Below are 57671 nucleotides of genomic sequence, written 5' to 3'. Positions count from 1 at the left end.
CCGCGCATCACACAGAATCGGCGCGCCAGCGGCCAACGCATCGCGCCCGGCCTTGCCTGCGCCTTCGGAGAACTGCAGGCCGTCGATGGCATCGACCATGCCGCAGGCATGAATCACGCGCACCGCGAGTTTTTCCAGGTCGGCCGGGATGCGGTCCAACTTGGCTTCCGCGCGAATAATGGCGAAGGAGTTGCGATAGATCTCCTGACCGTCGCGGATGTAATCAATCATCGGTGTTGCTCCGTGGGCGAGCGCGCAGCAAGGCGCCCGTCGCTTCAATGGAAAGGTTGCGCGCGTGCAGCCGGCCGAAACCGGGATGGGCTGCTTCGCGGAAATAGAGGTCGTAGTGGCCGGGGCTCACGGCCAGCAATGTCACCGGCGCGACGTGCGCGGCGGCGCAGGAACGTGGGCAGCCGGACAGGTGCACGTCGTGATCAGGTTTCAGAGCGGCGAGTTGCACCGCATCAGCCTTGGTGTCGGCCAGGGCTTTGCCGCACCCCCTGGAACCGGTGCAGGCGGTCATGCGCGCCAGGGGTTGGTCGATGGAGCAGAGAAAGCCCAACTGCGCCAGGCGTTCGGTCACGGCGTGAGGTTTTTCGACGTAGGGCAGTAGCACACCCTGCCAGGGGGTGAATCGCAAGGTGCCGTCGCCGTACTCGCTGGCGAGTTGCGCGGCGCCGTTGAGCATCGTCGAATCCAGGCGACCCAGGGGTGCGATGGCGGCGACGTAGAACTGATTTTTTTGATCCTGTGGATAAGTGCCGAGGTGCAGCAAAGCGCCGCTGGGCCGGCGATGGAAGCTGTCGACTGGCAGCAGCGGCAGAGTTAGACGGCTCAGCAAAGTATCCACAGGCAGATGGCGCATTCGGGTCTGCTCTGGGGTAGCAAGGTCTAAAAATACTTCCAGCACGGCCACCACCAGCGCGTGGCCTTGCGTCAGAGGCACTGCCGCCAGCGGCGCATCCAGCCCCGGGCAACCGGCCAGGCCGAACGCGAGCAGCGTCTCACCATCGCGTACAAACGCCGAAAGCCACAGGTCATGGTGATGTTCGAGCATCGCCAGGGCCTCTGCGCCATCCAACTGCACAGCGAACTTGGCCGACAGCTCATGGAAACGTCGGTGGTTTTGCAGGGTGGCGAGGATCTGATCGGCCAGCGGGCGGGTGTCGAACAGCATCTGCGGGTCGATACCGGCGCTGGGGCTGAGCATCAGGTTGCGCACATCGTCGCCGGCGGCGTTGCTCGGGCCGAGATCGGCGGACAGCAGCATGGCAATCAACGCGTCCTGCTCGGCGCCGATCCCGCGAATCTGTAGGTTGGCGCGGTTGGTCGCCTCGATCACCCCACCCGCATAGGCCTGCGCCGCGTCGGCCACCGCGTGGGCTTGCGCTGCGGTGATTGATCCGCCAGCTAATTTGATCCGGCAAATGCCGCCGTCCAGCGCCTGGACAATACGCAGCAACCCCGGACAAGCCGAGGGGCGCAAGGTATTCACAGCGGGCGTCTGGTTCACGGGGCTACCGGTTCGCGGGTAAAGGCGCGGTATTATGCCTGCTTTGTCCGGCGGCATGAAAAGCCTGCCCGTCGGATGTCGTTCAAGGAATTCATATGTCGCCCTGGCTGACGGTTGTAGGCATCGGTGAAGACGGCTTCAAAGGGCTGGGCAGGAATGCCCGGCATGCCCTGTTGCGCGCCTCGCGGATTATAGGGGGTCAACGCCAGTTGGACCTGTTGCCGGTGTGTATTCGTGGCGAGCGCGAAATGTGGCCGAGTCCGTTCTCGCTGGAGCCTGTGCTGGCGCGGCGCGGCGAGCCTGTGTGTGTGCTGGCCAGTGGCGACCCGATGTTTTACGGCGTGGGGGCGAGTTTGGCGCGACAGGTGACGGCGGATGAGCTGCTGATTTTGCCAGCGCCTTCGTCGGTATCGATGGCGGCGGCGCGGTTGGGTTGGCCGTTGCAGGAGGTGGTGACGCTATCCGTGGTGGCGCGGCCGTTGGCGGCGTTGAAGGCGCACCTGGCCAGTGGTGTGCGCGTGTTGGTGTTGAGCAATGACGGGCGCAGCCCTGCGTTGATTGCCTCGTTGCTGAGTGAGTCCGGATTCGGCCCTAGCCGTTTGTCTGTGTTTGAACACCTGGGCGGCGCGAATGAGCGGCGTCTCGACGGGCTGGCGCAGTCGTGGGAGCACACCTCGGTCGCCGATTTGAATCTCGTCGCCATCGACTGCCTGGTGTCTGACGACACACGCCGCCTGTCGCGCCTCGCCGGCCTGCCGGATTCGGCGTTCAAACACGACGGCCAACTGACCAAACGCGATGTCCGCGCCATGACCCTCGCCCGCCTTGCGCCGATGCCCGGCGAATTACTGTGGGATGTGGGCGCGGGCAGCGGCTCCATCGGGATTGAATGGATGCGTGCACACCCGAGTTGCCGTGCGCTGGCGATTGAAGCCGACGAGGATCGCCAAGGCCTGATCGAACACAACCGCGACGCCCTTGGCGTGCCCGGCCTGCAACTGATTCGCGGCAAGGCCCCCGATGCGTTGCTCGACCTGGAAGCACCGGACGCCATCTTCATCGGCGGCGGCGTTACTCGCGAAGGCGTGCTCGACACCTGCTGGCAACACCTGCGTCCTGGCGGCCGGTTGGTCGCCAACGCAGTGACCCTGCAAAGTGAAATGACCTTGATGAACTGGCGCGTCCAGCATGGCGGCGAACTGACGCGCATCCATGTCGCTCAGGCTCAGCCGCTGGGGGAATTCGATACGTGGCGCCAGGCGTTGCCGATCACCTTGCTGGAAGTGGTCAAGCCGCGATGAAACGCATCCTGCTGCTGGGCGGCGTGACTGAAGCGCTGGCCATTGCACGTACCTTGGGCCCGGAGCATATCTACAGTTTGGCCGGCGTTGGCCGCGTGCCTACTGACCTGACCTGCCAAGTGCGGGTCGGCGGTTACGGTGGCGCTGAAGGTTTGGCGAAGTTTGTTCGGGATGAGGGGATTAGCCTGATGCTCGATGCGACCCATCCGTATGCCGCGCAGATCAGCCGCAATGCCGCCGAGGCTGCAAAGGTGTGCGGTGTACCGTGTTGGGCCCTGCGCCGACCGGCGTGGCGGCCGCAGGCGGGGGATGATTGGCGTGAGGTCAGTGATTGGACCGAATTGATCGAAGCGTTGAAGCCCTTCAAGCGCCCCCTTTTCACCGTGGGTCGCGAACCGCTGCAACACCTCGATGAAATCCCGCAGGACCAGTTCTGGACGCTGCGCGCGCTGGATGTGTATCCGGGCAATGAGCGGTGTGAAGTGATCGGGGCGCGTGGGCCGTTTTTGATCGAAGACGAACGGGCGTTGTTTGAGCGACGGCAGATCGATGTGTTGATCAGCAAGAACAGCGGCAGCACCGCGACCGAGCCGAAGCTGGAAGTGGCGCGGGAGCGCGGAGTACCGGTACTGGTGTTGAAGCGGCCCGTGCTGGCTCAAGTAGATCGGGAATTCCTGTCGCCTGATGAAACCCTCATCGCGTTGGCAAATTTCATTCAGTAAGTCAGGATCGCTCGCTTGCTTGATTAGTAACCTATTTGTTACCTTCAGGACGGCTAATGATTGAGATTGAAGAATACCGACGCGATAACCAGTCCAGCCCGTTCGATGGGTTGGACGAATACCGCATCGACTGGTGACCAGGCCTGCGAATCTATCTGATACAAGAAGCCCACCGATTAATCATCCTTTTCGGTGGTGGCGACAAGTCCAGTCAAAAACGCGATATCAAAGTCGTGAAGTCGCTGATCAATGAACATCAGCGTGACAAGAAATTGAAACAACAGAGGTAACCGACATGGCGCTCACCCGCAGCTACAAACACACCATCGCCGAACGTGCTCAGCGCGACCCTGAATTTGCCCAGGCTCTCCTTGATGAGGCTGCTACGTTGTTTCTCAATGGTGAGCCGGAAGTTTCACGTGTCATTCTGCGTGATCTGGTCAACGCCACAGTAGGCTTTGAAGGCCTTGCGAAAGAAACGGCCAAACCGAGTAAAAGCCTGCACCGAATGCTGTCGGCCAGTGGCAATCCAAGCATGGATAACCTCGCGGCAATTTTTGCGGTGATTAGAAAAGCCCTGGGTGTTGATATGCAGGTCCACGGAGTTCGCACTGCATAATTTGCGACTCTACGTCACCCATTGTGTCGACGCTACAGATTGCTCTTAAGCCATTAAAAAATGCGCAGATCCCGATGCCATCACAGGCAAGCAAGCTCCCACTGGTTTGCGCAGTGCCTTGAGCATCGCGCCTAATCTGCAAAAATTGGCAATCCGTGGTTCCCGTCTATCCTGTAACCAGTCACTGCGACACCAAACCACACCCACACTTTTTACTTATCCCCACCGATCAGGCTAAATATCCCCCTGATCGTTTAACCCTACGGATTATCCGCCATGGCCCGTCAACGCTTTGCAATCGCCTGGATCGCCTGCCTGGCAGTGCTGTTCAACGCCTTTGCCATGCCGATGGTCAGCGCGATGCAGCAATCAGACGATCCGATCAAACGCTTGATGTGGGGCAGTTTCTGCTCCTCCAATGGTGCCAGCCTGAAGACCATCGCCCTGGGCAAGCTGGAAATTCCGGCGCCGCAACAGGACGATCACTCCGCCATGCAGCATTGCTGGTATTGCTCGGGCTCGGCGCCGTTGGTGGCGTTGCCGGGGCATGTGCCGCAGTTGTATGTCACGCGGTTCGAGGCGGTGCAAAGCCTGCCGCCGCCCCAGCTGCAATACCCTACCCCGCGCCAGCAATGGCCGAGCCTCAACCCCCGCGCGTCTCCAACGGTCTGATCCTTCGCAAGTGAACAGCGTTTAGAACCGTTCTGGAGAACTGCCATGCTTAAATCTTCCCTGCTTCTGGCCGCGTTGTTGCTGCCGGTGTTCAGTGCTGCCAATGCCGATGACTACACGGCCGGCGACTTGCTGGTCAGCGACCCCTGGTCCCAGGAGTTGCCGCCCAACGCGCCGACTGTCGCGGCGTATTTCGTGATTCATAACACCGGAGTGACCCCGGACCGTCTGCTCAGCGTCGAGACACCGGTGGCCGACAAGGCCGAGCTGCATGAGCATGTGATGCAGGGCGACTTGATGAAGATGCAGCAGGTGCCCAGCGTCGCCGTCCCCGCCAAGGGCGAGCTGACCTTTGCGCCGATGGCGTATCACGTGATGCTACTGGGCCTTAAGGATCGCAGCCTGTTGGCCGACGGCAAGCAATTCCCGCTGACCCTGACCTTCGAAAAGGCCGGCAAGGTCGAGGTGCAAGTGTCGGTACAGAAAGTGCCACCAATGGCCACACACGCGCATAAACACGCCCAATAGGCAGACTCCAGATGGGCGCCCCTCGCGCCAGGCTGTCTCCACGCCACCGCGTAATGCGCGGCAGTTGGATCAGCCTGTTCGCCATGCTGATGATCTTTATCGGTCCGCTGATTTCCCAAGCGATGCCGATGGATCATCACGCCGGTATGTCGATGAGCATGTCGATGGACATGCCAGGCGACCATGGCGATTCCCATCACAAAACGGCCCCTGAAGAACACCACGCACTCTGGGCAAAGTGCGGCTATTGCGACCTGCTCTTCAGCTGCCCCGCCCTGCCCGGCAGCGTTTCTCACGTCACCCTAGGCACACCGCCGCCAGCCAACGCCCTCGTCCCCGCAACGCGCCTGGGCCACGCCCGGCAGAGCATCTTCCCCGGCGCCCGCAGCCGCGCGCCGCCCATCGCTTCGTAAGCACTTCACACCGTTACTTCACCCCGGCCGACTTTAGACAGACAGCCGCAGGCTGCTGGCCGTGTTGTTTACGATTGATTGATGGAATTTTTCATGTCCAGGTTTTCTGCTGACACCCGTTTGGGAAGCACGCCTGTGTTCGCCGTTCTATGCGGCGCACTCCTGGCTCCACAGGCGTATGCCGATGAGCATGCTGAGCACGAGCTCAGCCCCACCGTGATCACCGCAATCGCTCCCAGCTCGCCGTTGACCGTGGTCACCAACCCCAAGGACCCGCGCCAACCCGTGCCCGCCAGTGACGGCGGTGACTACCTCAAGACCATCCCAGGCTTCGCGCTGGTGCGCAACGGCGGCACCAATGGCGACCCGGTGCTGCGCGGGATGTTCGGCTCACGCCTGAATATCCTCACCAATGGCAGCATGATGCTCGGCGCCTGCCCCGGCCGCATGGATGCGCCGACCTCGTACATCTCGCCGGAAACCTACGACAAGCTCACCGTGATCAAAGGCCCGCAAACCGTGCTCTGGGGCCCCGGCGCATCCGCTGGCACCGTGCTGTTCGAGCGCGAGCCGGAGCAGTTCGGCGAGTTGGGCACGCGCCTCAACGCCAGTGTGCTGGCCGGTTCCAACGGACGCTTCGACAAGGTCATCGATGCCGCAGCCGGTGGGCCGCTGGGCTATGTACGGGTAATCGGCAACCAGGCGCATGCCGATGACTACAAGGACGGCAATAACGACACCGTCGCCTCGCGCTATGACAAGTGGAACGGTGATGTAGCGGTCGGTTTCACCCCCGACGCCGACACGCTGCTCGAACTCACCGCCGGCCGTGGCGATGGCGAGGCACGCTACGCCGGGCGCGGCATGGACGGCTCGCAGTTCCTGCGCGAAAGCCTGGGGCTGCGTTTCGAAAAATCCAACATCGGCGACGTGCTGGATAAGGTCGAGGCCCAGGTCTACTACAACTACGCTGACCACGTGATGGACAACTACAGCCTGCGCACACCGTCGGGCACCGGCATGATGGCCGGGCCGATGGCCTCCAACGTCGACCGGCGTACCCTTGGCGCGCGGATCAAGGCCACCTGGCGCTGGGCCGATGTGCAACTGATCAGCGGCCTGGACGCGCAGACCAACGAACACCGCCAGCGCAGCAGCATGGGCATCGACACCTACAAGGATTTGCCCAAGGTCAAGGATGCCAACTTCCACAACTACGGCGTGTTCGGCGAACTCACGTGGTACGCCGCCGACCGCGACCGCCTGATCACTGGCGCACGCCTGGATCGTGCCTCGGCCAAGGACTTCCGGCAAACCACCGGCTCCGGCATGAGCACTCGCGCCAATCCGACCGCCGACGACACCCGCGCCGACACCTTGCCATCGGGCTTCGTGCGTTATGAACACGACCTGGCCGACAGCCCTACCACCCTCTACGCGGGCCTGGGCCACTCGGAGCGTTTTCCGGATTATTGGGAGCTGTTTTCACCCAACACCGGTGCGGCTGGTTCGGCGAATGCCTTTGACGGTGTAAAGCCGGAGAAAACCACCCAGCTCGACTTCGGCGCGCAATACAAAGCCGAGGCGCTTGAAGCCTGGGCCTCGGGCTACATCGGCCGGGTGCAGGACTTCATCCTGTTCGACTACCGGCCAGGGATGATGGGCACGACTTCCCAGGCGCGCAACGTCGACGCTCGCATCATGGGCGGCGAACTGGGCGCGGCGTACAAGCTGACGCGCAACTGGAAAGCCGACGCCACACTCGCCTACGCCTGGGGCAAGAACAGCAGCGATGGCAAGGCGCTGCCGCAAATGCCGCCGCTGGACACACGCCTGGGCCTCACCTACAGCGAGGATGACTGGAGTGCCGGCGCCTTGTGGCGCGTGGTCGCCGCGCAAAATCGCATCGACCAGAACAAGGGCAACGTGGTCGGCAAGGACTTCGACAAGAGCGCCGGCTTCGGCGTGTTCTCGTTGAACGCGGCGTACCGCATCAACAAGCACTTCAAGGTCAGCACCGGCGTCGACAACCTGTTTGGCAAGGCCTACGCCGAGCACTTGAACCTGGCCGGCAACGCCGGGTTCGGCTACCCGACCAATGACCCGCAGGCCATCAAGGAGCCTGGTCGCACCCTGTGGACCAAGGTGGACATGAGCTTCTAAAAGCCTCGCGAGCAAGCCCGCTCCCACAGTTGGAATGCATTTCAAATGTAGGAGCGGGCTTGCTCGCGAAGGCGGCACAACTGACAAAAACTTTTAAAGCCTTTGCGGAGCACCTGATGAGCACTCAAAAAATCTCCTTTTACAACCTGGCCTGGCGCTGGCACTTCTACGCCGGCCTCTTCGTCGCCCCTTTCATGGTGCTGCTGGCCCTCACCGGCATCATCTACCTGTTCAAACCCCAGCTTGACCCGCTGATGTACGGCAACCTGCTCACCGTGCCAGCCGCCGAACACGCCCTGAGCGCCGACGAACAACTGCAACGCGCCAAGGCCGCTTACCCTCAGGGCTCAATCAGCAAATACCTGCCGCCGGCCAACGCCACCAGCAGCGCGCAGTTCGTGATGCATAACGGCGGCCGCGAAGTAACGGTGTTCGTCGACCCGTATCGCGGCACCGTGCTCGGTGAGCAGGACTCGAAATACAACCTGCAAGCCATCGCCCGTGCGCTGCACGGCGAGCTGATGATCGGCACCGTCGGCGACCGTCTGGTGGAACTCGCCGCCGGCTGGGGGGTGATGCTGGTGGTATCGGGCCTGTACCTGTGGTGGCCGCGCGGCACGTCTTCGGCAGGCGTTTTGTGGCCGCGTTTCAGCCGTCGTGGCCGGGTGTTCTGGCGCGACATGCATGCGGTCACCGGCTTCTGGGGCGCGTCACTGTTGCTGGTGATGCTGCTCAGCGGCATGACCTGGACCGGCTTCTGGGGCAAGCAATACGCTGACTTGTGGAACACATTCCCGGCGGCCATGTGGAACGACGTGCCGCAGTCCGATCAACAGGCGCGCGTGCTCAACACCGCCACTCAACAGACCGTGCCCTGGGCCCTGGAAAACACCCCGATGCCCATGTCCGGCGACCACGCCGAGCACATGAACCACGGCGCGATGCACTCAGCGCCGGCAGCGCCGACCCTGCGCCTGCAACAGGTGGTCGACCTGGCCACCGCGCGCAAGGTCGAGCCCGGCTACAGCATCACCTTCCCTACCACCGCCGAAGGCGTGTTCACCCTTTCGGTGTTCGCCGACGACCCGCGCAACGACGCCACCCTGCATGTGGACCAGTACACTGGCAAGGTGCTCGCCGATGTGCGTTGGGCGCACTACAACCTGGTCGCCCGCGCCACCGAAACTGGCGTGATGCTGCACGAAGGCAAGATGTTCGGCCCGATCAACCAGATCATCGTGTTGCTGATCTGCCTGATGATCCTGCTCAGCGCCGTCAGCGGTGTGGTGATCTGGTGGAAGCGTCGACCACAGGGCGGCCTGGGGGTTCCGCCGTTACGCCATGACCTGCCGAAATGGAAAACCGCGATGGTGATCATGCTCGGGCTGGCGATCATTTTTCCGCTGGTGGGTGCATCGCTGATCGTCGTGTGGGCGCTGGATCGCCTGGTGCTGTCACGCTTTTTTGGCCAGCATCAACCTATCTCAGGTTCACGATGAAGCGCACAAACGCCGTCATCAAAGCTCATCTTTTTGATGGCCGTACCAGGGCTCGCCTGCATCCGGATCTATCGCTGCCCATTCATCACCCAATGGCCCACGCTTTCTCCAGAAAGCATCAGTGACCAGCACCGACAGGCTGCCCAGTTGCCTCAAGCGACTGACCAGCGCACTCGGGGAAGGCGCGGGCCGGGCGCTGAGTATCGTCGACTCGGCCGCCGTCAGCGCCGGTATGTACTTGAGCAGGGCACCACCCTGGCAGGACAGGTAAATACGCTCGGCGTCGGGCTGGTTACTCAGCACCACAGACAGGTAGCTGTTCAGTACTTCGTTGGAGATGAAATTTGGTAACAGGACGAGGTCAAGCGGCTTGAGATGGGGTCTCGACGGGATTGACTTGTAGAAGGCATGCACCGCCGCAACTTTGTAAGTGCGCAGCACATTCTCAGCCGGTACGTCGAACCCGGCATGCCCCTTCCAGAACAGCAACTCCAGCGTACTGTTACCAAAACCGGGCCGGTCCTCCACGGGATCGATCGCGACAAACCCGGTCATTTTCGCAGGCATCAGCACCGCGCCTAAATACGGTTTACCGGCAAAGGGCGCGATCAATCGCTGAGCGTAACGGGCTGCGTCATCGGCATAATAAAACAACGGCCCGCAGAATGAATGGAAATGGGGGTCGGCAGTGAACGAATGCGGCGGCCTCTTGGGCCACCATAGCGTCGTGACCCGCTCCTTGCGCCCCCATATTTCACTGGTGACCCGGATATGCAACTCCCCCATGGCTGCCAGCCGGCGCACATAGTCGTGTACGGTTAACGAGCCATCGCGCAGTCGCGCCGAATCGTGGCTCACATTGCTTGCCCATTCGGACACGGGCGCGGTCTTGGGCACGGTATACCAAAGCAGTGCACGGTCAGCGCATAGCAGGTACAACGGCAATGCCTCGCCGTTGCGTCGCGTCGTCATGAATGACAACGCTTTGGAGATGGCCGAGGGCGCAAAGAAGTGCTGGGCCATTTCATCGTCGGCGGCAGCGATGGTTTCGGTCGACGCGCACAAGTACAAACCCGCTAACACATAGCCTTGGGGGAGTTGGCCCTTGACAAAGACCGGTTTCAAATCGTCATAACGGTCTCTGACAAGCGGCAGGGTCGTCATGTACAGCTCCTTGCCAAACGCCTTGAGCACATAACCGAAGGCAACCTGAGCCTGTGCGTTCCAATTACGGTAGACATGTCGAACCGCATCGAGTGCGCGGGTAAAGATCGGACCGCACGGTGAGTCGGCTCCAACATCGCGCACCTCCAATGGGGCCGCGCGGTACTGATTCGGCACAAACCCGATTTGTATCCGTCTGGGACTGCCCCACACTGCATTGCCTTCCACCACACGCAAATCGCCGGCCCGTGCCACTTGATCGATAAATGCCTGCGGTAACAGTGCTCCACTGCGCAGTTGTCGTTCGATGGAGTTATCACTCAAGTCGCCAGCGCCAGGGGTTGTAGCGACTAACTTGTTTCTCAACAGCCTTTCTTCGACATCGTCCGTCAACTGGTAACTGAGGATCGTGCCATTTGGCCCGAACACGTACTGGCGTTTAACGTGCGCTTCACGAGCCAGCAGCCGGCCCAAAACCGCCGTGGGGATCATGCTTTGATAAAGGGCTTTTTGAGAAGCTGACAACACTATCTGCACCTCCTGCTCCACCCGGGACTGGTAGAAAGCCACAAGGGTCGCGCCCCCTGGATAGAGCCCAGTCGCAATCACAGGGTCAGGGTAGATCCAGTCCAGTGTTGGACCTTGAGCCGGGACCACCAACGGTTCAGTCGCCACAAACAGGCCATTGGTCAGCCTGAGGATGACGCCGCCGTAGGTCCGGCGTTGCCTGCTGCCAACCGCAGCCGCGGCATGGCGTGCCGCATCATCCGGCGAGGCAAACGCCGGGCTCAGGCGTCGAGGCGCCAGTGTTTCATAGCCGCTCCACGTCGGCTTGACCTGCCCGCTCGTATCCCAGAGCTGACTGCCGCGCACCACGTAAAGCATGCCCTTGGCGATCCATTCCCGGACAAACTCCAACGCCGTTTTCTTGCCGGACTCCAACTGCGTGCTTGCGAGCCCCAGCAAGTTGTCCGCCAGGCCACCGACTTTCACGTCGATCAATGATGGCTGATAGCGCAAAAGCGCACCGTCCAAGTTGGAAAAGTAAACCGGCAGACTCTGTGCTCTATCGCGCAGGCCTTCGGTCAACGCGGCCAGCAACACTACCGGCGTTACAAAATACTGCGTCAACCACGCATTCGCCCCCTTCAGCCACGGCGGCGACCAATGCTGCGACCGGAACAAGGCGTGCATCTCATAGCCCTCGGGCAATATCGGTTCATTACGTAGGTTGCGAGAGAACAAGCGATTGAACTTAAACAGCCCACCTGCGTTGACGGCGCCTACCGCTTCGGTCGCAATGTACTGCGGCAGGTCTTTATGCTTAAGGATGTACGCATAGCAGGCAGGCTCGGGAGCTGTGCGTCCCTGCAAACGCGCATGCAGGTTACGCGCAGCATCATCACCACTGGAGAACACGGCACTATAGAGGACATAATCGAGTGGTCCGAACCTGGGTGCATAGATGAAGTTGGGCGACCAATCACTGTAGACAGCCCCACGTGGGCCCCACAACTTGTTGCCTTGGATGATTTTGAACTCCCCTGCAACCGCCAGTCGCCGCACCCAATCGGCCGGCCTGATCTCGCCGCGATCAAGTCGCCGCCCGAGTCGGTTCTCCCCGGCCGGTGGGCCAATATTGGCCAGCAGCAACTTTTCCTGGGGCGAATGGTTCGGGGCGAACTCCAACAAACAATCCTGCGCCCCGGACAAGTAGGCCACCCTTTCATCCGAGATGATCGAGTACATCTCGTCATCGGAAAACACTTGCAGGTTGATCAGCGCCTCTTCCTGCGTCCAGCCACGTTGCATGACCCAGTTCGGATGGACCATCGACAGCGCGGTATGCGAGCCGTAGCGTGCGTGCAGCTCATAATCCTCCATCGGGATCAGCGCCCCTTGGTCACCCGCGGGAAAAAACAGCGTGGACGAAAACGGATGTCCCATGCTCTCCAGGGGCGGCGTGACCACGAAACGGCCGTCTGCCCCCTTGAGCACATACCCGCCGTAATAGAGGCTGCGTCGGCTGCCGATTTGTTCATGGGCGTGCAGAGCCGCATCACGAGCGCTGAGAAACGAGCGCTCAAAGGCCAGCGGATACTCCGGGGCCAACAGCGGCGAGTGCGTATCCACACGCCCGACATCACGCCATAACTTACCCGCCTGCACCACCCACAGTTCAGTGGCTTCGATCACCCTGCGCAAATAGTTGCGCGGTGTCAGCGTACCGGCTACCCATGCAGCCTGAGCGCCATTGTCACTGATTACGCCGTCGCTATCTGACTTGAACAGTTCGGTGACCCGTGCTGTCGACGGCACCTTGAGCTTGAGCAACGCGTCGTCATGGGCACGCATGTAGAGGTCAAGACCGCGGCTGGGGTTTTGCTGGGCCAGCGTACTGTGCCCCTGACGAATAGCGGCCACCACTTGTGCAGGAGAAAAGAACGCACTGGCCAGCCAGCGCTCTTTCGCCGCCACGGCATCCTTCTCGTACCAGTCGTTGAAGTAAATGGCCTCCAGACGATACTGGACAGGCAACACCAACGCTCCGCCAGGCCCCTTTGGAAACAATGCATCCAGCGCAAACAAAGGCTCACGCTTGGGCGACGCGAGGGTCGCGATATAACGGTCCTCGCTGATGTGCTTGAGCACAACGCCAACGCGCGGCTCCGCAGGCTGTGCCGACCGTGTAGAGAGCGCCGCCGCCAGCGCCAACGGCACCTGGTCGAAGACGGCAGTGAACAACGGCTGCTCGGTCAGCGCTGATGACGTAAAGGGTTCGAAAACCACCCAATCGGCCGGCACTCGGCCCACGGAGCCACCCCACAATGCGGTAGGCACAACCAGGCTTAACGAACCAAAGCTGGAAACTTTTTTGACGAACTGATCAAAGCTGCCATACACCCCAACCGGGTTGTTGGGCGGTTTTCCAGCCTGCACCCACAACGCAAAGCTGAACTCCGCCGGCGAACCAGCGGGGGTATGGCGAATCAATGAACCATCCGGGCCGGACAAGTAGGATGACGGGAAAAAATCGCGGTCATGCACATCCCGGTAAAAGTCCACTCCAGACAAGAACCCCAGGAAAGCCTTGGCCATGCGCTCATCAAAACTGGGGTTTTTCTGCAGAATCGCAGCGTGCTGCGCGGGGTGCGAATGGTAGCTGGCGACACAGGTATAGCCCGCTGGCTGAAGATAGTAGCCATCGCTGCCAATGCCCAAAACCGCGCGCAGATCAAACTGCATACCCGCCCCCGCCACCGGCTGAGTCGCGAAATAGTCACCGGCGCGGCTGCGCACAATCACCCCGCCGTATTCGACGTCGCGCCGGTTGCCGATTGCCTGGTGTGCCCAGTAGGCGGCGTCCGCCTCATTCACAAACGCCGGGCTCAGCGGCGGCAGCTTGGCCGCCCCCCGGTTCGAACTCGCAGCGCGCTCTTCACGTGACAATCTGATAGCCATTTCAACTCCTTGAAAGAATGCCTGGGCATAGCGCCCGGCCCCTCATTCTTAGGGCGCGGCGCGTCTTTCAATCGGTAGATAAGTAGCCTGCGGGATCAGCGCTTACCGCTGTCCGGACGTTGGCAGCACGCACCATTACGGCACAGACGCGTGCCCACCCGCTGCAACCGGGAGCCACATTGGTGCGCTACGCACCCTTGCGCTACCCCCGCCACGCCATCTGTTCAAGGCTTTGGCGACTTCGGCACACCCCTTGCTATCACCTCTGCAACGTCCCTCATCTGCCACCCATAAAAATATCGGTCACGGAGATCGCACCATGAAGCGTCGCAGCTTGATCAAGGCTTTCACTCTTTCGGCATCCATCGCCGCCATGGGCATGACCTGGACGATCCAGGCTGCCGAGACCATCAAGGTCGGCATCCTGCATTCGCTGTCCGGCACCATGGCGATCTCCGAAACGTCGCTCAAAGACATGGCGTTGATGACCATCGACGAGATCAACGCCAAGGGCGGGGTAAACGGCAAGATGCTCGAACCTGTGGTCGTCGACCCGGCGTCGAACTGGCCGCTGTTCGCCGAGAAAGGCCGACAGTTGCTGACCCAGGACAAGGTCGCCGTGGTGTTCGGTTGCTGGACGTCGGTGTCGCGTAAATCGGTATTGCCGGTGTTCGAAGAACTCAATGGCCTGCTGTTCTACCCGGTTCAATACGAAGGCGAAGAGATGTCGCCAAACGTGTTCTATACCGGTGCGGCGCCGAACCAGCAGGCGATTCCGGCAGTGGAATACCTGATGAGCGAAGAAGGCGGCAGCGCCAAACGCTTCTTTCTGCTGGGCACCGACTACGTGTACCCACGCACCACCAATAAAATCCTGCGCTCGTTCCTGCATTCCAAAGGCGTAGCGGATAAAGATATCGAAGAGGTCTACACCCCGTTCGGCCATGCCGATTACCAAACCATCGTGGCCAACATCAAAAAATTCTCGGCGGGCGGCAAGACCGCGGTGATCTCCACCGTAAACGGCGACTCCAACGTGCCGTTCTATAAGGAGCTGGCCAACCAGGGTTTGAAAGCGACCGACGTACCGGTGGTGGCGTTCTCCGTGGGTGAAGAAGAACTGCGCGGCATCGACACCAAGCCGCTGGTGGGCAACCTCGCTGCCTGGAACTACTTCCAGTCGGTGGAGAACCCGGTCAACAAGAAATTCGTCGCCGACTGGAAAGCCTACGCGAAGAAACACAACCTGCCGGGCGCCGACAAAGCCGTGACCAACGACCCGATGGAAGCCACTTACGTGGGCATCCACATGTGGGCGCAGGCGGCTGAAAAAGCCAAGTCCACCGACGTCGACAAAGTGCGTGAAGCACTGGCCGGGCAGACCTTTGCTGCGCCGTCCGGCTTCACGCTCACCATGGACAAGACTAACCATCACCTGCACAAGCCAGTGATGATCGGCGAGATCCAGGCTGACGGGCAGTTCTCGGTGGTGTGGCAGACCCAGGAACCGATCCGGGCGCAGCCGTGGAGCCCGTATATCCCTGGCAATGACAAGAAGCCGGATTATGCGGTGAAAAGTAACTAAGCCCGACTCGGCCTAACTGTGGGAGCGAGCGAGCCCGCTCCCACAGTTAGGCCGCGCATGATCAGGACACTTTGTTATGCCCACTGCCCTCTACCGCTTCATTCTCGCCGCGCTGCTGTTGCTGCCCTTGGCAGCACACGCCAGCGATGCCGAAGACTTCCTGTCTGCCAACCCGACCCAACAAGCCAAGCTCCTGAAGGACTGGGCTGCGCAGCCTGACCCGGCGCGTATCGAGTTGGTGGACGCCTTGCAACAAGGCCAACTCACCGTCAACGGCGAGACCAAAACCGTCCGCCTGAACAACCGTCTGCGCGGCTTGATCGACAACGTACGGGCCAGCCAGCAACTGCTCGCCGCCGACCCCAAGGTGCGCCTCGCCGCCGCGCAAACCCTGCAAAAAAGCGCGCAACCTGCGCAGCTGAAATTCCTCGACCAGCAGGTCGCCGCCGAAACAGACGAGGACGTGCACACGGCACTCAGCCTGGCGTTGGCCAATCTGCAACTGGTCGACCCCGATCCCGTGGTGCGCCTTGCCGCCGTGCGCTTACTCGGCAACACCGGCGACCCGCTGGCCCGCACCCGCCTCGAGGCGCTGCTGGCCCCAGGCGTCGAAACCGATGCCGCCGTGCACACCGCCGCCGAAACCAGCCTGGCCCAGGTCAAACGCAAGTTGATGGTCGGCGAGCTCCTCGGCCAGGCCTTCAGCGGCATGTCCCTGGGCTCGATTCTGTTGCTGGCGGCCCTGGGCCTGGCGATCACCTTCGGCCTGCTCGGCGTGATCAATATGGCCCACGGCGAGATGCTGATGCTCGGCGCCTACTCCACTTACGTTGTGCAAATGCTGATGCAGCGCTACGTGCCGCAAGCCATCGAGTTCTACCCGCTGATCGCGCTGCCGGTGGCGTTTTTTGTCACCGCTGCCATCGGCATGGCGCTGGAGCGCACGGTGATTCGTCACCTGTACGGTCGGCCGCTGGAAACCCTGCTGGCCACCTGGGGCATCAGCCTGATGCTGATTCAGTTGGTGCGCCTGGTGTTCGGCGCGCAGAACGTCGAAGTGTCCAACCCCGAATGGCTGTCGGGCGGGATTCAAGTGCTGCCCAACCTCGTGCTGCCGTACAACCGCATTGTGATCATCGCTTTCGCCTTGTGCGTGGTGCTGCTGACCTGGCTGCTGCTGAACAAAACCCGCCTGGGCCTCAACGTGCGCGCCGTGACCCAGAACCGCAGCATGGCTGCGTGCTGCGGCGTACCGACAGGCCGCGTGGACATGCTCGCGTTTGGCCTGGGTTCCGGCATTGCCGGGTTGGGCGGTGTGGCGCTGAGTCAGATCGGCAACGTCGGCCCGGACCTGGGCCAGAGCTACATCATCGACTCGTTCCTCGTCGTGGTGCTCGGCGGCGTCGGCCAGTTGGCCGGGAGTGTCATGGCCGCCTTCGGGCTGGGCATCGCCAACAAGATCCTGGAACCCCAGATCGGTGCCGTGCTCGGCAAAATCCTGATCCTCGCGCTGATCATTCTGTTTATCCAGAAACGCCCGCAGGGACTCTTCGCACTGAAAGGACGGGTGATCGACTGATGAACCAGCCATTGATGCTTACGGCCGCGCAAAAGGCCGGCCCCAAGGCGACGATTGCCGTCGGCGCAGTGATGCTGATCCTGCTGCTGGCGCTGCCGTTGTGTTCCTTGCTGTCGCCGGAAAACCCGCTGCATGTGTCGGCCTACATCCTGACGCTGGTGGGCAAGATTCTCTGCTACGCCATCGTCGCCCTCGCGCTGGACCTGGTGTGGGGCTATGCCGGTATGTTGTCTCTCGGCCACGGTTTGTTCTTTGCCCTGGGCGGCTATGCGATGGGCATGTACTTGATGCGCCAGGCGTCCGGCGATGAGTTGCCGGCGTTCATGACCTTCCTCTCGTGGACCGAATTGCCCTGGTACTGGGTCGGCACCGAGCACTTCCTCTGGGCCATGTGCCTGGTGGTGCTGGCGCCTGGTCTGCTGGCACTGGTCTTTGGTTTCTTCGCCTTCCGCTCGCGGATCAAGGGCGTGTATTTCTCGATCATGACCCAGGCCCTGACCTTCGCCGGGATGCTGCTGTTTTTCCGCAACGAGACAGGTTTTGGCGGCAACAACGGCTTCACCAATTTCCGCAGCATTCTCGGCTTTGGGATTACAGAGCCGGGCACGCGGGCGGTGTTGTTTGTGGCAACGGTGCTGCTGCTGGTGGCGAGCCTGTACATCGGCTGGCGCCTGGCCAAGAGCAAGTTCGGTCGGGTGCTGACCGCCCTGCGCGACGCTGAGAACCGCCTGATGTTCTGCGGCTACGACCCACGTGGCTTCAAGCTGTTCGTGTGGGTGTTGAGCGCGGTGTTGTGTGGGTTGGCCGGGGCGTTGTATGTGCCGCAAGTGGGCATCATCAACCCCAGTGAAATGTCGCCGACCAACTCGATCGAAGCGGCGGTGTGGGTGGCCTTGGGCGGGCGCGGGACGTTGATCGGCCCGCTGCTGGGCGCAGGGGTGGTGAATGGCATGAAGAGTTGGTTCACCGTGGCCTTCCCGGAATATTGGCTGTTCTTCCTCGGGGCGCTGTTCATCATCGTCACCCTGTACCTGCCCAAGGGCGTTATCGGTCTGCTGAAGAAATGAGTAACGTCATGCTTGAACCTATTTTCGACGCAGGCAGCGGCCGCGATGCCATCGGCATTGGCCAGGCCGCCGGCAAGGGCCTGAACACCCGCCACGGCACCATCCTGACCCTGGAAGACATCAGCGTCAGCTTCGATGGCTTCAAGGCACTCAACGATTTGAACCTGTACATCGGCGTCGGCGAATTGCGCTGCATCATCGGCCCCAACGGCGCGGGCAAGACCACGCTGATGGACGTGATCACCGGCAAGACCCGCCCCAGCCATGGCACCGCCTGGTTTGGCGAAAACCTCGATCTCACCGGTATGAGCGAAGTGCAGATCGCCCAGGCAGGCATTGGGCGCAAGTTCCAGAAGCCCACGGTATTCGAAGCCCTGAGCGTGTTTGAAAATCTGGAGCTGGCGCAGAAGACCGATAAATCGGTGTGGGCCAGCCTGCGCGCACGCCTGAGCGGCGAGCAGAAGGACCGTATCGATGAAGTGCTCGACACCATCCGTCTCACCGCGTCGGCACAGCGCCCGGCCGGCTTGCTGTCCCACGGCCAGAAGCAGTTCCTGGAGATCGGCATGCTGCTGATGCAAGACCCGCAACTGTTGCTGCTGGACGAGCCGGTAGCGGGCATGACCGACGCCGAAACCGAATTCACCGCCGAACTGTTCAAGCGCCTGGCGGGTAAGCACTCGCTGATGGTGGTGGAACATGACATGGGCTTTGTCGGTTCGATTGCCGACCACGTGACCGTGTTGCACCAAGGCAGCGTGCTGGCCGAAGGGTCGCTGGAGCAGGTGCAGGCCGATGAGCGGGTTATTGAGGTGTATTTGGGCAGATAAATCGGCCAGCTTTGAGTCGCAAGCCGCTTGAAGCCTAACTAACGGAGTTCCAATGCTACAAGTACAACACCTGCACCAATACTACGGCGGTAGCCACATCCTGCGCGGGCTGTCTTTTGACGTGAAGATCGGCGAAGTCACCTGCCTGCTGGGCCGTAACGGCGTAGGCAAGACCACTCTGCTCAAATGCCTGATGGGTCTGCTGCCCTCCAAGGAAGGCGTGGTGAATTGGGAAGGCAAGGTCATCACCGGGGTCAAGCCGCATCAGCGTGTGCATGCCGGGATTGCCTACGTGCCCCAGGGCCGGGAGATTTTTGGCCGGCTGACAGTGGAAGAAAACCTGCTGATGGGGCTCTCGCGTTTTCCGGGCTCAGAAGCCAAGGAAGTGCCCGCCTTCATCTACGAATTGTTCCCGGTGTTGCTGCAAATGAAGCATCGCCGTGGCGGTGACCTGTCCGGCGGCCAGCAACAACAGCTGGCCATCGGCCGGGCGCTGGCCAGCCGTCCGCGCCTGTTGATCCTCGATGAGCCCACCGAAGGCATCCAGCCGTCGGTGATCAAGGAGATCGGCGCGGTGATCAAGAAACTCGCTGAGCGTGGCGATATGGCAATCCTGCTGGTCGAGCAGTTCTACGACTTTGCCGCGGAACTGGCCGACCAGTATCTGGTGATGTCCCGGGGTGAAATCGTGCAGCAGGGCCGTGGTGAAAATATGGAAAACGAGGGTGTACGCGGCCTGGTTACGATCTAACCTGTAGCGTCCTGACGATAAGCACACAACATGAACCTGCCCCTTACTTGCGCCCTGTTCACCCCCAGCTGGCACGCCGAGCTGGAACTCGGCTACGCGCGTTTCGGCGACACCACGCGCCCGGTGATGCGTCGCCACCTCGGCCCGCTGCGCGTGCAAAAACACCTGTACGCCGAAGGCCCCGAGGTGTGCCAGCACATCATCGTGCACCCGCCGGGCGGGATTGCCGGTGGCGATCGCCTGGACATCAGCGCCCACGTCGGTGCCGGTGCCTGGGCGCAGCTGACCAGCCCCGGCGCGGCCAAGTGGTACCGCGCCAACGGGCCGGCGTTTCAGCAGCTCGACCTCAGGGTCGAAGCCGGCGCGACGCTGGAGTGGCTGCCCCAGGAAACCATTGTATTCAGCGCCGCCCAGGCCGAACTCACCACGCGCATTGAGCTGCAAGGCGATGCGCGGCTGTTCTACTGGGACGTGGTCGCCCTCGGTCGCCCGGCCAGTGGCGAGCGTTTTGACCTGGGCCACTTCCAGTCGCACCTGGATATACGCCGCGACGGCCAGTTGCTCTGGCATGAGCGCCAGCGCATTGTGGGCGCCGACGGTTTGCTCGATTCACCTATCGGCCTGGACGGGCAACCGGTGTTTGCCACGCTGTTGCTGACCGCCGATATTGACCCTCAATTACTGGAAACCTGCCGCGCCCTGCCCAACGCGGTACGCGGCGACCTCACCCAATTGCCCGGCTTGCTGGTGGCCCGTTGTTTGGCCAGCGAAGCGCTGCTGGCACGGGGGTGGCTGATCGATTTATGGCGCGTGTTGCGCCCGGCCGTATTAGGCAGGGAAGCGGTATCACCGAGAATCTGGAGCACATGAAGATCAAACATGTGGGAGCGGGCTTGCTCGCCCCCACACGGGATCTCCATTGTTGATAAGAATGCTGCCTAAGAGAGACCTTGAACCATGGACCTGACCCCACGGGAAAAAGACAAACTGCTGATTTTCACCGCCGGCCTGGTAGCCGAGCGCCGCCTGGCGCGCGGGGTGAAGCTCAACTACCCGGAAACCATCGCCTACATCTGCGCCGCCTTGATGGAAGGCGCCCGCGACGGCCGCACCGTGGCCGAGCTGATGCACTACGGTACCACCCTGCTCAGCCGCGAGCAGGTGATGGAAGGCATCCCGGAAATGATCCCGGATGTCCAGGTCGAAGCCACCTTCCCCGACGGCACCAAGCTGGTCACCGTCCACCAACCCATTGCGTAAGAGGCCGGCCATGATTCGTGATGCAACCGAGCAGGACCTGCCTGCGATTCGCGACATCTACAACGATGCGGTGCTGAATACGACGGCGATCTGGAACGAACAACCGGTGGACCTGGCCAACCGTAAAGCCTGGTTCAGCGCGCGCCAGGCTCTGGGATATCCGGTCCTGGTGGCGGTGGAAAACGGCGAAGTCACGGGCTACGCCGCGTTTGGCGACTGGCGCCCGTTCGAGGGCTTCCGCTACAGCGTCGAACACTCGGTGTATGTGCGCAGCGACCAACGCGGCAAGGGCCTGGGCCCGCGCCTGATGGAAGGCTTGATCGAACGCGCGCGCACCTGCGGCAAACACGTGATGGTCGCCGCCATCGAAAGCAGCAACCAGGCCTCGATCCGCCTGCATGAACGCCTGGGGTTCATCACCTCCGGGCAGATGCCGCAAGTGGGTATCAAGTTTGGCCGCTGGCTCGACCTCACCTTTATGCAGCTTGCCTTGAATCCGGGCGCAGAACCGCCCCAGGAGTGACATCGATGAACGCGGCTCAACTGCGTCGAGTCCATGCTGAAAGTTTTGCCCACTACCGCCAGGGCTTGATCGAGCTGTTGCTGGACGCGGTCAAGCATGGTGCTTCAGTGGGTTTCATGGCCGATTTCGATGAGGCTCAAGCGCGTGCTTATCTGAACGGCGTGCAGGCGAGTATTGAAGACGCCAGCCTGCTGCTGTGGGTGGTGGTGCGCGACGAGCAGGTCATCGCCAGCGTGCAGTTGGCGCTGTGCCAGAAAGCCAACGGCCTGAACCGCGCCGAAGTACAAAAACTGCTGGTGCACAGCCGCGCACGGCGCCATGGCCTGGGCCAGCAACTGATGAACACCCTGGAACTCGCTGCCCGCCAGCACAAACGTGGCCTGCTGTACCTGGACACCGAGGCTGGCTCCGGCGCCGAAGCCTTCTACCAGTCGCTGCGCTACACCAAGATCGGCGAACTGCCCGACTACTGCCAAAGCCCGGACGGGCGCTACAGCCCGACCGCTATCTACTTCAAGACCCTGGGGCAACCTGCATGATTCCTGGCGAATATCAGATCCAGCCTGGCGACATCGAACTCAACGTGGGCCGGCGCACCGTCACCCTCAGTGTGGCCAACAGCGGCGACCGGCCTATCCAGGTGGGTTCGCACTACCATTTTTTCGAGACCAATGACGCGCTGACGTTTGACCGCGCGGCAAGCCGTGGCATGCGCTTGAATATTCCGGCGGGAACGGCGGTGCGGTTTGAGCCGGGGCAGGCGAGGACTGTCGAGCTCGTCGACCTGAGCGGAATGCGGCGAGTTTATGGGTTTGCGGGAAGAGTCATGGGCGAGCTTTAGGTCGACTGCAAGCATCAAGCTGCAAGCTGCAAGAAAGAGCAGCTTGTGGCGCCACACCTGCTTTTTCTTGAAGCTCGCAGCTTAAAGCTCGCAGCTCATATCCGAGGACCGAGGCTATGAAAATCACCCGTCAGGCATATGCCGACATGTACGGCCCCACCGTCGGTGACAAGGTCCGCCTGGCCGACACTGACCTGTTCGTGGAAGTCGAACAGGACTTCACCGTCTACGGCGAAGAAGTCAAATTCGGCGGCGGCAAGGTCATCCGCGACGGTCAGGGTCAAAGCCAATTACTCGCCCATGAAGTCGTCGACACACTGATCACCAACGCGTTGATCATCGACCACTGGGGCATCGTCAAGGCCGATGTCGGCCTGAAGAACGGGCGCATCCACGCCATCGGCAAGGCAGGCAACCCGGACATCCAGCCCGGCGTGACCATGGCCATCGGCGCCAGTACCGAAGTGATCGCCGGTGAGGGCATGATCCTCACCGCCGGCGGCATCGACAGCCATGTGCATTTCATCTGCCCGCAGCAGATCGAAGAAGCACTGACCAGCGGCGTCACCACCATGATCGGCGGCGGCACCGGCCCGGCCACCGGCACCAACGCGACCACCTGCACATCCGGGCCCTGGCACCTGGCGCGCATGCTCCAGGCCAGCGATTCGTTTGCGATGAACATCGGCTTTACCGGCAAGGGCAACGCCAGCCTGCCGGAGCCGTTGATCGAACAGGTCAAGGCCGGCGCTATCGGTTTGAAGCTGCACGAAGACTGGGGCACCACGCCCGCGAGCATCGACAACTGCCTGAGCGTCGCCGACCAATACGATGTGCAGGTGGCGATCCACAGCGACACCCTCAACGAGTCCGGCTTTGTCGAAACCACATTGGCCGCGCTCAAGGGCCGCACCATCCACACCTACCACACCGAGGGTGCCGGTGGGGGGCACGCGCCGGATATCATCAAGGCCTGCGGCTTCCCCAACGTGCTCCCCAGTTCCACCAACCCGACGCGGCCGTTCACACGCAATACCATCGACGAACATCTGGACATGCTGATGGTCTGCCATCACCTCGACCCGAGCATTGCCGAAGACGTGGCCTTCGCCGAAAGCCGCATCCGCCGCGAGACCATCGCCGCCGAAGACATCCTGCACGACCTCGGCGCATTCTCGATGATCAGCTCCGACAGCCAGGCCATGGGCCGCGTGGGCGAGGTGATCACGCGCACCTGGCAGACCGCCGACAAAATGAAAAAACAGCGCGGCGCCCTGCCCGGTGACGGCCCCGGCAACGACAACTTCCGCGCCAAGCGCTACATCGCCAAGTACACCATCAACCCGGCGATCACCCACGGCGTCAGCCATATCGTCGGTTCCATCGAAGTCGGCAAATGGGCCGATCTGGTGCTGTGGCGCCCGGCATTCTTTGGCATCAAGCCGACCCTGATCCTCAAGGGCGGCGCGATTGCCTCAAGCCTGATGGGCGACGCCAACGCCTCGATCCCCACGCCGCAGCCGGTGCACTACCGCCCGATGTTCGCCAGCTTTGGCAGCTCGCTGCACGCCACTAGCCTGACCTTTATCAGCCAGGCCGCACAGGACGCAGGCTTGCCCGAAGCCCTGGGTTTGAAAAAGCAGATCGCCGTGGTCAAGGGCTGCCGCGACGTGCAGAAAACCGACTTGATCCACAACGATTACCTACCGGATATTGAAGTCGACCCGCAAACTTATCAGGTCAAGGCCGACGGTGTGTTGCTGTGGTGTGAGCCAGCAGATGTGCTGCCGATGGCCCAGCGGTATTTCCTGTTTTGAATGTCAGCCCAGCGGCTGCACTTCAGCCCGCGATGGCCCAGGCTGGTCCCCGGCCTGGGCCACCACCTCACGTTGCGACAAGTCGAGCAGGGTTTGATAACGCTCCTGCTCCACCTGCCTGTAGAGCGCGTTCAAGGCATTCGTGTAATCCTGATCGAACTGTGGATGGGCGCTTTCCAGTGCATCCAGCCTCGAGTCACGGCTGCGCTGCCACTGCGCGAACGTCTCGGGGTATTTCTGCTGTAAGTAATCAACCCAGTAGCCGCGCGCGACCAGTTCGTGGAAAAACGCCTGGGTGCTCTCCGCGGCCAATACGCTCTGGACCGCAGCATCCAGCCGCTGCCTCGGGAGCGGCATGCCATAGTTCATATGCGCGGGCTGGCCCGGCAGGTCCAGTCTGGACTGCAATCCCACACGGTATTCCAGGCGAATCTCGGCCTCGTCCGGGTGGGCACGCCGTGCAATTTCTGCGGACGCCAACGCTTCAACCTGCCCTAGCCGAAACAATTGCCGGGACAGTTTCAACAGTGCCGGCCCCTTGAGATCCAGCCGCGACGGGTCGATCCCAAGCAGAGTGTCGTGCTCGTAAACCTTCACCTCCAGGCCGCTGAAGGTAAGAATACGTCCGTCGACGCAGGTGCCATGAGTATTAGAGATGCCGAACAGGGTTTGCCGCAGCTCAGTGTCAGCGCCCGCGGCCTTGAGTACCCGCCATACGCGTCGTGTCAGGTCGGCGCGAGCCACACTGAACTCCTTGGTGTGCTGCAACATCTTCAGCAGATTAAAAAACGCCGCGCTGTCCGGCTCCGCCTCTAACTGATCCCAAAGCCCGCGATGTTCTTGCAGCGTTTCAGGTTCCAGTGTTTCAAACCACGGATCGCGCTCTGCTGGCGTGGTTTGCACGGGTTCAAGCACTTCGTCGGGTTCGGCCTGCGCGTCCTCGTCTTCGCTGCCCGTCGGGCTGTCGAGTTCCTCAAGCATTTGCCGCAACTCGCGCCTGGAAAAGCCCAGCGCATGAGTGCGCTCGGTGCGCTCGGCATAGTCTTGCAGCCGCTCCAGCGCCTCGCGCGGCAATTGCATGTTGCCGGAAAGATCGGTACCGAACATCAATGCGTCATGGCCACCCTCAAGCGCAAGGGGCGGAATTACATCGATTTCATTGAGGCTCAGATTCAGTCGGTTCAAAGCCGCATGCTGCAAGACGCCTGCGGGCCACTCTGTCAGTCGGTTACTGGCAATATCGAGTGTTTGCAGATGCGGGAACGCCTGCATATCGAACGTTTCCAGGTTGCACTGGCTGAGATCCAGCCATCGTAGTTGTTGCATCGTGGCCAATGCGCGGTACAGGAGCGCGGGGTCTATCAGTGGGTTGCTCGACAGTTCCAGGCGCTGCAGATGTTCCATGCGGCTGACAGCCTCGGGCACCTCCACCAGCAGGTTGCCGTTGAGCATCAACGTACGCAGCTGAGGAAATGCGTGCAGAAAACCGTTGGAGCCGTCCTCGGTCAGCCTGACGCCCGTCAGGTTCAAGCTTTCAACGTGGGTGAAGCCGGTGGGCAATCCAGGCAAATCGCCGACCTGGACGCCCTCCAGTACCAGCGCGCGCTCAACGGCCTCGCCCGGCAACAGGCTGCTGCGCCAGGACTCAAGAATGCGTTGCGCCGCCCATCGGCGTGTCTGGGACGAAACCCGCCAGCCGTGACCGTGGGCTTCGCGGATAAACATCCAATCATTCAGTTCACGGGTCAACGTCTGCGACGCGCGCTCCCACTCCAGAACACGCAGGTGAATGCTCAGCTCGGTGGCGCCATCGGCCTGCAGATGCTGTGCCCAGGCGTGCAAGGCGTCAGGTTGCAGCGCAGGGTTAAGGCGTTGCAGGCGCTGCTCAACCGATAGCGCGCGGCCTGCGGCGTCCGATGTCAGAGGCAGTAACCGCTGGATAACCGTCATACCGGTCTCGATCGGTGGAAACGCGTCCGGAACGTCCTCCAAGGCAAACCGGCCCAGGGCGCCATGCGCCAGACCGTAAGCGTCCTCAACCCGCTGCTGCGCCGCTGCGAATGCCGACTGGGTGGCGGGGTCCAGCGGCGCCCCGGTCAGGTTGCTGGCAATGACCAATCCATCGCGGTCCAGAGCGAGCTGCGGCACGTGGGTGAGCTGGCTATCACGCAAATCCAGCCAAGACAGTTGCGTCAGGTTTTGCGCCCCGATCGGCCAACTCTGCAGTTTTGTGCGGCTAAGATTAAGCGCTTGTAAACCCGGCATGGCGCTCACATCCAGCGCGATGATCGGGTTATCTGCCAGGTTGAGGTGCACAAGCGACGGCAGCGCACCGGGCGCCAGCGGCGACTCGACGAGGGCGCAATCGCTGAGGTCCAGTGTGCGCACGTTGGCAAAATTCTGGATGAACCGGGCCAACTGTGCAGGCGGCACGCGTGCACCGATCAGTTGCAACGTCTCGACATGGGCAAAGCCCTCCGTCGCCAACTCGGGCAGTTCGCTCACGGCCAACGCACGCACGACCAATCTTGATGACCGTTGCGCGGTACCGAAGCGCTTGAGCAGGCCGTTGTACCAGCACGCCCGCAAGGTGAAGCGCAAATTGGAGCGCCGCATGCCTTCGCCCGAAGTGTCGAGGGTGTGGCTCCAGTCATCCAGTGTGCGGTTCAATTCGGCGTATTCGCTGCTCAAGGCTTCCATGGCATTAAACCGCGCCTGAAAGCCGCTCACCTGTGCCTTGAACGCTTCGAACAATGCCTGACGCTGCTCCATCAGACCCGTAAAGCTCAGCTCGTTGTGGCCCTGCCATTGCAGCCGGCTCAGCTCGCCCTCGCAGTAACTGCCGACCATTTGCTCCAGGTCCAACAGGTGTTCGGCGTGACGGGTCACGTAGGCGAACGCCGGTAGGAACTGCTCTCGGCTGATGTGCGACCAATTCGTGGTCAGCCCCGACCACAGCCGCTCACGCCCAGGCTGGAACATCTCGGGCGGCAGCGTACTGATCGATGAGCTGGAAAAGTCCAGACGTTCCAGCAGGGGCAATTGAAATACGCCGGTCGGGAACCTCCACTGGAAGCCCCTGCCGAGTTTTAACCTGCGCAGTTGGCTCAGACGGCTGACATCCAGCACCTGCCCGGACGTCAACGCACACTCCAGGCTGAGTTCCCGCAAACCGGTGAGATTGCCCAGGCGCATTATCTGCATCTGTTCCAACGGAAAGTTCGAGGCGATGCTCAAACTCGTCAGGTGCGGCATGTGCTCCAGCGTCGCGGGAACCGCACTCAGATCGGGAGTGTTGACCACCAGCCTGAGGGTTTCAACCTGCGGAAAATAGCCGAGCACCTGCTCAACCGTGGCGTTGGTGATCCCGCGACCGTTAAGGGTCAAGGTGCGTACATGGGAAAAGTCTGCGGTCAACGCCGGTAAGGGCTCGTCGGTAAATATATCCAGTTCGGCAAAATGCGCTCGCTCGGCCAGGGGCGAACGCCGCCAGCAGGCTTTGATCGCCTGAGCCACCTGTTGCTTGCCGCCCACTGCCGCGAAAAATCCCTGCATCAATTCGGCCGAAGGCGCGCTGGCCCATTGGTCGAGGGTACTCTCCAGCGTTTGCCATTCGCGCATACGATTGTTGAGCAGGTTGTAGATTTGCGATTCGTCGTCTCCTGTGGTCATGCGCCTGAGGATGAATCCATTGGCTTCGTCCTCCGTGAGTTGTGGATAAACCGCCCGCACCCGGCTGGCCAGCGACGCCATCATGCCCTCGCCGCGACCGCTGGCGGGGTAGCCGATCAGCCTCGGCGAAATTCGCTGCGGCGGTTTGAACCAGGGTTGACCCCGCACATGGCCTTCGACGATCTGCGCCGACGCCTGGCGATGCTCCACCGCGTAGTCGATGATTGCCCGACGTAACGCCAGGCTTTGGCTGACCTGCGGCATACCCAGCGCCTGACGCGCATCGTCCGGCAAGGCGTGCATGATCGAATCGTAAAAACTATCACCGTGCTGCGTGAGGCTGTTAAGGGCCTCGCCGCGCTCGTTGAATGCTTGGTAGCGCGGCCCCTTCTTGACCAGGTATTTGCGTTGCGCGGCGGTCTCGCTGCCGATGCTGTCAAGCAAAGCGCCGTCGATGCGGCCTTCGCGCACCTCAAGTCGCAGTTGGCCCGACCAACCCGGCAAATGTCCCAGGGTGTGCAAGGCCAAGCGCTTGCTGTCGGCCGAGGTCAGGTTGTCCATGTGCAGGCCAGCAAACGCGTGACCGACCCGGCCCTGGCGCACATACCAGCGCGCGCGCTCCTGCATCTCCAATGGCACGCGCCCGGTGTCGTGCAGGCGGATCAATTGTTCGGTGTCGGTGTCGTCGAGCAGGGTATGCGCGGCGGATTCGCTCAGGCCAGGGTAAAGCCGTTGCAGTTTGGCCACCATTGGCGGCGTGCGCCGGGTGCCGCTGTACAGGCTGTCGAATATTGCCGGTTGGCGGGTGCGGGCGTAGTCAGCCAGTTGTTTGCTGAACTCCAATGCGCGGTTATCGCGCACCCGGGCCGGCTCGCTGCCAAGCAGGCCGACCACTTCCGACTCATCCAGCGCCGCCAGGATATGCGACGGCAATTGACCGTTCAGTACATCGGCACGGCTGATGCGAATCGTCGGTCGCTGCTTCAAGGCATTGTCAATGCGCTCTACGCCATAGGTCTGCGAGCGTCCGCTCAGGCCCGGCCCGTCAAACACGCGCAGCGTCCTGCCCGCAGGCCAGCGCGGCAACTCGGTGACCAGTGGCAATACATACAGATAACGGCCATCGACCGCCCGGCCGCTGCTCACTTGCTCGATCACTTGTGCCACATCCCGCTCCACGCTGAACAAGCGCAAGGCGTCTGCCACTTCAGGCGGCGGCGGTTGGTTGTCCAAGTGCATTTTGCGCAACGTGTGATCGCCGGCCCCAGCGATGTCGGCGATGGTCAACAATTGGTCATCGGTGAAACCGTCCGTCACCGGCCCCATGCGGCGCAACAGCGTGACCCGGTCCCAGCTCGACGGCTGTTCATGGGTCAGGCGCCAAGCCCCGGCGCCATTGTGCGTGAGTGGCGGTTGATAGGCATCGGGGTCGGCAGGGTGCTTGATCCGCCAGCGTTGCAGGCTTTCGTCGTAGGTTTTTTCGTAGACCTTACCCGACTGACGGATGTAGGTCTTGCCCGCCTGATGGTACTGGCCCGCCGCGTTGGGCGTGGCATCCGCGAGCAATACGTCAGGGCTTTCGTAGCCGTCGAATGCAGGTTTCCACAGCCGCCCCTGCCCCCCAGGCAAGGTCACCGGTGCCAGCGCTTCGATCACCGGTTCGGGTTTGGCCGCAAGCAGTTTGCCCGCGACTTTACCGCCTGCCGCCATCGCCCCGAGCAGTGCCAGGTTTTCGGCCACGTCCACCAGGTGGACCTTGGCAGCCTGGCGGTCCCCCTCACTCCATTCCAACGAACCTTCAAGCGTTTCGTACAACAACTGGCCCGCCATCACCCCCATCATCACTTCACCCAGCACCGGGACGAACATCGAGACCGTGTTCAACACCAGCATGCCGATGTTGAGCAAGCGCGCCAGCTTCTCCGAGCGCACCCGCGCGTCCACGTCTGCCGTGGGGACGGCATGGCAGCGCGCGTCGCCGATCATTTTGTCGCGGTGTTGCTCGAAGAGGTATTGCCACAGGTCGACGTTAGCCGCCCAAATGCCGTGGCCCGCGCGCGTCAACGCGGTGGGCGCGAGAAAGGGGTCAGGGTTGGCTTCCCTGACAGGCTGTGGGCCGGGTGGCAGTTCCTTGATATCGGTGAATACGCGAAAGGGGTTGAAGCCCTGGGCCAACTCCTTCAACAACGATACATGAGGTAACAGGGCCTCGCCAAAAGAGCGGGCCGGTGCGTCTTCCGTGAATTGGCTGAAATACGCAGGTCGGTCGCCGTAAGCCACGAACTGGCTGAAAAACCGCTGGTAGGCCGTCGGGCTACCGTCATCTGGGGCTGTGGCGTCGCGCGCGGTAAAGCGCTGCTTGAAGGTGGCCCTCAGTTGCGCCCAGGTAAAGCGCTTGAGCGAGTGCTGCGGGTCGTTGGGGATGTAGAGAATGACGTCGTCGCTGTAGCGATATTTTTCGCAGATGACAAAGGCGAGGCAGCCGGTCATGCGCTTATTCATCAAACCAAGGTCGCGAAACCACACGGGCTTGCCGTTGACCTTGGGGTTGAGCGAGCCTTCGATCACGCTCTGCATCAAGCGGTAATCGGCAGGCTCGATATCGTTGTTCAGCAGTGCCTGCTCGGCTGCGGCAGCCAGGGCCGCTTTTTGGGCGCTGATGAATGTGTCGCGCAACGCTTGCTCCGCCCCCGGTTCGGCAGGTTGCAGGCAGTTTTTCAGGTAGCGCTGATATTTCGCACCCACGTCCAACGTGCGGCACAGACAGATGAACTGCGTCACCGTCAGCGGGGTGGCAAGTGTTTCGAAGTGGCCCGGCTTCGCCCCCGGCACCAGAAACCCCGACGAATGATGAAAGGCGCCCGCTTCGCATTCACGGGCTTCGAAACTGTGCAGTGCCGCCTGCAACAAGGGCAGGCGCGACACCTCGAAACGGCTGATCTCGATGGCGAGTATGCCGACCTCGATCGGTTTATTGAGGCACAACAAGGTGGTGTTGAGGTCCAGTTCGACCTTGTAGGTGTCTTTCAAGGCCTTGGCCAATAAGGGGGCGGCAAAGGTGTCGATGTCTTGCAGGGTCGACATGGCTTTGTCGAGCGCGGTCTGTGCAGTAAAACGCTGAGTGAAACACGCGCGCACGGTCTTGCGCTGGGACGCCGATGCCTGGCGATAGAAGTCGGGCAGTGCGGCCGGGGCTGCTTTTAGGGCAGTGCGACGTTCGGGGGTGGCGTTGATCAACCAGGCGGGGCTTGATTGCTCAAGAAAGGTGCGGTGCAGGCTCTGAGTAGTAGCCGGCTGCGTCGCCGAGAGGTCGGGCATGATGTCGCTCCTGTGAAATGGAGCGTCAGCACATCATGCCCACTCGGGCGTTCGACGGTAGATAAATGTAGCGATGAAGGTTTAGAAGTGTTCTCGTGGATTGAACGCAGCTTTTTTCGCCAATTCCTGCCACAGGGCGATGGTCTCGTCATCCGCCTGCTTGGGCATCACGGCCTTGAGCTGTATGTACAGGAAGCCGCGCTCCCCGGCCTTGTTCAACAAGCCATGCCCCTTGGCGCGCACGCGCTGACCATTTTGGCTGCCGGCCGGAACCTTGAGGTTGATCTTGCCGGTGAGGGTCGGGACTGCCACTTCCGTGCCCAGCGCCAGCTCCCAAGGTGCCAGCGGCAAGTTGATGATCAGGTTTTCACCTTCCACTTCAAACTTCGAGTGCGGCGCAAACTTGATGATCAGGTACAGGTCGCCATTGGCCCCACCGCCAATACCCGGCGCGCCTTGCGCCTTAAGGCGGATGCGCTCACCGTCGGCCACGCCGGCGGGGATCTTCACGTTCAGGCTCTTGGTGGTATTGCTCACATGCCGGCCCGAGGCGTCGTATTGCGGCACCTGGAAGCTGATCGGCTTGGACTCGGTCGACAGCGTCTCTTCAAGCGACACCGTGAGCTGCATCTCCACATCCTGGCCCTTGCGCCCCGCAGGGCGACGCTGGCCGCCACCAAAGGCATCGCCGCGGGAGCCGAAGATGGAGCTGAAGAAGTCCGAAAAATCCTCACCGCCGCCACCACCGCCATAGCCACCACGGCTCTGCCAGCCTGGCGGGCCCTGGAATGGCTGGCCATGCTGGCCGTATTTGCGCAGCTCGTCGTACTCGGCGCGCTTGTCGGCGCTTTTAAGCGCTTCATAGGCTTCGGACGCGTCCTTGAACTTGGCTTCGGCGTCTTTCTCCTTGCTCACATCCGGGTGATATTTGCGCGCGAGTTTGCGATACGCGGCCTTGATCTCTTTGTCATCGGCCGTCGGCTCGACACCCAGAATCTTGTAGTAGTCTTTGAAATCCATCGGCGGTTCACCCTCCTAAATCGAGATCGCACAGCCCGGGGCACAACGTGCGCTGTCTTGCACCTGTAGAGTCTTGTGGCCTGGGGGTACGTCAAAATGTTTTCGGCACTTGCCGTATGCAGCAGATATTGGGGCAAATCCCCAGGATTCAAGCTTGATTAAACGGATGGTCGGCCTACGCATCCGCCTTCGACTCGCATACACTGCGCGGCCGTTTTTCGACCGGAACCTGATAGACATGAAAAACCCATCCCCAGCCCGTGCCTGCGGTATCGACTTTGGCACGTCCAACTCCACCGTCGGCTGGATCCGTCCCGGCATGGAAACGCTTATCGCGCTGGAGGACGACAAAATCACCCTGCCGTCGGTGGTGTTCTTCAACTTCGAGGAGCGTCGTCCGGTCTACGGCCGCCTGGCGCTGCACGAATACCTGGAAAACTACGAAGGCCGGCTGATGCGCTCGCTCAAGAGCCTGCTGGGTTCCAAGTTGATCAAGCACGACACCAGCGTGCTCGGCACCGCAATGCCCTTCACCGACTTGCTGGCGCTGTTTATCGGCCAACTCAAGAGCCGCGCCGAAGCAAACGCCGGCCGTGAGTTCGAAGAAGTGGTGCTGGGCCGCCCGGTGTTTTTCGTCGATGACGACCCGATGGCCGACCAGGAAGCGGAAAACACCCTGGTCGACGTTGCGCGCAAGATCGGCTTCAAGGACATCTCGTTCCAGTACGAACCGATTGCCGCCGCCTTCGACTACGAGTCCACCATCGAGAAGGAAGAGCTGGTACTGATCGTCGACATCGGCGGGGGTACGTCAGACTTCTCGCTGGTGCGCCTGTCGCCGGACCGTCGTCACAACGACAACCGCCACGACGACATCCTCGCCACCGGCGGCGTGCACATCGGCGGTACCGACTTCGATAAACAACTGAGCCTGCAAGGCATGATGCCGTTGTTTGGCTACGGCAGCCGCATGAAAAGTGGCGCCTACATGCCCACCAGCCATCACATGAACCTCGCCACCTGGCACACCATCAACTCGGTGTACTCGCAGAAATCCCAACTGGCGTTGGGCAGCATGCGCTATGACATCGAGGACACCGGCGGTATCGATCGCCTGTTCAAGCTGATCGAACAGCGCGCCGGGCACTGGTTGGCGATGGAAGTGGAAGAAACCAAGATCCAGCTGACCCATGAAAACAGCCGCCATGTGGCGCTGGACCGGGTTGAGCCGGGGCTGAGCGTGGAGCTGAGCCGGGCGCTGTTCGAGTCGGCCATCGACGGCTTGCTGGAGCGCGTGCGCGGCAGTGTGACGCAGTTGCTCAACGATGCATCGGTCAGTGTGGCGCAGGTAGACACGGTGTTCTTTACCGGCGGTTCCAGCGGGATTCCGGCACTGCGTCACAGCATCTCGGCCATGCTGCCAAATGCGCGGCATGTGGAAGGGAATATCTTTGGCAGCATCGGCAGCGGGTTGGCGATTGAGGCGAGCAAGCGATACGGCTGCTGAAACACTGCGGTTCAAATGTGTGAAGCGGGCTTGCTCGCGAACAGGGAAGTGTCAGTCAAAGCTGCTCTGACTGATCCACCGCATTCGCGAGCAAGCCCGCACATTTTGACCTGCGTACATCTTCCCCCCTACTCGGTAGTGACGCCGTAGCGCTCCACGACTTCGCACAACTGTTGCGGGATGGGTGCGATTGGCCCCAAGCAAACGCAAACCCGCTTTTACTTGCAGCTTGCAGCTCGCCACTCGCAACTGCCCCTAAACCATCCCCCCCAACTTCAACTCACTCTTGAGATACGCATAGTAAATCGGCCCCGCCACCACCCCCGGCAAACCAAACGCGGCTTCAAACACCAGCATCGCCAGCAATAATTCCCACGATTTGGCACTGATCTGCCCACCCACGATCCGCGCGTTGAGGAAGTACTCGACCTTGTGGATAACAATCAGATACCCCAACGCCGCCACCGCCACCCAGATCGACAGCGACAGCGCGACGATGGTGATCAGGGTGTTGGACATCAGGTTGCCGATCACCGGCAGCAAGCCGAGCAGGAAGGTGAGCACGATCAGGGTTTTGGTCAGCGGCAGGTGAATCCCGCACAGCGGCAGCACCACGGCTAGGAATACAGCGGTGAATGCGGTGTTGAGTGCGGCGATTTTGATCTGGGCGAAAACAATGTTGCGAAAGGCCTGGACCAGCAAGTGCAGGCGATCAAACAGGGCGGCGGCCAAGGGCTTGCGTTTGGTCAGGTCGGGCACGCGCTGCAAGGCGATGATCGCGCCGAGCACCATGCCGATCAGCAGGGTGACGAACATATGCGCGGCATCCTTACCAACAAGCTGCAGTTCGCTCAGGTGTTTACTCAGCCAATCGCCGATGGCCACGCGGAATTCGGCAGCGCTGGCGGGCAGGTAAGCATCGAGAAACGGCGGCAGTTGGCCGCGCGCGCGGTCGACCACGCCCATGAATTTGTCGAGGGATGCTCCGGGATTTTCCGCTTCGTGGAGCAGGAAGCTGATGGCGCCGGCAAAGATCAGCGTCAGTACGCTGACGATCAGGGTGCCAAGCAGAGCCACCGCCAGCCAACGCGCGCGCCGGCCTTCGATCAGCCGTTGCAGTTGGGGGGTGAGCATGTTGACCAGCTCATAGACCAGCAGGCCGGCCAGCAGGCTGGGCAGCAATTTGAGCGGCAGTACCAGCAGCAATCCGCCGAAAATGATGATGTAGCTGGCCTGCAACAACACATGACGCTGAGAAAACGTTGGCATACAGCCTCAAAACGAACGGCGTTAAAGGATGGGCAGTCTGCCAGCCTTGGGGAAATCAAGCGAGAGGTCTTAGTGTTGTGAACACGGTCAGTGTGGGAGCGGGCTTGCTCGCGAATGCGGTGGTTCAGTCACTGACGTGTTGAACGAAAAACGGCTTTCGAGACCAAGCCCGCTCCCACAGGGGATTCGCGTACTCAGCTGCCTTTCAGGCAAGTACTCATAAAGGTTTTGCGCGCATCGCCCGTCAGCGTCTTGGTTTTCGCCGATGCATTGCAATCCTTCATCTTCTGCTGCTGCGGGGTCAGGGTCTTGGCGTCGTTGGCCGCCGGGGCCGACAGGCAGGTTTTCATGAAGGCCTTGCGCTCGTCGCCCTTGAGCGTCTTGGTGGAGGCTTCAGCGTTGCAGGTGGTCATTTTGTTTTGCTGGGCGGTGGCGGCAAAGCCCTGGGAACACAACAGCAGGCCCATCATCAACAGCGGAATTCGCAGCATCTTCATGGAGTTTCTCCCTGTTACCGTGCCGGAGAGCACGGCCTTCCAGCAGTGTAGTCAAAACCTGTTACATCTTCACCGACTGCGTATGTGCGTCCGCCGATACTGCTCCGGGGTACAACCCGCCTGGCGTTGGAACATGGCGATAAAAGCCGAGGCGGTGCTGTAGCCCAGGTCGAATGCCACATGTTGCACGCTGCGCTCGCTGTCGAGGGCTTCGATGGCCGCCAGGTAGCGCAGGCGCTGGCGCCATTCACCAAAGCTCATGCCGAGTTCGCGCACAAACTGACGCGCCAGGGTGCGTTCGCTCACGTGTACCTGCTCGGCCCAATGCGCCAGGGGGCGGTTGTCTGCGGGGTCGGTCTGCATGCCTTCCAATACTCCGAGCAACCCGGGGTGGCGGGCGTAGGGCAGAAAGCACTCGTGGATCGGCGCCTGTTTGAGCTGGTCCACCAGCACTTGGGCCAGGCGGATATCGGATGCGGTCTGCGGCATATGCACGTCGCGCTGTGCGAAGTCGCGAAGGATGGCCTTGAGGATATCGCTGATGGCCAGGGTGCAAGGCTGTTGCGGCAGTGCCTCGCAGAGTTCCGGGGCAAGGCCCACCGAGTGGTAGACAATCGCCTCGGCGTTGTAGGAGCTGTGTTCGGTGTGCGGTGGCACCCACACCGCGTATTGCGGCGGTGACATGAAGCGGCTGCCGGCCACTTCCATGCGCATCACGCCGCTGGCGGAGTAATCCAGCGAGCCCCAGAAATGCTGGTGCGGGGTGCATTCGGTGTCCGGGGCGAAATCCGAATAGCGCAAGTACACCGGGCTCGGCAGTTGGGGGAAATCCTGAAGGCGTACGTTGTGCTTGGCCATTTTGTCTGGATACAGCGGTCACTTGTCTGGATCGAAGTATAAGCCTCAATCCAGACAAGGCATAATCCTGCCTCATCAACACGCCTGGTTTCTTTCGATGCAATACGCTTATCCCCTGCTGGCCATTTTTATCTGGGCCGGCAACACCGTGGTCAACAAACTGGCGGTGGGCTCGATCTTTCCCGCTGAAATCGGTTTTTACCGCTGGTTGCTGGCCGCGCTGCTGTTTACGCCGTTCATGCTCAAGCCGGTGATTGCCAACTGGCCGTTGATCCGCCCGAATCTGGGCAAGATCTTCATCCTCGGCGTGCTGGGCATGGCGGTGTACCAGAGCCTGGCGTATTACGCCGCTACGCTGACCAGCGCCACCAACATGGGCATTATCCTGTCGCTGATGCCGTTGATGGCACTGACGGCGGCCATCATCAGCCTTGGCCAGCGCCTGACCTACGGCGCACTGACCGGTGCCGTGCTGTCGTTTGCCGGCGTAGTCGTGGTGGTGTCGGCGGGCAGCCTGGGCGCACTGCTGCAACACGGGGTCAACCTGGGTGACGGCATGATGCTGGTCGCCACCCTGGCCTACGCGGTCTACAGCACCCTGCTGAAAAAATGGCAACTGCGCCTGCCACCGCTGGTGTTGCTGTATTTGCAGGTGCTGGTGGCCGTGGTGGTGCTGTTTCCGCTGTTCCTGTTCTCGGCAAAAGCCGGCCTTGGCTGGGCGAATATTCCACTGGTGCTGTATGCGTGCCTGCTGGCCTCGATGCTGGCGCCGCTGGCCTGGATGCATTCGGTGAAGACCTTGGGCCCGAGCCGCACCACGCTGTTTTTCAACTTGCTGCCGTTGATCACCGCGCTGATTGCGGCGGTGGTGTTGAAGGAAAAGTTGGCGCTGTACCACCTGGTGGGCGGTTTGCTGACGTTGGGCGGGGTGATTTTGTCGGAGCGATGGACTACCCCAGTCAGTAATGCCTGAACACAGCCTGCTCTCACAGCTACACCCCAGCAGCCTTGAGCCTTTGTGCATGCTCGACAAACAACCGAATAGGCTCGGCACCCTTACCCACCAGGCCCAGCGATTGGTTGACGATATCGAAATGGTCCAAGGGGTAGTCATCACCGATCACCAACCCCAGGTGTGAGCTATAGCGCCCGACCATGCCATCGCACTGGCCCTTTTCCCGCACAAAGCTGCGGGCGAACAAACGGCAACTGCGATGCGTACCGTCGAACAGGTTACGACCACGGTCAGTGATGCCTGGCTGCAATGTGCCGGACCACGAGTAATAGCGCACTCCATTGACCTCTTCGGCGCCCTGCCCGCCCCAGGTCTCGGGCAATCCTTGTGGATATTGCTGATTGAACAGCGCCACACCCGCGCTGGTCAGGGACCTATGGGACGCCTGCAGATCCGCCTTGAAGCGCGGACCGCGATAGCCGGTTTCCAGCACGCCCATCACCCAGGCAACCAGGTGAAACAGCGCGCTCATGATCCGGCCCTTGGCGCCGTCGACGGGATAATGGGTGTGGATATGGTCGGCCAGCTCCGAACCATGATTAGGCGCAGCCACCGACGTCACCGACGCCACCCACTCCGGTCGCTTGGCCGCCGCATATCGCGCGGTGAGCGAGCCCTGGCTGTGGCCGATCAGGTTGACCTTGGCGGCTCCGGTGTCGCGGCGGATGCGCTCGATCTGCACCAGCAATTGCTCGCCGCGCACTTCGCTGGAATCGAGCGGCGCCACCTGCACTGGATACACTTGGGCGCCCCCCGCGCGTAGTGCAGGAACAATGCCGTACCAATAGGGAAACAGTCCCAGGCGCACAAAACCGAGCATGCCGGGAACTAGCACCAACGGGTAACACGTGGCTAACGACTTCGGCATGGTGCGAACGTCCTCGAAAATGAGCAGTTGCCCTGCAGCGTAGGCCAACCTCAAGTCATGTAGATGAAGCCCAGGGTAAATTCGATAAAACTTTTTGCTTCAGCCAACACTCACAATGTGGAGCGATCACGCCGTTAGAGCGTGGCGTAAAACCGGATTAGCACCAGGAGATTGAGATGACTGAAGCAAACTTGACTGACGTAGCAACCCTGCGCCAACGCGCCCGCCAGAACGTCGAAAACGGTGCCGTGACCGAAGGCTACGACGCCGACCGCGAAGAAATCATCCGCTTGCTCAACGGCTCGCTCGCCACTGAACTGGTCTGCGTACTGCGCTACAAGCGCCATTACTTCATGGCCAGCGGCGTCAAAGCCCATGTAGCCGCAGAAGAATTCCTCGAGCACGCCACCCAGGAAGCCGAGCACGCCGACAAACTCGCCGAGCGCATCGTGCAGTTGGGCGGCGAACCGGAGTTCAACCCGGATCTGCTGTCGAAAAACTCCCACGCTCAATACGTGGCAGGTAACAGCTTGAAGGAAATGGTCTACGAAGACCTGGTGGCCGAACGGATCGCGGTGGACAGCTACCGTGAAATCATCCAGTACATCGGTGACAAAGATCCGACCACGCGCCGTCTCTTCGAGGAAATCCTGGCCCAGGAAGAAGAGCACGCCGACGACATGGCGGATATTCTCGAAAGCCTGTAATACCAAAAAACCGGAATACCAAAAAGGGCGCGCTGGATAACCAGCGCGCCCTTTTTGTCTGTGTGGGCGGCGGTGAGTCAGCGTTGGTTTTTTTTCAAAATGACTCACCGGCGTCCAATGTGTCTAGCAACCACTGGCCACGCTGCCAAAGTGCCTGCTGTTTGGATTCAGCCATACGGTCGAGATTTTTATAAATCATGCTCATGCGTTGATTGCCGCGTAAGCGGTCACCGTGACGCATCAGAAAGTGCCAATACAGCGCGTTGAAAGGGCAAGCATCGTCGGTGGTGCTTTCGCTCACCTTGTAAGCGCAGCCACGGCAATAGTCGGACATCCGCTTGATGTACTGGCCACTTGCGCAATAGGGTTTGGAGCCCAGGTAACCGCCATCGGCGTGCATCACCATGCCTAAGGTATTGGGCAATTCCACCCAGTCGAAGGCGTCCATGTAGATGGCCAAGTACCATTCGCAAATCTGACTCGGTGCGATGCCGGCGAGCAGAGCAAAATTGCCGGTGACCATCAGCCGCTGGATATGGTGAGCGTAGGCATGCTCAAGGCTTTGGCTGATTGCTTGGCGCATGCAGTTCATCTGTGTCTCGCCTGTCCAGTAGAACGCTGGAAGCGAGCGTGTGTTGCCGAACACATTGCCATCGGCATAGTCAGGCATCTTCAGCCAGTAGACGCCTCGGACATATTCTCGCCAGCCGATCAGTTGTCGAATAAAGCCTTCGGCAGCGTTAAGTGCAATGCTGCCCGACTCGTAGGCTGACGCCACATCGCCGCACAACTGACGCAGATCGAGCAGGCCAATATTCAGCGCAGCGCTGATACGGGCATGAAACAGGAAAGGCTCGTCGCTGGCCATGGCGTCTTGATAGTCGCCGAAGGCTGCCAAGCCCCAGTCGAGAAAGTATTCCCACAGGGCCTGGGCGTCGGCGTGGGTGACCGGGTAGTCGAATGCGTCGAGTGAGCCGTAGTGACTGGCGAAATGTTTGGCCACCAACGCCATCACTTCCTGGGTGATCGGGTCGGGCGCAAATCGGGCGGGTGAGGGAGGCCTAACCCCCTTCGGTAGCGCCTTGCGGTTTTCTGCATCAAAGTTCCAGGCACCTCCGACCGGGCTGCCATCACCATTGAGCAACAATCCACTCTTGCGCCGCATCTCTCTGTAGAAGAATTCCATGCGCAGCTGCTTTTTGCCGTGTGCCCAATTGGAGAACTCGGTGCGTGTGCAGAGGAAACGGCTGTCGCAATGCCACGTTATGCCTAAGCCACAGTCCCTGAGCGATTGCTCCAAGCGCCAGTCGCCGCATTCGGTGATGTGTATTTCGTCTGCTTGCATCAGCGCCTGCCACCGGTGTAACTCGCTCGGCACTGACCCCGTGTTGTCTGGATCATCGAGCGCAACGTACTGCACTCGAACGCCCCGCTGCTGCAGCGTCTCGGCGAAATGGCGCATGGCGCTGAAGATCAGGGTGATTTTTTGCGGATGATGAGGGACATGGCTGGCTTCCTCCATCACCTCGACAAGCAGCACGGTATCGCTTTGGGCATCCAAGCCCTGCAATGAGGCGAGATCGAACGATAGCTGATCACCGAGGATCAGGCACAAACGGTTAGCGTTCTTCATCAATAACTCTGACCGGCGACGTAAGGCTGCCAGGAGTGGTTTGGGGGGCTGGCACTGCACAGCGCCCACCGCGACAGCGAACGCTGCCATCCGGATGAGGCAGCCAGGCCAAATGCGGACGCCAGCGGCAAAAAAGACGATAGCCCACGTTAAGAAATGGCCGGGTTAACCGCCACGATAACGGTGCTGCCCAGATACCGAGCCCCGCTGCTCGCCAGCTCCAGAGCGTAGCGTCCAGCCCAGTGACCCAGGTTCCATCGTCAAACCTGGCGCGCAGTGATGCCTCCATTTGTGCACGCGTGAACCCCAGCGCGTTGGCGTCGAAGGCAGCATCGCTGATATCCACAAACAGAAGGCGATCGGGTATAGCGCGCGCACTCAGAAGCTTGATTTCTCGAGCGCAAAGTGGGCACTCACCCTCAAAATAAAGCGTCAGTGGCCACCGCGAATTCTTGTACAATTACATGCACTCTGTATAAGTTTTATGCCACGATATGCTCAAAATCCATCGCTGACAACGGGCACCCACGCCGCTGTGAATTTAGTTTTTTGATCGAGCCTGCTCGGCGACCTCACCTGATAGCACATAGCTATCAACGCAGTGAGTATTGCTAACTGGATGGACCCTATTACGCCGACTTATCGTCAATGAACTCAACGTGAGCGGCTAATAGCACCGTTCGCGTCATCCGCACCAACTCAGCCCAGTGCAGGGCGAATTTCCGAGCTAGCCATGAAAAACACGCTTTCGTTGGCCACACGTATAGGGCTGAGCTTCGCAGCCATACTGGCGCTTCTCGTAGTGATCACTGCCATCAGCATTCAGCGCGTGGCGTTTATTGATTCCACCTTGGGCGACGTCAGCGAAAACGCTGCGAAGGTACAGCGCTACGCAATCAATTTCCGTGGCAGCGTGCATAACCGTGCCATTGCGATCCGGGATGCGGTGCTGGTGGCGAACAAAGCGGACCTGGAAAAACACTTGGATGAGATTCGAGCCCTGGAAAAGGCCTACTCCGACTCGGCGGCCCCTATGGACCAGCTGTTCAAGGGCACCAGCGTGACCGCCGAAGAGGTTCGATTACTGAGCGCGATCAAGGCCATTGAACAACAAACCCTGACATCTACCCAGGCGATAATCTCCCTGCGCCAAGCGGGCGATATTCCGGGAGCCCAAGCGCTGCTGATGCGTCAAACGTCTTTGGAATACAGCGAGTGGCTCAAGCGCGTGAATGCGCTGATCGACTATGAAGAGGCGTCAATCAAGGCGAAGCTTGGCGCGGTGCAAGCCACTGCCAGCCAGTTCAGTACGCTGATGATCATCGCGACCGGCATTGCCCTGTTGTTGAGCATTATGTTGTCGGCGGTGATTATTCGCTTCGTCAACTCCACGCTGGGCGCAGAGCCTACGGAAGTTGCATTAGCCATCGCGCGGTTGGCTGCGGGTGATCTGAATCAGACGATTGCCACGAAGTACCCCAATAGCGTGATGGGCGTATTAAAAGACGCACTTAGCCACCTGGCAGAGACTATCCAGCAAGTGCGCAGGGCGGCCCAAGAGGTCAATCACTCGTCGACTCAATTGTCTGCCACCTCATCGGCCAACAATGACCAGATTAGCCTGCAAACCCGTGAAGCCGAGCAGGTGGCCACCGCCATCACGCAAATGGCGGCAACGGTGAATGAAGTCTCAGGGTATGCCGCGCAGGCAGCTGAGGCGTCCCGGTTGGCTGATATAGAAGTGGAAAGCGGCAATCGATTGGTGGCTAGCACCACACTGGCCATCGAACAACTGGCCGTCACGCTGGAGCAGACCACAGGCACCGTGAACCAGGTGTCCAAACACAGCGAAAAGATCGAGTCAGTGATCGATGTTATCAACGCCATCGCTGCGCAAACCAACTTGCTGGCCCTGAACGCCGCCATTGAGGCTGCGCGGGCTGGAGAACATGGGCGCGGGTTTGCGGTAGTCGCCGATGAGGTGCGCTCGCTGGCCAACCGGACTCAGCGGTCGACCGAGGAAATTCGGAAGATGATCAGCACGCTGCAAGTGGGCACTGAAACCGCCTCGCAAACCATGCGTGACAGCTGCGAGCTGGCAAGCCAAAGCGTGGCGCAAACCCGCAGGGCGCAGAGTGCGTTAGCCAAGATTAGCGAGCAGGTGGGTGCGATCAGCGACATGAACGCCCAAATCGCCAGTGCCTCCTCGCAGCAGAACAGCGTGGCCGAAGACGTGGCGCAAAACATCAACCGTATTCACGGTTCCACCGTGCAGTCCGCCACCGGCTCACGCCAAGTGGCAACGGCGAGCATGGAACTCGCGCAGTTGGCGGATCGCCTTACTGCGAAAGTTGCGTTTTTCAGCGCTGCTTAGGCGTCACAAAGGACTCAACAAGCGGCTGACTTTGCCGATAGCCTTATTAAGACCCAACAGGCGGTTTCCCCCATGTTCAATACCAAAATCAAGAACCAGCTTCAATCTCAGACAGCCGAGCTGGCGCAGCTGCGACAACTGCGTGATGGACTCAGCCATGAAATGCTGACGTTGAGTATCGATTCGACATTTAAAATTACCGCCTGCAACGACAACTTCGCACAGGCCTTGGGCTATACCCAGAATCAGCTTCTGGGCCGTGCCATGGCCGATATCGTCCCCCAGTACGTCTCCAAGCTGCCGTGTTTTCACAACTTTCGAGCCGCCATCGCCGCAGGTAAATCGATCTCTGACGAATACCGTTACCTGCATGCTGACGGTTCGTTAGTGTGGATTCATGCTCATTGGCAGCCCATAACCGATGCGACTGGCCTGTTAAGTCATATCGCTTGCTATGCGACCAACATTACGTCCCGCGTAGAAAAAGCCTCGGAAAACGCCTCGTTCATTGACGCGCTGCTGCGTTCGACGGCGGTGATCGAGTTCGATCTATCCGGGCATGTGCTCACCGCGAATGATCAGTTCTTAAAAGCCATGGGCTACAACTTGAGCCAAGCGAAAGGCAGTCACCACCGTATTTTCTGCAAGCCAGAAGAAACCTCGTCGCAGAACTACAAGGATTTTTGGTCAACGTTGAACAAGGGTGAATTTGTTGCTGGCCGCTTCGAACGAATTGACAGTCGCGGTCAGACCGTATGGCTAGAGGCGACTTATAACCCGGTGTACGACACCGAAGGCACACTCTGCAAGGTCGTTAAGTTTGCGACGGTTGTCACCGACCAAGTGGCCCGTGAACAAGCCGTCAGTGAAGCCGCCCAAACTGCATTTGAAATCTCCCAGCAGACTGACGTGACGGCTCAGCGCGGCGCCGTCGTGGTGAACGACACGATGCACACCATGCGCAAAGTCGCTGTTGATATGCAGGCGGCCTCTGGCGGCGTTGAAGCGCTCGGCAAGCAGTCATTGTTGATCAGCTCGATCATTCAGACGATCAGTAGTATTGCCCAGCAAACCAACTTGCTGGCATTGAACGCTGCGATTGAAGCTGCGCGCGCAGGTGAGCAGGGGCGCGGTTTTGCGGTCGTGGCGGATGAAGTTCGGCAATTGGCTGGGCGCACCAGCACGGCTACCGAAGAAATTGCATCGGTTGTCTTGCAGAACCAGAAGCTGGTGGATGAGACCGTCGCCGAGATGGCAAACAGCAAATCCCAGGCAGAGCAAGGCCTTGAACTCGCCACCCAGGCGGGCCACGTCATTGTTGAGATTCAGGATGGCGCCAAACGAGTGGTCGATGCGGTGGGCAGGTTTGCGACCCAGGTTGCCTAGGGTCGCAACACCGCTGGCGCAGAATGTTCGCTAGCGCTGTTGCGACACGTCGTTTGATTAATGGGCAAGCGGGTGATTTTCAGCAATCACCCTTTGACTGTTTTCGGTGCTTTGCCTTCGCGCATCTGTTGCAGCAAAGGTGCGCACTGGTTAGGCGCGTCGGCGCTGGGTGCGATCAGTGCCAGCAAACCGGCCGCAGGCCCCGCGATCACACCCAGCGCCACCATGCCCGCGCCACGCAGCGCCAGAGGAATGGCTTTCACACCGGCATTCGGCTTGATAAACGGCCCGTTGACGTACAGCGGTGAACGCAGCGAGAACAGTCGAAAACCTTTCGATTCGGGGTTGATGGTCAAGTCCAGTTGCTCCGTGGCCATGTTCGCCGTGCCATCGATATAGATAATGGCGTTCTCGGTATCAAACACAAACAACCGCGTCGTCGCCAGGCCAGTCTTGATGCCGAAGTCCGCCGCGGCGCAATTGATCTTCACTTCCTTGTCGCCAAACAATCGGCCCACCACGTAGTTGCCCACGTTGAGCCCGGCGATTTCCATCAGGCCACGGCTGATGGCGCCGTCGTTGATCAGCATCTTCAGGTCACCGTTGGAGGTGCCCAGCAATGCCGCCACGGAGTTACCGCGACCGGAAATGTCGGCATCGCCGTTGAGTTCACCAAAGCTGGTTTTCATCGGTTCGAATGTCGGGAACAGCTGCTTGAGCTTGAAGTTACGCGCAGTCAGTTTGGCACGACCTTCCATCGGTGCGGTGCGCCCGTTCAGGCGAATCTGTGCATCCAGCTTGCCGCCGGCCACGCCGAAACGCAGGGGCTCCAGGCTCAGTTCGCCGTCATTGAGCACCAAATGGGTGTAGAGGTCGGTGAAGGGTAGATCGGCACTGTGCACGATGCGCTTGCCGGTGAACGCCACATCGGCATCCATGACACGCCAGCGCTCCGTGCGGAACTCTTCCACCGGCAGCACTTTGGTCGCGGGTTGTTTGCTGCCGCCGCCACGGGCTTTTTGCTTGGCATTCGAGTCGGCGCCGATCAGGGGGGCGAGGTCGGTCATCAGCAGTTGGTTGGACACCAACGCGCCGCTGAGTTTGGGGCGCGGCTGGCTGGCAACGTAGCCAAGGCTGCCGTGAATATCGCTGTTACCGATCTTGCCGTTGAAGTTTTCGTAGCGGAACGACGCGCCGTTGGCTTCGTGCAGCTTGGCGATCAGATGGCCATCGGTGGAATAGGCCGGCGAATCCGGCAAGGTCACGCCGGTCAGTGGGTAGAGGTTGCCCAGGCTGGAACCTGCGAGTTTCAGGCGCAGGTCCAGGGCCCCCAGATTCAGCGGATCCGTGAGGGTGCCGGCCAGGGCGATGCTGGTGTCGGCAATCTTGACTTGAGCCTGCAAAGGAAACGGCTTGGCCGCGTCTTGCAACGCCAGCAGGCCGCCGATCTTTCCGGTGCCGTCGAGTTTCTGGCCGTGGTACTGGCCTTTGACCTTGAGGCCGAACGCATAGTCCTGCGGCGCCGAGCCTTTTTCTAAAGCCTTCTTGGCATCGGCGTCGCCGACGATTTCACCAAAGGGCACGGGTTTGCCCAGCGGGTCGATGATGACATCAAGCTGGGTCTTGAGGGTCTGGTCGTCGAGGGTCACGTGGCCCTTGTCGAAGCCGATGGCGCCAATGTCCACCACCCAGTTGGAGGGTTCGGCGTTCGGGTCCTTAGGGTCGAACTTGAAGGTCCAGTTGGCGCGGCCGTCGGCCAGGCGCTGCAATTGCGCACTCGGCTCAGTGAGGTCAATGCGCGGGATCACCACGCGCTGCACCAGCAACGCCAGCGGCGAAATGCGCAGTTCGACCTTTTTAAGCGTGACCATCTGCGGGGTTTTCGACCAGTCGGGGTTGCCCAGGGTCAGGTCTTCGGCAATCACATGGGGCCACGGCACCCAGGCGCGCCAACCGCCTTCATCGGGCTCACGTGCCCACACCACCGAGAGGTTGCCGTTGATGGCAAACGGTCGATGCAGCTCTTCGGAAACCTTGGCATTGAGGGGCGGCTTGATGCGGTTCCAGTCAAAGAACACCAGAACCAATACCACCCCGGCAATTAACAGAACGACGCTGGCGCAGCTCCAAGCGACGATTTTACGAGTGCGCGTCATTGCACGGGACTCCTGAATACGACTGGCTGGGTCACAGCCTTTATGGACAGCTTATACGACTACGACTGGCAAACCGTCTGGGGGTTTAACCCAATCGGTCACTTGCCGGGAAAAACATCAATTTCTGACCACTTCGACAGAATCCACCTACGACAGCGCACCATTGTTACCCACGGGCGTGTCGAAAATACCCACACCGGTGCAAAACCGCGGGCTTGAGAGGCCCGGCCTAGAGCCTCCGCTCAGAACAATCAATTCTGTTGATTATTACCATTGCGTTTATGAACTTTTATATCGACTTATCGAGAGTAGCATTAGCTCTGTACCCACTTTATCGCCCTCCCAAGGAGCAACCCATCATGAAACGCCAAGTACTCGCTACCGTCCTGTTATCCATCCTGGCTTCCAGCGCCTTTGCCTTGCCAGCCGCTGAACAGGCCACCCCACAAGTCAAAGCCGATGCCGTTCATTTCAGCCAGACCGTCGCTCGCAGCGGCTCGCAAGAAGAAGAGAACCGTGACTACGCCAAAGGCGCTGTTGCTGAAAATGGTTCGGAGCAAGCCAACAAACGCGCTTACACCGAAGGCCTGACCGAAAACGGCCGCGACCGCCTGGAAGAGAAAGGCCTGGTTGAAGGTGGTGCTGATCGCCTGCTGGAACGTAACGCTGTCGCCGAAGGTGGCCGTGATCGCCTGGAACAGAAAGGCCTGGTTGAAGGCGGTGCTGACCGTTTGCAAGAACTGCATCAAGCACAGAGCTAACCCCGTGGTGGCCCAGAAAAAAGCCCGATCTGTCGATCGGGCTTTTGCTTTACTGTAGATCGCGTCACGTACTTCCCGCGCCAAGTTCGACGCCGGCAAAGCTGTTTTGCTAGAGTGCGTCGCTGTACTTGCCAACAAAGTCTGCCCGCCCATGCTGCCCCGCGCCGAACAGAAGCAACAGACCCGCCTCGCCTTGATGGACGCAGCCCGCCATCTGATGGAATGTGGCCGTGGGTTTGGCAGCCTGAGCCTGCGCGAAGTGGCGAAGACAGCTGGCATCGTGCCCACCGGTTTTTATCGCCACTTTGCCGATATGGACCAGCTTGGGCTTGTGTTGGTGAGTGAAGTCGGCCAGACCTTTCGCGCTACGATCCGCCTGGTGCGCCACAACGAATTCGTGATGGGCGGCATTATCGATGCCTCCGTGCGGATCTTTCTCGATGTGGTTTCGGCCAACCGTTCGCAATTCCTGTTCCTGGCCCGCGAGCAATACGGCGGCTGCCTGGCCGTGCGCCAAGCCATCGCGGCGTTGCGCGAAGACATCACTCGCGACCTGGCGGCTGACCTCACCTTCATGCCCAAACTGCAGCACCTGGACGCCGATGGCTTGCACGTGATGGCCGACCTGATCGTCAAAAGTGTGTTCGCCACCCTTCCCGACATCATCGACCCACCAGCCCAAGCCCTGCCCGCCCACCTCACGCCGCAGGCGAAAATCACACAACAATTGCGCTTTATCTTTATCGGCTTGAAGCACTGGCAAGGCCTGGGCAGCACCGAATAACGCAATCAGCCTGCCGAATGGAAACGCTTGGCCATGGTGTAGTGCTTGTTCCAATAGCGGTTGCTCAGTGAATCGATACGGATGTTTTTGCCGCTGCGCGGTGAATGGATAAATTTACCCTCGCCTATATAAAGGCCCACATGGCTGACCTGGCCGCTTCCGTTTCCTCTGAAAAACACCGCGTCGCCGGGCTGGAGCGCGTTGCGCTTGACCGTCGCAGCCGTCGAACGTTGCATTGCCGTCGTGGTGCGCGGTATTCGGATGTTGGCTTGAGTCTTGAACAGATACACCAGCAGGCTGCTGCAATCGAAGCCCTGCTCTGCCGAGGTGCCACCCCATTTGTAAGGCGTACCCAGCAGTTCGTGGGCGCGGTCGACCACATCGTCGATAGTCGCTTTTTTGTGTGAAGCGCTGAAAGGGGGATGGCCGTTCAGATTGGCCGAAGCCGATGAAAGGGCGAAAGACAGACTGACAATAACCAGGCAACAAAATGACTTGAACATGATGAACGTCGCAGTGGAGTAAACACGGCGAACAGACTAATGATCTCGCAGGTAACCGGATGAATGCCGAATCCTCATGCCCTGTAGGGAAAATCTGAAAACGCCCATCGCGCGTGCAATCAGTAAAATCGCGCCCCACTTTGGCGCACGCAGAGAATCCTTCCTCGCTCCATTTAGTGGCGCTACCGCCCTTGCCTACAGGCAATTCCTACTCTCTATCGACATTGGCAAGGCCCTTGCTCTAGCTGTGCTATCGCTCATAGCTGGAAGCTTCCTGATGCTGGTGATCCACCGCCGAATCGCCCCTCAAGCCCTCTGGGCCGCCGAGTTGCTGCTGAATTTCGAAGCACGCAGCAAAAGTCGCCTGCGCTGTTTCAGTGCCGACGGTGAAGACGTCGGCCTTTTCCTGGAGCGCGGCCAGCCGCCGCTGCACGATTGCGAATTCCTACAGGCTGAAGACGGACGCGTCGTACGCGTATGCGCCCGACCTGAACATCTGCTGCACGTCACCTGCAGCAGCGCATTTGAACTGACTCGCGCGGCGTATCACCTGGGTAACCGCCATGTGGCGTTGCAGGTAGGGGACGGCTGGTTGCGCCTGCTAGACGACTACGTGCTCAAGGCCATGCTCGAACAGCTGGGTGCGCAGACCGAAACCATTGAAGCGCCATTCCAGCCGGAGCACGGTGCTTACGGCGGCGGCCACCATCACTCGCGCCATGGCGATGAAGATTTCAACTACCCACCCAAGCTGCATCAGTTCGGCGTGCGTCTATGAACCCAGCCTGGGCGCTGTTGCGTCTGGCCAGTCCGCAATTGCCGATTGGCGGCTACAGCTATTCCCAGGGCCTGGAAATGGCGGTGGAGAACGGTCGTGTCAATGATGCGGCCACTGCACGACGCTGGATAAGCGATCAGTTGCTGCTCAACCTTGCGCGTTTCGAAGCACCGTTGCTGCTCGCACATTGCCAAGCGGCCTTTGATGAGGATTGGCCGCGCCTGGCGCAATGGTGTGATGAGCATCGCGCCAGCCGCGAGACCCGCGAGCTGTATCAGGAGAGCCGGCAGATGGGCTACTCGCTGCAGCAATTACTCAGCGGCTTGCCGGAACTGGACGACGCCGCCCGCGCATTTCTTGAGCGGTGCGCCGAGCCGCATCTGGCCCTGGGCTGGGCCCTCGCCGCTCGCGCCTGGAGCATCAGCCCCGCTGATGCCCTGGCGGCGTGGTTGTGGAGCTGGCTGGAAAACCAATTGGCCGTGCTGATGAAAACCCTGCCCCTCGGCCAGCAAGCCGCCCAGCGCCTGACCAGCGAACTGCTGCCGCTGCTGCAACAAGCCCAGCAGGACGCCAGCCGCATCGACCCTACCCATTTCGGCAGCGCCGCTTTCGGCCTGTCCCTGGCGTGCATGGCCCACGAGCGCCAGTACAGCCGCCTGTTCCGTTCCTAGGAGAACACAGACATGAACTCACAACCTTTGCGTGTTGGCATCGGCGGCCCGGTGGGCTCCGGCAAGACGGCCCTGACCCTGGCGCTGTGCCTTGCGCTGCGTGATCGCTACAACCTGGCAGTGGTCACCAACGACATCTATACCCGCGAAGACGCCGATTTCCTGGTGCGTAACCAAGCCCTGGCGCCGGAGCGCATCATCGGCGTGGAAACCGGCGGCTGCCCGCACACGGCGATCCGTGAAGACGCCTCGATCAACCTCGAAGCCGTGGATCAGCTCAACCGCCGTTTCCCCGGCCTGGACCTGATCCTGGTGGAGTCCGGCGGCGACAACCTTTCGGCCACCTTCAGCCCCGAGCTGTCGGACCTGACCATCTATGTGATCGATGTGTCTGCCGGCGACAAGCTGCCACGCAAGGGCGGGCCTGGTATTTGCAAATCCGACCTGCTGGTGATCAACAAGATCGACCTGGCACCGCTGGTGGGCGCCTCGCTGGAGCTGATGAACAGCGACACCCAGCGCATGCGCAACGGTAAACCCTTTGTGTTCAGCAACCAGAAAACCGGTGTCGGCCTGGATGACATCGTCGCCTTTATCGAACGCCAAGGCCTGCTGACCGCCGCCTGACCAACCCTCAAGGAGCCTGTTTATGAGCCTCAAGAAACTCTTCACCGCCGCCGCCCTGCTGCTGGCCCCTGCCCTCGCCTTCGCTCACCCGGGCCACGGCGACAACGGCCTGGTGGCCGGCATCAGCCATCCCTTGGGTGGCATTGACCACTTGTTGGCCATGGTGGCCGTCGGTTTGTGGGCCGCCCAACAAAAAGGCGCCGCCCGCTGGGCATTGCCGTGCACCTTCGTGGGCACCATGCTGATTGGCGGCGTGCTGGGTTTTGAAGGCTTGGCACTGCCAGCGCTGGAAAGCGGGATTGCTGCATCGGTGCTGGCCCTGGGCCTGGCGGTGGCGCTGGCGGTGCGGCTGCCGTTGTCTGTGGCGGTGGGGGCGACAGCATTGTTCGCGCTGTTCCACGGCGTAGCGCACGGATTGGAGCTGCCGGACATGTCCAACCCTTGGGCGTATGCGGCTGGGTTTGTGGGCGCAACGGCAGTGTTGCACGCGGCGGGTTATGCGGTAGTGCGTTTCCTGCCGGCGGCTGCGGCGCCGTTGGTACGGGTTGCGGGGGCGGCGTCGGCGGCGACTGGGGTTTGGTTGCTTGCCAGTTAAAAGCCGCAAGCTACAAGCTGCAAGTAGACGCCGATTTGCGCCAACTTGCAGCTTGTAGCTCACAACTTACAACTGCCCCTCTGCTACCATGCGCGCCTACACCCCTGCCGTGACGACGCCCGCCAATGCCCAGCGCTTCCCAACCCTCCTTGAACACCGTGCTCACGCACTTCCACAGCCTGATCGTGCCGCTCTGGCAAGGCCCGGGCTGGAACGCCGAGCTGGCGCTGCCCTATGAGGCGCTGGATGCCGATCACCGGCCGCTGCCCCCACAACGCTACCGCGCCATGGCCTGCGCGCGGCAGCTGTACCTGTTTGCCTGTCTGATCGACGAGCCTGGCGCAGCCTTCGCAGAGGAGCGCGCAGCTGTTCTGTTCCGTTCACTGCAACAGCACTTCCACGACGCCGAGCACGGAGGCTGGTTCTACAGCATCGATCCCAACGGCCAGCCGCTCGACAAGCGCAAAGACCTGTACACCCACGCCTTCATCATCTTCGCCTGCGCCCATTACTGGGCCAAGGTGCGTGCGCCGCTGGTGGAATCGGTGCTCAATGCGGCCCTGGAAGTGGTCGCCGAGCGGTTTTCCACAGGCGACGGCCTGTATGAAGCCGTGCTGGAGCGCAACTGGTCATCGCTTAAATCCGGCCCGCTGCAAAACCCGTTGATGCACTTGGCCGAAGGTTTCCTCGCCACCCTCGCGGTGCGTGAAGATGCCCACGTGCAGGCAGCCCTGCTGGCACTGGCGACAGCCATGCAACAGCGTTTCATCGACCGCCAGCACGGCGTGATGATGGAAAAACCGCTGGGCGCTGTGGATAACTGGTTCGAACCGGGACACCAGTTCGAGTGGTTCTTCTTGCTGGAATCTTCAGATGTACTGCGCGGTACGCCGCTGCATGCGTCGCTGACCCGGGCTTTCGCCTACGCCGAGCAACAGGGTGTGGATAACGTCAGCGGCGCAGTCAGCGGCATGCTGGCGCTGGACGGCACGATGCGTGACGGCACCCAACGTATCTGGGCCCAGGCCGAATACCTGCGGGCACTGACCTTGCGGCCGGACAGCGAAGCGGTGCTACAGCGCCAATTGCTGGCGCTGCAACAGCATTTTCTGCATGAGAAGGGTTGGAATGAATGCCTGGATGCCGAGGGCGTCGTGAGTCGACGGGATATGCCGTCGACTACGCCTTATCATTTGGCAACGTGCTATCAGGGTCTGACCCGGTATCTGGCCTGACTTTCAGGGCCTCTTCGCGAGCAAGCCCGCTCCGACATTTGACCGCGTCCTACCTTTGGAATGCAGGCGAATGTGAGAGCGGGCTTGCTCGCGAAACAGGCGGCGCGGTCTAGAGCTTTACTTGGCCCCGCGCTCAATCGCAAACCCAGCCCAAGTCTGGCTCACCGGCATCAACTCCAACCGGTTGATATTCACATGCGCCGGCGTATTCATGACCCAAAAAATCGTGTCAGCAATATCCTGCGGCTGAATCGGCTCGGCACCGGCATAAGTCGCGTCATACCGCGCCTGGTCACCACCAAAGCGCACCAACGAAAACTCGCTCTCGCACAGGCCGGGCTCAATGTTGGTCACGCGCACGCCGGTACCTTGCAGGTCGCAACGCAGGTTCAACGAGAATTGCTTAACAAACGCCTTGGAGCCGCCATACACATGGCTGCCTGGGTACGGGTAGCTGCCGGCGATGGAGCCCAGGTTGATGATCCCGGCGCCACGGCCATGCGCGATCAGGCGCGGCAGCAGCAGGCTGGTGGTGGTCAATAAGCCCTTGATGTTGGTGTCGACCATGGTTTCCCAATCGTCGAGGCTGCACTTGGGCGCCGGGTCAGTGCCCACGGCCAGGCCGGCGTTGTTGATCAGCCCGCGCAGCTTGGCGAACGACGGCGGCAGGTTGGCGATGGCGTCTTCCATGCCCTTGCGATCACGCACGTCCACAACCAGGCCATGCACTTCGGTCTGCTTTGAAAGCTCTTCGACCAGCGCATTCAGGCGGTCGGCACGCCGGCCAGTCAGCACCAGTTTCCAGCCGGCGTCAGCAAAACGACGAGCACAGGCTTCGCCGAAACCTGAGGTTGCGCCAGTAATAAACAGCGTGTCGGACATGGTGTTCTCCTTGCGGGCATCGGGAAAAAATCAGCCAGCAGAATGCCCTGACGCCGCAGTGGCGGCAACCGCTAAGCGCATAACTTCATGCGTGACTGATCACTTTTTAACCATTGCGCGCAAAGCCTCATGAACCGTGGCTTGCAGCCATATACGCGCAGGTTATCCACAACTGCGCCCACAGTCTTTGGGGGCAAGTGCAAAAAGCCCCAGGCCTCTATACACAAGGGTTACAAGGGGGTTTAGAAAGTTTTTTGCTTGACCTTAGACGGGGCGTATGTAGACCCACCGACAGGCCGGAAATCAGAACGATGGCTCCAGGCCAGTCATTCCGGCCTCTGCGGCCGTCTTTCCAGAGTTTAGTCACAGACTTATCCACAGGCTGGCGGGACATATTTCGGTCATATACCTGTGTCTATAAACAGGTTGACAAAGCCCTCGGGCGGTTGCGAAAAAGCCGCTGATCAAAAAACAAGTGACTCGCTGCAAGTCACGGTTTTAAAGGCTTTCAGCCAGCTACTACCACGTTACCCACAGCCGGTTCCACAGTGGATGGGGACAAGTCAAAAGTGTGACAAAACAGGGATTTGTGGCGGCTATATGTCGCGCTTTAGAGGGCGGCTGGATTTGTTTTCCACAATTTCCAGAACGGTCTGTGGATAGCACTAAAAAGACTGCGGGAGCCGCTTTTATGTGGGCTCCCACAGTGGGTGCTGCGTCGTTATTTAGATTAGTGCCCGCCGAGGTAGGCGTTGCGCACTTCCTCGTTTTCCAACAATTCCTTACCAGTACCCGTCAGGCGAATCTCACCGTTAACCATCACATACGCCCGATCCGACAGACGCAGCGCATGGTTGGCGTTCTGCTCCACCAGGAAAATAGTCATCCCGGTCGCCGCCAACTCGCGCAGGGTCGAGAAGATCTGCTTCACCACAATCGGCGCCAGCCCCAGGCTTGGCTCGTCCAGCAGCAACAACTTTGGGCGGCTCATCAACGCGCGGGCGATGGCGAGCATTTGCTGTTCGCCACCCGACATGGTCATAGCGCGCTGGTTGCGCCGCTCCTTGAGACGTGGGAACAGCTCGAACATGCGCTGCATGTCTTCCTGCGCGAACTTGTCGCCAATCGGGATGGTGCCCATCAGCAGGTTTTCCTCGACGGTCATGTCGGGGAACACCCGCCGCCCTTCCGGCGACTGCGCAATGCCGTTGGAGGCGATGTAGTGCGATGACTTGTGGGTAATGTCGACGCCGTTGTAGAGGATCTGCCCCGACTCGGCCCGTGGCTGGCCAAAGATCGACATCAGCAGCGTGGACTTGCCCGCGCCGTTGGAGCCGATCAGGCTGACGGTTTCGCCTTCGTTGATATGCAGCGAGACTTTTTTGAGGGCCTGGATCGGACCGTAGTACACGTCCAGGTCCTTCATTTCGAGGATAGGTCCGCTCATACCAGCTCCTCTTCGTCGGCGCCCAGGTAGGCGGCAATCACTTTCGGGTCGTTTCGGATCGCTTCCGGCCCGCCTTCGGCGATCACGTTGCCGTGGTCCAGCACCACGATGTGGTCGGAAATACTCATCACCATGCCCATGTCGTGTTCGATCAGCACTACCGTGAGGTCGTGTTCGTCGCGCAGCAGGCGAATCATCGCACTGAGGGCTTCGGTTTCCTGGGGGTTGAGGCCAGCTGCCGGTTCGTCGAGGCAGATGATCTGCGGCCGCGTGCACATGGCACGTGCGATCTCCAGGCGGCGCTGCTGGCCGTAGGAGAGTTCGCCGGCCAGGCGATTGGCACAGTCCACCAGGTCCACCACCTCCAGCCAGTAGAAGGCGTGGTCAAGGGCATCGCTTTCGGCTTTGCGGTAGCCCTTGGTGTTGAGAATGCCGGCGAGCATGCTGCGGTTGACCCACATGTGCTGGGCGACCAGCAGATTTTCCACCACCGACATTTCCTTGAAAAGGCGAATGTTCTGGAAGGTTCGCGCCAGGCCAGCACGGTTCACCAGGTGGGTGCCGCCGAACATCTTGTAGTAGACCCGACTGAGGAAGCTCTTCGGCGAGACAAAGTCGACGGCTTTGAAGCGCTCGCCGAGCAGTTGGATCACGTTTGTCTGCTTGCCACGCACATTGAGTTCAATCTTGCCGCCGCTGGCTTTGTAGAAGCCGGTGAGGCAGTTGAACACCGTGGTCTTGCCTGCGCCGTTGGGGCCGATCAGGGCGAAGATCGAGTTGCGTTCGACCTTGAGGCTCACATCGCTCAAAGCCTTGATGCCACCGAAGTGCATCATCAGGTGCTCCACCTGGAGGACGACTTCCTTGCTCATGGCGCTACCCCCTTACGTGGCGTCACACCGGAACGGCTGATCCGCATCAGGCCGCGTGGTCGCCAGATCATCATCACCACCATCAACACGCCAAACAGCAGCACGCGGTATTCGGAGAAGCTGCGCAGCAGTTCAGGCGCGACGGTCAATACGAAGGCCGCAATCACCACGCCTACCGTCGAACCCATGCCACCCAAGACCACGATGGCCAAAATCAGCGCCGACTCAAAGAAGGTAAATGACGACGGGTTGACGAAGCCCTGGTAGCTGGCAAAGAACACCCCGGCCAGGCCCGCGGTAGACGCGCCGATGGTGAACGCCGAGAGCTTGACCAGTACGTGGTTCAGGCCCATGGAACGGCAGGCGATTTCATCTTCGCGCAGCGCTTCCCAGGCACGGCCGACCGGCATGCGGGTCAGACGATGCTTGATGTACAGCACCAGCATCACCACGAGGAACAACACGATGTAGATAAAAATGAACTTGAAATTAGGGCTGTAATCGATGCCGAAAAACTCATGAAAGGGCACCCCGCCATCCTTGGCCTTGCGCACGAACTCCAACCCCATGAAGGTCGGTGACGGCACGGGCATGCCATTCGGACCGCCGGTAAACGACAGCCAGTTGTTAAGCACCAAGCGGATGATCTCACCGAAGCCCAGGGTCACGATAGCCAGGTAGTCACCGTGCATTCGTAATACCGGAAACCCGAGGATGCACCCCGCCAGCGCCGCCGCGATGGCCGCCAGTGGCAGCACCGTCCAGAAACCCAGGCCCAGGTATTGATAACCCAGCGCCAGGCCGTAGGCACCGATGGCGTAGAACGCCACGTAGCCCAAGTCGAGCAAGCCAGCCAGGCCTACCACGATGTTCAAGCCCAACCCGAGCAACACGTAGATCAGCCCGAGGATCACCACGGTCAGCAGGTACTTGTTGGCGAAGATCGGGAACACGATAGCGATCACGATCAGTGCCGGAATGATCCAGCGCAGCCGCGATTTATAGTCCGGTTTCTGCACGTGCACGCCGGAGCCGCTGCTCTCTAATCCCTGCAGGATTCTTATACCCTTGGGCGTTTGCAGGAACAGGCTCATGGCGAACCGGCCGAGCATTACAATCGCGACCATCACGCCGACGCGGGCCGGTTCCAGGTTGAAGCTGTAGCCATCGAGGACAACACCGACGATGGGCCCGAAGATGATCAGCGAAATCAGCCCGGCAAGGACTGCATCGACCACACTTTTCTTGATATCGATTGGTTTGGCAGCAGACATGTTTACACCTTAGCCACGAGTGGGCGACCAAGCAGGCCCTGAGGACGGAAAATCAGAATCACCACCAGCAGCGAGAAACTGAACACGTCTTTGTAGTCAGAGTTGATCAACCCCGAGAACAGCGACTCGGAGATACCCAGGATAATCCCGCCCAACATCGCCCCTGGCAGGGAGCCGATGCCGCCGAGTACCGCTGCGGTAAACGCCTTGATGCCGATGATGAAGCCGGCATAGAAATCGAAGGTGCCGTAGTTGAGGGTGATCAGCACGCCGGCCAGGGCCGCCATGGCGGCACCGATGACGAACACATAGGAGATCACCCGGTCGGTGTTGATGCCGAGGATCGAGGCCATCTTGCGGTCTTGCTGGGTCGCGCGGCACATGCGGCCGAGCTTGGTGTACTTGATGATGTAGGTCAGCAACGCCATCCCGGCAAACGCCGCCACGAGAATGAACACCTTGGTGTACGTGAGCTGCACGAACCCGGTGCCGATGTCGACACGCCAGGCGCCTGCCAGCAAGGTTGGAATACCTTGTTGCTTGGCGCCCTGGGCGATCTGCGCGTAGTTCTGCAGGATCAGGGAGATCCCGATGGCGCTGATCAGCGGTGCCAGGCGGGTGGAGTTACGCAGCGGTTTGTAGGCGACACGCTC

General features: G+C 60.5%; 49 protein-coding genes and 2 pseudogenes (2 of these 51 cut by a window edge). 33 read left to right on the top strand and 18 right to left on the bottom strand.

The window, feature by feature from the left end; translation table 11 throughout:
• Positions 1-231 carry the 5' portion of a precorrin-8X methylmutase gene (locus tag AACY08_RS23010; protein WP_065874298.1) on the bottom strand. Its footprint begins 396 nt before the window's first position, so 231 of the gene's 627 nt are visible here — the first part of the coding sequence; it begins with the start codon at positions 229-231; its stop codon lies beyond the left edge, outside the window.
• Positions 224-1570 carry a precorrin-3B synthase gene (gene cobG, locus AACY08_RS23005; protein WP_339471533.1) on the bottom strand — a complete coding sequence of 449 codons (1347 nt, stop codon included), beginning with the start codon at positions 1568-1570 and terminating at the stop codon, positions 224-226. Before cobG ends, AACY08_RS23010 begins: the two co-directional genes overlap by 8 nt.
• Positions 1571-1608: 38 nt before the next feature.
• Here cobG and cbiE point away from each other — a divergent pair, with 38 nt between their 5' ends.
• The 9 genes and pseudogenes from cbiE (at position 1609) to AACY08_RS22960 (ending at position 9430) form a co-directional block, all read left to right on the top strand.
• Complete coding sequence (gene cbiE, locus AACY08_RS23000; protein ID WP_339471532.1) at positions 1609-2814, top strand: precorrin-6y C5,15-methyltransferase (decarboxylating) subunit CbiE; 1206 nt, start codon at positions 1609-1611, stop codon at positions 2812-2814.
• Positions 2811-3536: a cobalt-precorrin-6A reductase gene (locus tag AACY08_RS22995; RefSeq protein WP_339471531.1), complete on the top strand. Its 726-nt coding sequence runs from the start codon at positions 2811-2813 to the stop codon at positions 3534-3536. Before cbiE ends, AACY08_RS22995 begins: the two co-directional genes overlap by 4 nt.
• A gap of 56 nt (positions 3537-3592) precedes the next feature.
• Positions 3593-3826, top strand: a pseudogene (locus AACY08_RS22990) (type II toxin-antitoxin system RelE/ParE family toxin).
• A gap of 5 nt (positions 3827-3831) precedes the next feature.
• Positions 3832-4155 carry a helix-turn-helix domain-containing transcriptional regulator gene (locus AACY08_RS22985; protein ID WP_339471530.1) on the top strand — a complete coding sequence of 108 codons (324 nt, stop codon included), beginning with the start codon at positions 3832-3834 and terminating at the stop codon, positions 4153-4155.
• A 276-nt stretch (positions 4156-4431) separates the two neighbouring features.
• Complete coding sequence (locus AACY08_RS22980) at positions 4432-4827, top strand: DUF2946 domain-containing protein (protein ID WP_339471529.1); 396 nt, start codon at positions 4432-4434, stop codon at positions 4825-4827.
• Between the two features lie 45 nt (positions 4828-4872).
• On the top strand, positions 4873-5355 hold the full coding sequence (locus tag AACY08_RS22975; protein ID WP_339471528.1) for a copper chaperone PCu(A)C: 483 nt from the start codon (positions 4873-4875) through the stop codon (positions 5353-5355).
• An 11-nt stretch (positions 5356-5366) separates the two neighbouring features.
• Positions 5367-5768 carry a DUF2946 domain-containing protein gene (locus tag AACY08_RS22970; RefSeq protein ID WP_339471527.1) on the top strand — a complete coding sequence of 134 codons (402 nt, stop codon included), beginning with the start codon at positions 5367-5369 and terminating at the stop codon, positions 5766-5768.
• 93 nt (positions 5769-5861) lie between these two features.
• Entirely contained in the window at positions 5862-7931 is a 2070-nt protein-coding gene (locus AACY08_RS22965; protein ID WP_339471526.1) for a TonB-dependent copper receptor, read from the top strand.
• Between the two features lie 116 nt (positions 7932-8047).
• The gene (locus tag AACY08_RS22960; protein WP_339471525.1) at positions 8048-9430 is read left to right on the top strand and encodes a PepSY-associated TM helix domain-containing protein; all 1383 of its coding nucleotides are present in this window, start codon (positions 8048-8050) and stop codon (positions 9428-9430) included.
• A gap of 18 nt (positions 9431-9448) precedes the next feature.
• On the opposite strand, the gene AACY08_RS22955 is transcribed toward AACY08_RS22960, so the two are convergent.
• The gene (locus AACY08_RS22955) at positions 9449-14056 is read right to left on the bottom strand and encodes a DUF4329 domain-containing protein (protein WP_339471524.1); all 4608 of its coding nucleotides are present in this window, start codon (positions 14054-14056) and stop codon (positions 9449-9451) included.
• A gap of 319 nt (positions 14057-14375) precedes the next feature.
• Here AACY08_RS22955 and urtA point away from each other — a divergent pair, with 319 nt between their 5' ends.
• From urtA to ureC, 11 genes are all read left to right on the top strand, one after another.
• On the top strand, positions 14376-15641 hold the full coding sequence (gene urtA, locus AACY08_RS22950) for an urea ABC transporter substrate-binding protein (protein WP_065874307.1): 1266 nt from the start codon (positions 14376-14378) through the stop codon (positions 15639-15641).
• A 76-nt stretch (positions 15642-15717) separates the two neighbouring features.
• A complete protein-coding gene (urtB, locus tag AACY08_RS22945) occupies positions 15718-17220 on the top strand; it encodes an urea ABC transporter permease subunit UrtB (RefSeq protein ID WP_339471523.1) in 1503 nt (500 codons plus the stop codon).
• Positions 17220-18287 (top strand): urea ABC transporter permease subunit UrtC, encoded by a 1068-nt coding sequence (gene urtC / locus AACY08_RS22940; protein WP_339471522.1) that lies wholly within the window; start codon positions 17220-17222, stop codon positions 18285-18287. Before urtB ends, urtC begins: the two co-directional genes overlap by 1 nt.
• Positions 18284-19117, top strand: coding sequence for an urea ABC transporter ATP-binding protein UrtD (urtD, locus tag AACY08_RS22935; protein WP_339471521.1), 834 nt, complete (start codon positions 18284-18286; stop codon positions 19115-19117). The genes urtC and urtD overlap by 4 nt, the downstream gene beginning before the upstream one ends.
• Positions 19118-19169: 52 nt before the next feature.
• Positions 19170-19868 carry an urea ABC transporter ATP-binding subunit UrtE gene (gene urtE / locus AACY08_RS22930; protein WP_339427231.1) on the top strand — a complete coding sequence of 233 codons (699 nt, stop codon included), beginning with the start codon at positions 19170-19172 and terminating at the stop codon, positions 19866-19868.
• A gap of 30 nt (positions 19869-19898) precedes the next feature.
• Positions 19899-20738, top strand: coding sequence for an urease accessory protein UreD (locus AACY08_RS22925; RefSeq protein WP_339415726.1), 840 nt, complete (start codon positions 19899-19901; stop codon positions 20736-20738).
• 87 nt (positions 20739-20825) lie between these two features.
• On the top strand, positions 20826-21128 hold the full coding sequence (gene ureA / locus AACY08_RS22920; protein ID WP_339415724.1) for an urease subunit gamma: 303 nt from the start codon (positions 20826-20828) through the stop codon (positions 21126-21128).
• A 10-nt stretch (positions 21129-21138) separates the two neighbouring features.
• Positions 21139-21651, top strand: a complete 513-nt coding sequence (locus AACY08_RS22915; RefSeq protein ID WP_339471520.1) for a GNAT family N-acetyltransferase — start codon at positions 21139-21141, stop codon at positions 21649-21651.
• A gap of 5 nt (positions 21652-21656) precedes the next feature.
• Complete coding sequence (locus AACY08_RS22910) at positions 21657-22190, top strand: GNAT family N-acetyltransferase (RefSeq protein ID WP_339471518.1); 534 nt, start codon at positions 21657-21659, stop codon at positions 22188-22190.
• On the top strand, positions 22187-22492 hold the full coding sequence (locus tag AACY08_RS22905) for an urease subunit beta (RefSeq protein WP_339415718.1): 306 nt from the start codon (positions 22187-22189) through the stop codon (positions 22490-22492). The genes AACY08_RS22910 and AACY08_RS22905 overlap by 4 nt, the downstream gene beginning before the upstream one ends.
• A gap of 116 nt (positions 22493-22608) precedes the next feature.
• Positions 22609-24309, top strand: coding sequence for an urease subunit alpha (gene ureC / locus AACY08_RS22900; protein ID WP_339471517.1), 1701 nt, complete (start codon positions 22609-22611; stop codon positions 24307-24309).
• Positions 24310-24312: 3 nt separating this feature from the next.
• Here ureC and AACY08_RS22895 read toward each other — a convergent pair whose 3' ends face one another.
• Positions 24313-31299 carry an NEL-type E3 ubiquitin ligase domain-containing protein gene (locus tag AACY08_RS22895; protein ID WP_339471515.1) on the bottom strand — a complete coding sequence of 2329 codons (6987 nt, stop codon included), beginning with the start codon at positions 31297-31299 and terminating at the stop codon, positions 24313-24315.
• A gap of 81 nt (positions 31300-31380) precedes the next feature.
• The gene (locus AACY08_RS22890; RefSeq protein WP_339471513.1) at positions 31381-32319 is read right to left on the bottom strand and encodes a DnaJ C-terminal domain-containing protein; all 939 of its coding nucleotides are present in this window, start codon (positions 32317-32319) and stop codon (positions 31381-31383) included.
• A gap of 238 nt (positions 32320-32557) precedes the next feature.
• Between AACY08_RS22890 and AACY08_RS22885 the strand changes: the two genes are divergently transcribed.
• Positions 32558-33826 carry an Hsp70 family protein gene (locus tag AACY08_RS22885; protein WP_339471512.1) on the top strand — a complete coding sequence of 423 codons (1269 nt, stop codon included), beginning with the start codon at positions 32558-32560 and terminating at the stop codon, positions 33824-33826.
• Positions 33827-34081: 255 nt separating this feature from the next.
• On the opposite strand, the gene AACY08_RS22880 is transcribed toward AACY08_RS22885, so the two are convergent.
• The 3 genes from AACY08_RS22880 to AACY08_RS22870 all read right to left on the bottom strand — a co-directional run bounded on the left by AACY08_RS22880 (position 34082) and on the right by AACY08_RS22870 (position 36450).
• The gene (locus tag AACY08_RS22880; protein WP_339415712.1) at positions 34082-35095 is read right to left on the bottom strand and encodes an AI-2E family transporter; all 1014 of its coding nucleotides are present in this window, start codon (positions 35093-35095) and stop codon (positions 34082-34084) included.
• A 194-nt stretch (positions 35096-35289) separates the two neighbouring features.
• Complete coding sequence (locus AACY08_RS22875) at positions 35290-35592, bottom strand: PsiF family protein (RefSeq protein ID WP_339415711.1); 303 nt, start codon at positions 35590-35592, stop codon at positions 35290-35292.
• A gap of 69 nt (positions 35593-35661) precedes the next feature.
• Positions 35662-36450: an AraC family transcriptional regulator gene (locus AACY08_RS22870; RefSeq protein WP_339471511.1), complete on the bottom strand. Its 789-nt coding sequence runs from the start codon at positions 36448-36450 to the stop codon at positions 35662-35664.
• Positions 36451-36547: 97 nt separating this feature from the next.
• On the opposite strand from AACY08_RS22870, the gene AACY08_RS22865 reads away from it, so the two are divergent.
• On the top strand, positions 36548-37423 hold the full coding sequence (locus AACY08_RS22865) for a DMT family transporter (RefSeq protein ID WP_339471510.1): 876 nt from the start codon (positions 36548-36550) through the stop codon (positions 37421-37423).
• Positions 37424-37442: 19 nt separating this feature from the next.
• On the opposite strand, the gene AACY08_RS22860 is transcribed toward AACY08_RS22865, so the two are convergent.
• Positions 37443-38333, bottom strand: coding sequence for an esterase/lipase family protein (locus AACY08_RS22860; RefSeq protein ID WP_339471509.1), 891 nt, complete (start codon positions 38331-38333; stop codon positions 37443-37445).
• A 176-nt stretch (positions 38334-38509) separates the two neighbouring features.
• Between AACY08_RS22860 and AACY08_RS22855 the strand changes: the two genes are divergently transcribed.
• Positions 38510-39040, top strand: a complete 531-nt coding sequence (locus tag AACY08_RS22855) for a ferritin-like domain-containing protein (RefSeq protein ID WP_065874325.1) — start codon at positions 38510-38512, stop codon at positions 39038-39040.
• 94 nt (positions 39041-39134) lie between these two features.
• Here AACY08_RS22855 and AACY08_RS22850 read toward each other — a convergent pair whose 3' ends face one another.
• Positions 39135-40673, bottom strand: a complete 1539-nt coding sequence (locus AACY08_RS22850) for a cryptochrome/photolyase family protein (protein ID WP_339471508.1) — start codon at positions 40671-40673, stop codon at positions 39135-39137.
• Complete coding sequence (locus AACY08_RS22845; protein WP_339471507.1) at positions 40660-41133, bottom strand: thiol-disulfide oxidoreductase DCC family protein; 474 nt, start codon at positions 41131-41133, stop codon at positions 40660-40662. The genes AACY08_RS22850 and AACY08_RS22845 overlap by 14 nt, the downstream gene beginning before the upstream one ends.
• 273 nt (positions 41134-41406) lie before the next feature.
• Between AACY08_RS22845 and AACY08_RS22840 the strand changes: the two genes are divergently transcribed.
• The 3 genes and pseudogenes from AACY08_RS22840 (at position 41407) to AACY08_RS30630 (ending at position 44433) form a co-directional block, all read left to right on the top strand.
• A complete protein-coding gene (locus AACY08_RS22840) occupies positions 41407-43047 on the top strand; it encodes a methyl-accepting chemotaxis protein (protein ID WP_339471506.1) in 1641 nt (546 codons plus the stop codon).
• A 72-nt stretch (positions 43048-43119) separates the two neighbouring features.
• A pseudogene (locus tag AACY08_RS30635) lies at positions 43120-43896 on the top strand (PAS domain-containing protein); the annotation flags it as partial.
• Between the two features lie 99 nt (positions 43897-43995).
• Complete coding sequence (locus tag AACY08_RS30630) at positions 43996-44433, top strand: methyl-accepting chemotaxis protein (RefSeq protein WP_370467830.1); 438 nt, start codon at positions 43996-43998, stop codon at positions 44431-44433.
• Between the two features lie 86 nt (positions 44434-44519).
• On the opposite strand, the gene AACY08_RS22830 is transcribed toward AACY08_RS30630, so the two are convergent.
• Positions 44520-46589 carry an AsmA family protein gene (locus AACY08_RS22830; protein ID WP_339471503.1) on the bottom strand — a complete coding sequence of 690 codons (2070 nt, stop codon included), beginning with the start codon at positions 46587-46589 and terminating at the stop codon, positions 44520-44522.
• Between the two features lie 359 nt (positions 46590-46948).
• Between AACY08_RS22830 and AACY08_RS22825 the strand changes: the two genes are divergently transcribed.
• Both AACY08_RS22825 and AACY08_RS22820 read left to right on the top strand, forming a co-directional pair.
• A complete protein-coding gene (locus AACY08_RS22825; RefSeq protein ID WP_339471502.1) occupies positions 46949-47350 on the top strand; it encodes a hypothetical protein in 402 nt (133 codons plus the stop codon).
• A gap of 151 nt (positions 47351-47501) precedes the next feature.
• A complete protein-coding gene (locus AACY08_RS22820; protein ID WP_339471501.1) occupies positions 47502-48134 on the top strand; it encodes a TetR family transcriptional regulator in 633 nt (210 codons plus the stop codon).
• 5 nt (positions 48135-48139) lie between these two features.
• On the opposite strand, the gene AACY08_RS22815 is transcribed toward AACY08_RS22820, so the two are convergent.
• Positions 48140-48637 carry a C40 family peptidase gene (locus tag AACY08_RS22815; protein WP_339471499.1) on the bottom strand — a complete coding sequence of 166 codons (498 nt, stop codon included), beginning with the start codon at positions 48635-48637 and terminating at the stop codon, positions 48140-48142.
• A gap of 277 nt (positions 48638-48914) precedes the next feature.
• Between AACY08_RS22815 and ureE the strand changes: the two genes are divergently transcribed.
• From ureE to AACY08_RS22790, 5 genes are all read left to right on the top strand, one after another.
• Positions 48915-49415 carry an urease accessory protein UreE gene (gene ureE, locus AACY08_RS22810; protein ID WP_339471497.1) on the top strand — a complete coding sequence of 167 codons (501 nt, stop codon included), beginning with the start codon at positions 48915-48917 and terminating at the stop codon, positions 49413-49415.
• On the top strand, positions 49412-50086 hold the full coding sequence (locus AACY08_RS22805) for an urease accessory protein UreF (RefSeq protein ID WP_339415692.1): 675 nt from the start codon (positions 49412-49414) through the stop codon (positions 50084-50086). Before ureE ends, AACY08_RS22805 begins: the two co-directional genes overlap by 4 nt.
• Positions 50087-50098: 12 nt before the next feature.
• A complete protein-coding gene (gene ureG / locus AACY08_RS22800) occupies positions 50099-50713 on the top strand; it encodes an urease accessory protein UreG (protein WP_065874333.1) in 615 nt (204 codons plus the stop codon).
• A gap of 22 nt (positions 50714-50735) precedes the next feature.
• Positions 50736-51308: a HupE/UreJ family protein gene (locus tag AACY08_RS22795; RefSeq protein WP_339471496.1), complete on the top strand. Its 573-nt coding sequence runs from the start codon at positions 50736-50738 to the stop codon at positions 51306-51308.
• A 125-nt stretch (positions 51309-51433) separates the two neighbouring features.
• Positions 51434-52543 carry an AGE family epimerase/isomerase gene (locus tag AACY08_RS22790; RefSeq protein WP_339471495.1) on the top strand — a complete coding sequence of 370 codons (1110 nt, stop codon included), beginning with the start codon at positions 51434-51436 and terminating at the stop codon, positions 52541-52543.
• A 117-nt stretch (positions 52544-52660) separates the two neighbouring features.
• Here AACY08_RS22790 and AACY08_RS22785 read toward each other — a convergent pair whose 3' ends face one another.
• The 5 genes from AACY08_RS22785 to AACY08_RS22765 form a co-directional block, all read right to left on the bottom strand.
• The gene (locus AACY08_RS22785) at positions 52661-53425 is read right to left on the bottom strand and encodes an SDR family oxidoreductase (RefSeq protein ID WP_339415687.1); all 765 of its coding nucleotides are present in this window, start codon (positions 53423-53425) and stop codon (positions 52661-52663) included.
• A gap of 730 nt (positions 53426-54155) precedes the next feature.
• A complete protein-coding gene (locus AACY08_RS22780; RefSeq protein ID WP_339415685.1) occupies positions 54156-54872 on the bottom strand; it encodes an ABC transporter ATP-binding protein in 717 nt (238 codons plus the stop codon).
• The gene (locus AACY08_RS22775) at positions 54869-55744 is read right to left on the bottom strand and encodes an ABC transporter ATP-binding protein (RefSeq protein WP_339415684.1); all 876 of its coding nucleotides are present in this window, start codon (positions 55742-55744) and stop codon (positions 54869-54871) included. The genes AACY08_RS22780 and AACY08_RS22775 overlap by 4 nt, the downstream gene beginning before the upstream one ends.
• The gene (gene livM / locus AACY08_RS22770; RefSeq protein WP_339471494.1) at positions 55741-57018 is read right to left on the bottom strand and encodes a high-affinity branched-chain amino acid ABC transporter permease LivM; all 1278 of its coding nucleotides are present in this window, start codon (positions 57016-57018) and stop codon (positions 55741-55743) included. The genes AACY08_RS22775 and livM overlap by 4 nt, the downstream gene beginning before the upstream one ends.
• Positions 57019-57020: 2 nt before the next feature.
• On the bottom strand, positions 57021-57671 hold the 3' portion of the coding sequence (locus AACY08_RS22765) for an ABC transporter permease subunit (protein ID WP_048727385.1). It continues 264 nt past the right edge of the window; 651 of the gene's 915 nt are visible here — the last part of the coding sequence; the start codon falls outside the window, past its right edge; the stop codon is at positions 57021-57023.

Source organism: Pseudomonas sp. EL_65y_Pfl1_R83 (assembly GCF_963970695.1).
Taxonomy (GTDB): domain Bacteria; phylum Pseudomonadota; class Gammaproteobacteria; order Pseudomonadales; family Pseudomonadaceae; genus Aquipseudomonas; species Aquipseudomonas tritici.
Note: the sequence above shows the minus strand (reverse complement) of the source record. Positions and strands in the feature narration are given on the sequence as shown.

Coding starts and splice junctions, on each gene's coding strand:
- AACY08_RS22875 (WP_339415711.1), bottom strand. CDS start 35,592: ATGAAGATGCTGCGAATTCCGCTGTTGATGATGGGCCTGCTGTTGTGT.
- urtA (WP_065874307.1), top strand. CDS start 14,376: ATGAAGCGTCGCAGCTTGATCAAGGCTTTCACTCTTTCGGCATCCATC.
- AACY08_RS22960 (WP_339471525.1), top strand. CDS start 8,048: ATGAGCACTCAAAAAATCTCCTTTTACAACCTGGCCTGGCGCTGGCAC.
- AACY08_RS22905 (WP_339415718.1), top strand. CDS start 22,187: ATGATTCCTGGCGAATATCAGATCCAGCCTGGCGACATCGAACTCAAC.
- AACY08_RS22780 (WP_339415685.1), bottom strand. CDS start 54,872: ATGAGCGGACCTATCCTCGAAATGAAGGACCTGGACGTGTACTACGGT.
- AACY08_RS22870 (WP_339471511.1), bottom strand. CDS start 36,450: ATGGCCAAGCACAACGTACGCCTTCAGGATTTCCCCCAACTGCCGAGC.
- AACY08_RS22860 (WP_339471509.1), bottom strand. CDS start 38,333: ATGCCGAAGTCGTTAGCCACGTGTTACCCGTTGGTGCTAGTTCCCGGC.
- AACY08_RS22995 (WP_339471531.1), top strand. CDS start 2,811: ATGAAACGCATCCTGCTGCTGGGCGGCGTGACTGAAGCGCTGGCCATT.
- AACY08_RS22785 (WP_339415687.1), bottom strand. CDS start 53,425: ATGTCCGACACGCTGTTTATTACTGGCGCAACCTCAGGTTTCGGCGAA.
- urtB (WP_339471523.1), top strand. CDS start 15,718: ATGCCCACTGCCCTCTACCGCTTCATTCTCGCCGCGCTGCTGTTGCTG.
- AACY08_RS22910 (WP_339471518.1), top strand. CDS start 21,657: ATGAACGCGGCTCAACTGCGTCGAGTCCATGCTGAAAGTTTTGCCCAC.
- AACY08_RS22825 (WP_339471502.1), top strand. CDS start 46,949: ATGAAACGCCAAGTACTCGCTACCGTCCTGTTATCCATCCTGGCTTCC.
- AACY08_RS22820 (WP_339471501.1), top strand. CDS start 47,502: ATGCTGCCCCGCGCCGAACAGAAGCAACAGACCCGCCTCGCCTTGATG.
- AACY08_RS22955 (WP_339471524.1), bottom strand. CDS start 14,056: ATGGCTATCAGATTGTCACGTGAAGAGCGCGCTGCGAGTTCGAACCGG.
- ureA (WP_339415724.1), top strand. CDS start 20,826: ATGGACCTGACCCCACGGGAAAAAGACAAACTGCTGATTTTCACCGCC.
- urtE (WP_339427231.1), top strand. CDS start 19,170: ATGCTACAAGTACAACACCTGCACCAATACTACGGCGGTAGCCACATC.
- AACY08_RS22795 (WP_339471496.1), top strand. CDS start 50,736: ATGAGCCTCAAGAAACTCTTCACCGCCGCCGCCCTGCTGCTGGCCCCT.
- AACY08_RS22985 (WP_339471530.1), top strand. CDS start 3,832: ATGGCGCTCACCCGCAGCTACAAACACACCATCGCCGAACGTGCTCAG.
- AACY08_RS22865 (WP_339471510.1), top strand. CDS start 36,548: ATGCAATACGCTTATCCCCTGCTGGCCATTTTTATCTGGGCCGGCAAC.
- AACY08_RS22830 (WP_339471503.1), bottom strand. CDS start 46,589: ATGACGCGCACTCGTAAAATCGTCGCTTGGAGCTGCGCCAGCGTCGTT.
- AACY08_RS22815 (WP_339471499.1), bottom strand. CDS start 48,637: ATGTTCAAGTCATTTTGTTGCCTGGTTATTGTCAGTCTGTCTTTCGCC.
- ureG (WP_065874333.1), top strand. CDS start 50,099: ATGAACTCACAACCTTTGCGTGTTGGCATCGGCGGCCCGGTGGGCTCC.
- ureE (WP_339471497.1), top strand. CDS start 48,915: ATGCTGGTGATCCACCGCCGAATCGCCCCTCAAGCCCTCTGGGCCGCC.
- urtD (WP_339471521.1), top strand. CDS start 18,284: ATGAGTAACGTCATGCTTGAACCTATTTTCGACGCAGGCAGCGGCCGC.
- AACY08_RS22980 (WP_339471529.1), top strand. CDS start 4,432: ATGGCCCGTCAACGCTTTGCAATCGCCTGGATCGCCTGCCTGGCAGTG.
- cbiE (WP_339471532.1), top strand. CDS start 1,609: ATGTCGCCCTGGCTGACGGTTGTAGGCATCGGTGAAGACGGCTTCAAA.
- AACY08_RS22925 (WP_339415726.1), top strand. CDS start 19,899: ATGAACCTGCCCCTTACTTGCGCCCTGTTCACCCCCAGCTGGCACGCC.
- AACY08_RS30630 (WP_370467830.1), top strand. CDS start 43,996: ATGCACACCATGCGCAAAGTCGCTGTTGATATGCAGGCGGCCTCTGGC.
- AACY08_RS22775 (WP_339415684.1), bottom strand. CDS start 55,744: ATGAGCAAGGAAGTCGTCCTCCAGGTGGAGCACCTGATGATGCACTTC.
- AACY08_RS22890 (WP_339471513.1), bottom strand. CDS start 32,319: ATGGATTTCAAAGACTACTACAAGATTCTGGGTGTCGAGCCGACGGCC.
- AACY08_RS22850 (WP_339471508.1), bottom strand. CDS start 40,673: ATGAAGAACGCTAACCGTTTGTGCCTGATCCTCGGTGATCAGCTATCG.
- AACY08_RS22790 (WP_339471495.1), top strand. CDS start 51,434: ATGCCCAGCGCTTCCCAACCCTCCTTGAACACCGTGCTCACGCACTTC.
- AACY08_RS22895 (WP_339471515.1), bottom strand. CDS start 31,299: ATGCCCGACCTCTCGGCGACGCAGCCGGCTACTACTCAGAGCCTGCAC.
- AACY08_RS22915 (WP_339471520.1), top strand. CDS start 21,139: ATGATTCGTGATGCAACCGAGCAGGACCTGCCTGCGATTCGCGACATC.
- AACY08_RS22970 (WP_339471527.1), top strand. CDS start 5,367: ATGGGCGCCCCTCGCGCCAGGCTGTCTCCACGCCACCGCGTAATGCGC.
- AACY08_RS22885 (WP_339471512.1), top strand. CDS start 32,558: ATGAAAAACCCATCCCCAGCCCGTGCCTGCGGTATCGACTTTGGCACG.
- AACY08_RS22805 (WP_339415692.1), top strand. CDS start 49,412: ATGAACCCAGCCTGGGCGCTGTTGCGTCTGGCCAGTCCGCAATTGCCG.
- cobG (WP_339471533.1), bottom strand. CDS start 1,570: ATGCCGCCGGACAAAGCAGGCATAATACCGCGCCTTTACCCGCGAACC.
- AACY08_RS22855 (WP_065874325.1), top strand. CDS start 38,510: ATGACTGAAGCAAACTTGACTGACGTAGCAACCCTGCGCCAACGCGCC.
- livM (WP_339471494.1), bottom strand. CDS start 57,018: ATGTCTGCTGCCAAACCAATCGATATCAAGAAAAGTGTGGTCGATGCA.
- AACY08_RS22965 (WP_339471526.1), top strand. CDS start 5,862: ATGTCCAGGTTTTCTGCTGACACCCGTTTGGGAAGCACGCCTGTGTTC.
- urtC (WP_339471522.1), top strand. CDS start 17,220: ATGAACCAGCCATTGATGCTTACGGCCGCGCAAAAGGCCGGCCCCAAG.
- ureC (WP_339471517.1), top strand. CDS start 22,609: ATGAAAATCACCCGTCAGGCATATGCCGACATGTACGGCCCCACCGTC.
- AACY08_RS22880 (WP_339415712.1), bottom strand. CDS start 35,095: ATGCCAACGTTTTCTCAGCGTCATGTGTTGTTGCAGGCCAGCTACATC.
- AACY08_RS22975 (WP_339471528.1), top strand. CDS start 4,873: ATGCTTAAATCTTCCCTGCTTCTGGCCGCGTTGTTGCTGCCGGTGTTC.
- AACY08_RS22840 (WP_339471506.1), top strand. CDS start 41,407: ATGAAAAACACGCTTTCGTTGGCCACACGTATAGGGCTGAGCTTCGCA.